This window comes from Streptomyces sp. NBC_01803 (assembly GCF_035917415.1).
Lineage (GTDB): Bacteria > Actinomycetota > Actinomycetes > Streptomycetales > Streptomycetaceae > Streptomyces.
The window spans coordinates 1,709,114-1,765,884 of record NZ_CP109073.1 but is presented as its reverse complement, the minus strand read 5'-3'; the positions used below and the strand labels follow the sequence as shown (position 1 = coordinate 1,765,884).

Here is a 56,771-nt window from a genome sequence, read left to right as displayed (position 1 = left end):
CTGGCTGCTGGAGCAGGCCCTCGCCGAGGCGGGCCGGCGGCACCGCAAGGGGTTCACGGTCCCGGTCAGTGTGCGGATGCCCAGCGGCCGGCTCGTCGACCGCGCCCTGAGCGCGAGCGGCCTGGAGACCCTGCTCGGCCGGCACGGCCTGCCGCCCGAGGCCCTGATGATCGAGCTCTCCGAGGCATGCACCGTGATCGGCTCCGAGGAGCTGCGCGACCGGCTGGCCGACCTCAGCCGGCTCGGTGTCGGCGTCGCGCTGGGCGGCTTCGGCAGCGGCACCGCCGCGGCGGCCCTGCACCGGCTGCCCGTCGATCTGGTCCGCCTCGACGGCGAGCTGGTGGACGGCCTGCTGGACTCCCCGCGGCTGCGCAAGATCGTCGCCGGGCTGCTGCGGATGGCCTCCGACCTGGGCATCGACTCCCTGGCCGACGGGGTGGACTCGGCCGAGCAGGCCGTCGCCCTGCGCGCCATGGGCTGCCGCCGCGGCCAGGGCCTGGCGTTCAGCGAGCCCCTGGAGGGGGCCCGGCTGCGCCGGGTGCTGGACGACGGCCGACTCCCGGTGCCGACCGAGCCCGGCCAGCTCCCCGGCCCGCTGCCTGTCCCGTCCGCGCGCCCGGCCCGGGCCGCCGGCCGGGAGGAGCGAGAGGAGCACGCGGAGCGGCCCGCGCCCGCCGATTCCGCCGCCTCACCCATCGCGCCGACCTAGCGAGCCCACATAGTGAGACGTCAAACACGCTCGCTTGACACGCGCCGGGAGAGGAGAGCAGTGTCTGATCCATGCGCACCCGAATTCTCGTACTTGGACGGCGCGTCGGCTGACCCCGGGATCACCCCGTGGGCCCCCAGCGGCGCGCTCCCCCTCGCATGCCTCACGGCACGAGGGGTTTTTTGTTGCGACGACACCCGTCGCGCAGGCATCACCGACCAGCACCCGCATCAGCACCACCACCCTCACATCCCGAGAAGAGAACGCCGATGACCGAGCAGGCCACCGGGGCACCGAAGCCTCAGCCGCGGGCCCCTCGCAGCGGAGCACCGCAGCAGCCCACCGCCGCCACCATCGAGCACGTGACGGGCGCGCAGTCCCTCATCCGCTCCCTCGAAGCCGTGGGTGCCGACACGGTCTTCGGCATCCCCGGCGGCGCCATCCTCCCCGCCTACGACCCGATGATGGACTCGACCACCGTCCGCCACATCCTCGTCCGCCACGAGCAGGGCGCGGGCCACGCGGCCACCGGCTACGCGCAGGCCACCGGCAAGGTGGGGGTGTGCATGGCCACCTCGGGGCCGGGTGCCACCAACCTGGTGACCCCCATCGCGGACGCCCACATGGACTCGGTGCCGCTGGTCGCCATCACCGGTCAGGTGGCCAGCCGCACCATCGGCACCGACGCCTTCCAGGAAGCCGACATCTGCGGCATCACCCTGCCGGTCACCAAGCACAACTTCCTGGTCACCGACCCCGCCGACATCCCGCGCGTCATCGCCGAGGCGTTCCACATCGCCTCCACCGGCCGCCCCGGCCCGGTCCTGGTCGACATCGCCAAGGACGCCCTCACCGGCGCGACCACGTTCTCCTGGCCGCCCACCCAGGACCTCCCCGGCTACCGCCCGGTCAGCCGCCCGCACGCCAAGCAGATCCGCGAGGCGGCCCGGCTGCTCGCCGAGGCCAGGCGCCCGGTGTTCTATGTCGGCGGCGGCGTCATCAAGGCCAGGGCCTCGGCCGAGCTGAGGGCGCTGGCCGAGCTGACCGGGGTGCCGGTCACCACCACGCTGATGGCCCTGGGCTCCTTCCCCGACAGCCACCCCCAGCACCTGGGCATGCCCGGCATGCACGGCTCGGTCGCCGCCGTCACCGCCCTCCAGAAGGCCGACCTGATCGTCGCCCTCGGCGCCCGCTTCGACGACCGCGTCACCGGCCGCATCGACTCCTTCGCGCCCCTCGCCAAGATCGTGCACGCCGACATCGACCCGGCCGAGATCGGCAAGAACCGGCTCGCGGACGTCCCGATCGTCGGTGACGTCAAGGAGGTCATGGCCGACCTGACCGCCGCCCTGAGCGGCGAGGAGTTCGCCGCCACGCGCGGCCCCGAGGCCGCCGACCGGTACGCCGCCTGGTGGCGCCAGCTCGACCGGTGGCGCGAGACGTACCCGCTGGGCTACGACCTGCCGTCGGACGGCACGCTCTCCCCGCAGCAGGCCATCGAGCGCATCGGCCGGCTCGCCCCGCCCAACACGATCTTCACCGCGGGCGTCGGCCAGCACCAGATGTGGGCCGCCCACTACCTGCCCTTCGAGCGCCCCGGCACCTGGCTCAACTCCGGTGGCCTGGGCACCATGGGGTACTCGGTCCCGGCCGCGATGGGCGCCAAGGCCGGCCGTCCGGACGCCACGGTCTGGGCGATCGACGGCGACGGCTGCTTCCAGATGACCAATCAGGAGCTGGTCACCGCCGCGCTGAACAACATCCCGATCAAGGTCGCCATCATCAACAACGGCGCGCTGGGCATGGTCCGCCAGTGGCAGACCCTCTTCTACAACCAGCGGTACTCCAACACCGTCCTGCACTCGGGACCGGACTCCCCGGCCTCGCCGGCCGCGGGCGCCGGCACCCGTGTCCCCGACTTCGTCAAGCTCGCCGAGGCCATGGGCTGCGTCGGCCTGCGCTGCGAGGACCCCGCGCAGCTCGACGCGGTCATCGAGAAGGCCAACGCGATCAACGACCGCCCCGTCGTCGTCGACTTCATCGTCCACGAGGACGCCATGGTCTGGCCGATGGTCGCCGCCGGCACCTCCAACGACGAGGTCATGGCGGCCCGCGGGGTCCGCCCCGACTTCAGCGACGCCGACGACTGACCCACACGCCGAGGTAGCGAACCGACATGTCCAAGCACACTCTCTCCGTCCTGGTGGAGAACAAGCCCGGCGTCCTCTCCCGGATCACGTCGCTCTTCTCCCGCCGCGGTTTCAACATCGACTCCCTCGCGGTCGGCACGACCGAGCACCCCGATGTCTCCCGCATCACCATCGTGGTCAACGTCGAGGCGCTCCCCCTCGAACAGGTCACCAAGCAGCTCAACAAGCTGGTCAACGTGCTCAAGATCGTCGAGCTGGACCCGGCGGCGGCCGTTCACCGCGAGCTCGTTCTGGTGAAAGTCCGCGCCGACAACGACACCCGCTCCCAGATCGTCGAGATCGTCCGGCTCTTCCGTGCCAAGACCGTCGATGTCGCGCCCGAGGCCGTCACCATCGAGGCCACCGGCAGCAGTGACAAGCTGGAGGCCATGCTGCGCATGCTGGAGCCGTTCGGCATCAAGGAGCTGGTCCAGTCCGGCGCCATCGCCATCGGGCGCGGCGCGCGGTCCATCACCGACCGCTCGCTGCGCGCCCTGGACCGGACCGCATAGCGAGACCGTCCGTCCACCACCCGTCCGCACCGCTTACGGTGGTCCGCAGGCGCGGGACCACCCGCCAGGCAACAACAAGGAGAAGTCTCAAGTGGCCGAGCTGTTCTACGACGATGACGCCGACCTGTCCATCATCCAGGGCCGCAAGGTCGCGGTCCTCGGTTACGGCAGCCAGGGCCACGCCCACGCGCTGTCGCTGCGCGACTCGGGCGTCGACGTCCGGGTCGGCCTGCACGAGGGCTCGAAGTCCCGGGTCAAGGCCGAGGAGCAGGGCCTGCGCGTGGTGACGCCCGCCGAGGCCGCCGCCGAGGCCGACGTGATCATGATCCTGGTGCCCGACCCGATCCAGGGCAAGGTCTACGAGGAGTCCGTCCGTGACAACCTCCGGCCGGGCGACGCCCTCTTCTTCGGCCACGGCTTCAACATCCGCTTCGGCTTCATCCAGCCCCCGGCCGGCATCGACGTGTGCATGGTCGCCCCCAAGGGCCCGGGCCACCTGGTGCGCCGGCAGTACGAGGAGGGCCGCGGCGTCCCGTGCATCGCGGCGGTGGAGCAGGACGCCACCGGCGGCGCGTTCCCGCTGGCGCTCTCCTACGCCAAGGCCATCGGCGGCACCCGGGCGGGCGTCATCAAGACCACCTTCACCGAGGAGACCGAGACCGACCTCTTCGGCGAGCAGGCGGTGCTGTGCGGCGGCACCTCGGCGCTGGTGAAGGCCGGCTTCGAGACGCTGGTCGAGGCCGGGTACCAGCCGGAGATCGCGTACTTCGAGTGTCTGCACGAGCTCAAGCTGATCGTGGACCTGATGTACGAGGGCGGCCTGGAGAAGATGCGCTGGTCGGTCTCCGAGACCGCCGAGTGGGGCGACTACGTCTCCGGCCCGCGCGTCGTCAACGCCGAGACCAAGGCGGAGATGAAGCGGATCCTGGGCGAGATCCAGGACGGCAGCTTCGCGAAGAACTGGATGGCCGAGTACGCGGCGGGCCTGCCGCGTTACAACGAGTACAAGAAGACGGACGGCGACCACCTCCTGGAGACCACGGGCCGTGAGCTGCGCAAGCTCATGAGCTGGGTCGACGACGAGCGCTGACGTTCCGGCCGTCCTTCGGCCACACCCCACCGCGGGAGTTCGCTCGATCGGGCGGTGGCCTCCGTCAGCAGTCTGGCGGGCCGCCACCGCGCCGATACACTGCACTGCAGCGCCAATTCGCGTCACAGGCTCACAGCGTCGTGCGTCTCCACGCGGCCTTCTCCCTCTCTCCCCGCCGTCGGCCGTCGGGACCCGGCCCACCGCAAAGGACCAGTGAGACCTGTGAGCAAGCCTGTCGTACTCATCGCCGAAGAGCTTTCCCCCGCGACCGTCGACGCCTTGGGCCCGGATTTCGAGATCCGGCACTGCGACGGCGCGAACCGCGCCGAGTTGCTGAGCGCGATCGCGGATGTGGACGCCGTCCTGATCCGCAGCGCCACCAAGGTGGACGCCGAGGCGATCGCCGCCACCCGCCGCCTCAAGGTCGTCGCCCGCGCGGGCGTCGGCCTGGACAACGTGGACGTGGCCGCCGCCACCAAGGCGGGCGTGATGGTCGTCAACGCCCCCACCTCGAACATTGTCACCGCCGCCGAGCTCGCCTGCGGCCTGCTCATCTCCACGGCGCGCAGCATCCCGCAGGCCAACGCCGCGCTGAAGAACGGCGAGTGGAAGCGGAGCAAGTACACCGGCGTCGAGCTGTCCGAGAAGACCCTCGGCGTCGTCGGCCTGGGCCGCATCGGGCTGCTGGTCGCCCAGCGCATGGCCGCGTTCGGCATGCAGGTCGTGGCCTACGACCCCTATGTGCAGCCTGCCCGCGCCGCGCAGCTCGGCGTCAAGCTGCTCACCCTGGACGAGCTGCTCGCCACCGCCGACTTCATCAGCGTCCACCTGCCGAAGACGCCCGAGACCCTGGGCCTCATCGGCGATGAGGCGCTGCACAAGGTCAAGCCGTCGGTCCGCATCGTCAACGCGGCCCGCGGCGGCATCGTGGACGAGGCCGCCCTGCTCAGCGCCCTGAAGGAGGGCCGGGTGGCCGGCGCCGGTCTCGACGTCTACGCGACCGAGCCCTGTACGGACTCGCCGCTGTTCGAGTTCGACACCGTGGTCTGCACCCCGCACCTGGGCGCCTCGACCGGCGAGGCCCAGGAGAAGGCCGGCATCTCCGTCGCCAAGTCGGTGCGGTTGGCGCTGGCCGGCGAGCTGGTGCCCGACGCGGTCAACGTGCAGGGCGGCGTCATCGCCCAGGACGTGCGGCCGGGGCTGCCGCTGGCCGAGAAGCTGGGCCGCATCTTCACCGCCCTGGCCGGCGAGGTCGCCCAGCGGCTCGACGTCGAGGTGTGCGGCGAGATCACCCAGCACGACGTCAAGATCCTGGAGTTGTCCGCGCTCAAGGGCGTCTTCGAGGACGTGGTGGCCGAGACGGTGTCGTATGTCAACGCGCCCCTCTTCGCGCAGGAGCGCGGTGTCGAGGTGCGGCTGACCACCAGCTCCGAGTCGCCCGACCACCGGAACCTGATCACCGTGCGCGGCACCCTCACCAGCGGCGAGGTCGTGTCCGTCTCGGGCACCCTGGCCGGGCCGAAGTACCTGCAGAAGATCGTCGCCATCGGCCAGCACACCGTGGATCTCGCGGTCGCCGACCACATGGCGTTCCTCCGCTACACCGACCGCCCCGGCATCGTCGGTGCCCTCGGCCGCATCCTGGGCGAGGCCGAGATCAACATCGCGGGCATGCAGGTGGCCCGCGCCGAGGAGGGCGGCGAGGCGCTGATCGCCCTGACCGTGGACGGCACCATCCCGGCGCCGGTGCTCGCCGAGATCGCCGACGAGATCGGCGCCACCTCGGCCCGCGGGGTCAACCTCACCGACTGAGCGCCGCCCTCGCGGGCGTCGCGTGAGACGGCCGCGCCGTTCATCCGTGGGGCAGGATGACGGCGCGGCCGTTGACCTGTCCGGCGTGCAGCCGCTCGTAGGCCAGCGGTGCTTCGTCAATGCCGTACGTCTCCACCTGGACCTCGACGGCACCGGCCCTGGCCAGGGCCAGCACCTCGCCCAGCTCGCCCCGGCTGCCCCAGTACGGCGCGGTCACCTCCACGTCGAACGCCGTGGTGCTGATGCCGACCGGCAGCGCCCCGCCGCCGATGCCGACGATCGCCACATCGCCCTCCACGGCGGCGACCGCGCCCGCCGTGGTGACGGTGGCCTGGGCGCCCACGAAGTCGAAGACCGCCTGCGCGCCGAGCCCGCCGGTCAGCCGCCGGACGTGCTCGGGGGCGTGTTCGTCCGAGAGCACGGTCTCGTGCGCCCCGACCTCGCGGGCCAGTGCGAGCTTCTCCTCGGAGACGTCCAGCGCGACGACCCGGCTCGGGGTCAGCGCGCGCAGGAGTTGGATGGCGACATGCCCGAGGCCGCCGGTGCCGATCACCACGGCCGTGGAGTCGGCCACCAGCTTGGGCAGTGAGCGCTTGATCGCGTGGTAGGGCGTCAGCCCGGCGTCGGTCAGCGGCACCGACGTCACCGGGTCGAGCCCGGCCAGCGGCAGCAGGAACCGCGCGTCGTCGATCAGCAGGTACTCGGCCATGGCGCCGGGGGCGCCCAGGCCGGGCGGGTAGATGCCCAGTTCGGCGGCGCGCAGGCAGTAGTTCTCCTTGCCCTCGGCGCACTTGGCACACCGCCCGCAGCCCTGCGGGCCGTAGACGGCGACCGGGTCGCCCTCGGCGAGGCCGATGACCCCCTCGCCCAGCGCCTCCACCGTGCCCGTGCCCTCGTGGCCGAGGGTGAGCGGCAGCGCGTACGGGAAGGTCTCGGCGGGCCAGCTCATCACAGCGATGTCGGAGTGGCACACGCCCGCGGCGGCGACCTTCAGCAGTACCTGTCCCGGTCCCGGCTCGGGCTCCGGCACGGTGACGACCTCGGGCGCGGCGCCTATCTCCCGGTACTGGACTGCCTTCATGCGACTTCCCTTCGGCTCCCCGATCCGGAACGAGCGGTGGGCATGCCGTCAGCGTAAGGACGCGCCTCCCGTCCCACCCGCGCCGGGCCGACCCCCGGCAGTGGAACACCGCAGGTCAACGGCGGCATGTCAGCACGGCCCCGAGCTCCGCCATCCGGGTGAACGCGGTCCGCGGGTCCACGCCCTCGTGCGGGGGTGGACCGGCGCGATCCGCTCCCTTCGCCATGGTCCGCCGCCGAGCGCGTCCCGGCCGACACCGCGCGTCGGCTCGCGGACCCACGGGTCATGGGGGGGCCACGACGTCGCGCGCACGGGTTCCTGCGGAAACGCCGGAATCGGGGCTCGACGCGCGTTCGTCCCGTCGGTGGGGCTCGCGCGATCCGTCCGCGTCGCCCTGCCCCGCCGAGAGCGCGCCCTCGGAGATGGTGGGCGAACAGCACGGGCTGGGCGGGATGGAGGTGGGTGAAGCCGGGGGCGTATGTGCCCCGGTGCCGGCGGGCCAGGCCGACCAGGGAGTCCTGAAGGTCCAGCACGGCGACGGCCAGCGTGCGGGACCGGTCGCGCCGAGAGAGCCGCAGGTCGTTGGCGGCCTGGTCGTTGCGGGACCGGCCGGCGCGGAGCGTGCCGCTCACCGTGCCGCGACGCTCGGTCAGTACGCGCTCCAGGAAGGTGTGCACGTCCTCGTCGCCGGGTGCGGGCCGCTCCCGGCGACGAGGACGTCGGCGTCCAGCTCGCCGATGGCCGTGAGCAGGCGGTCCAGTTCACCCGCGTCGAGGATGCCGGCCCGGTGCAGTTCCCTGGCGTGGGACCGGGAGCCCGCCAGGTCTAGGGGGCGAGGTCGACATAGCTGGGTTCCGACCGGGAAAGCGCGGTCAGGGCGGGGTCCGGTTCGGCATTGAACCGGCCGCGCCACAGACGCTCGGCGACGATGGGCAACGGTGTCACCTCTCAGAAAACGGTGTTTTCCGAGAAGGTGGAAGCCCCTTGTCTCGGACGTATGCCGGTCCGCGAACGGAAGTGTCTCGATGACCGCGATGACCGCGATGACCGCGATGACCGCGATGACCGCGATGACCGCGACGCGCCGGAGACGGCCTGCGGGCCGAAAGTTCAGCCCGGCTCGGCCCGGCTCAGCCCGGCGGGAACTCCGCGTCGAGGGCGGCGATCTCGCGTGCGAACCGGGCGCGGGCGGCGGCCTTCTCGGCGGGTGGGAGCCAGGCCGCCTCGATGCCCGCCAGGGACATCTCCCGCAGCCGTGCCGCGGACAGGCCGATGGTCTCGGCCGCGATCCGGTACTCCCCGGCCAGGCTGGTCGGGAACATGCCGGGGTCGTCGGAGGCGAGGATGACGTTGAGTCCGGCCGCCGCCATGGCGCCGATGGACGCGCGCCGCCAAGGCCGCCACGACCTGCGGGAGGTCGTCGAGATGACGGTGAACGGCACGCCCTCGTCGCGGCATCGCGCGACCAGGGCGTCGTCCTCCAGCACGTAGTAGCCGTGGTCGATACGGTCACAGCCGAGCAGGTCCAGGCAGGTGCGGGTGTTCTCCGCGACGGGCGCGTGCTCGGAGGAGTGCGCCGTACGGCGCAGCCCCGCCGCGCCCGCCAGCCGGTAGGCGTCGGCGAACCGCTCGGGCGGTCCGGCCAGTTCCAGGTTGACCAGCCCGATCCCGGCCAGGTAGTCGTTCGGCCGGTCGGCCACCTTCCGGACGAAGGCCAGCGCCTCCTCCGCGTCGCGGCTGCGGTCGATGGAGGCGATCAGCCGCCCGGTCATACCGAAGTCGCGTTCCGCCAGCTTGATGCCGTCCACGCAGGCGTCGACCAGGCCATGGAAGCCGAGCGAGGCGAGCTGAGGCGGCACATCGTCGATGTGCAGCTCCACGTGGCGGGTGGCGCTGCGGTGGGCGTCCTCGAACGCCTCATACGTGATGCGGGTGATGTCGTCCGCGCCGCCCAGCGCCGCCATCACCCACTCGCTGGCCCGGAAGAGCGAGTAGGAGACCTCCGGCTCGTCGGTCCCCGCGCCCGACGGCACCGGGATACGGGTGTGCCGGTAGAGGGCGGGATCGGGCGGCAGGGAGTTGATGTCCCGCCAGATGGTCTCCGGCGGGGCGGGCAGGTCGAGTCCCGCGCGGCGTGCCAGGTCGGCGAAGGTCCCGGCGCGGACGGTGCCGATGAGGTGGCAGTGCAGATCCGCTTTCGGCAGGCGTGTCAGGTAGTCGGTGAGGTGCATGGTGAACAGCCCTACTGGCCGGACACCTCCCGCGCGAACCGCTCGACCCATTCGGTGCGGTTGTCCACCATCTGCTCCGGATCGAGCGTCTGGTAGCCCATCGCGACCGGGTCGGCGGCCCCCTCCCCCATGAGGTCGGTGAAGGCCGGGGCGGGTTCCACGTCGGGCCGCACCGGGAGGTCGGTGGCGGTGGTGGCCTGCTGGGCCTCCTGGGAGAGCATGTAGTCGATGAAGGCGTGGGCGCCCTCGGTGTTCGGCGCGCCCTCGGGGATCATCAGGCGGTTGGTGGCCATGTAACGGCCCTCCGCCGGCGGGGTCCAGCTCACCGGCTGGCCGGACTCGATCAGCGGCGGGACGAAGCCGATGATGGTCGGCACGGCGGCGATCTCGCCCTGCGTGATGAGGTTCGTGACCTCAGTGGTCGCGGTGTAGAACTGCAGGATGTCCGGCGCCCATTCGCCCATGGTGGAGAACGCCGAGTCGACGTCGTAGGGGCCGTCGCCGTTCGCTTCGCCGATGCCGGAGACGGTGAGCTGCCCGGCGGTGGCGGAGATGTCGGGGAGGGCCAGGCGGCCGGCGTAATCCGGGTTGCCGAAGAGGGACCAGTCGGCGGCCTGTTCGGCGCTCAGCTCGTCCGTCCGGTAGAGGATGCCGTTGAGCTGGTAGGTGTAGGCGGGGCCGGCGTAGGCGTCGTCGAGGGCGAAGTCGCTGAGGGCGTCGAGGTTGGGCACGTCCTCGGCGTCGAACTCCTGGAAGAGATCCTGGGATTGGCCCAGCGCGGCGAAAGTGTCGGAGATGAGCATCACGTCGATGCCCGGGTCGCCGGCGGCGAGCTGGAGCTGGGTGAGGCGGTCGGCGTTGCTGCCGTTCTCGATCTCGACGTTGGCGCCGGTGGCCTCCTCGAACGGCTCGACGACGTTGGCCTCGAATTCCTCGACGCCGAACGGGAAGGCGCTCACCACGATGGTGGAGCCGGCCAGCCCCTCCGAGCCGCCGTCGGAGGAATCGGAGCCGGAGCCGGAGTCGGATCCGCAGGCGTTGAGGGCGAGCACGGCCGTTATCGTTCCGGCGGCGATCGCGCCGGCGCGCGGGGTGGGTCTTGTCATGATCTGGGCCTGGCCTTTCTGGTGGTGGTGCTGGGGAGTTGGGGACTGCGGAGGGTCAGGGAACGGCGCGCCGCGCGTCGGGTCACGCGGCGAGCGGAACGAGGTGGTCGGGCGTGGCGGAGACGGTGACCCGGCCGCCGGGCAGCAGGGCCGGCAGGTCTTCGGGGGCCACCGTGTCGCGGCGGACGGAGGCGATCAGCGGCACCGTGGCGCCGGTGGCGTCGACGGCCTCCAGGGCGACCCGGAGTTCGACGCCGCGGTAGGCGATGGAGGTGACGGTGGCGGGCACGGTGGTGCCGTCGGCCGCTCCGGGCGCCGCCCCGGCCGCCGTCCCGTCGTCGCCCGGCCGCACGGTGAGCAGTTCGGGCCGCACGGTGACCAGGCCGCGGGAGGGCAGGTGGAAGAAGTTCTCGTAGCCGAGGAACTCGGCGACGAAGCGGTTGGCCGGAGCGGGGAAGAGGTCGTCCGGCGGGCCCTCCTGCATCACCCGGCCGGTGTTCATCACCACCATGCGGTCGGACATCTCCAACGCCTCCTCCTGGTCATGGGTGACCAGCACGACGGTGAGTCCGGTCTCCGCCTGGATGCGGCGGATCTCGCCGCGCATCTGCACGCGGAGCCGGGCGTCGAGGTTGGACAGTGGCTCGTCGAGCAGCAGGAGCCGGGGGCGGATGACGATCGCGCGGGCGAGGGCGACGCGCTGCTGCTGGCCGCCGGAGAGCGCCTTGGGGCGGCGGTCCGCGAGGTGGCCCAGGCCGACGAGGTCGAGTGCCTCGCCGACCCGGCGGGTGCGTTCGGCGCGGGAGACCTTGCGCAGCTTGAGGCCGTAGCCGACGTTGTCGGCGACGCTCAGGTGCGGGAAGAGCGCGTACGACTGGAACACCATGCCCAGATCGCGCTTCTCCGGCGGGGTCCTGGTGACGTCCCGGCCGCCGATGGTGATGGTGCCGGAGCTCGGGGTGAGGTATCCGGCGAGCATCCGCAGCGAGGTGGTCTTGCCGCAGCCACTCGGCCCGAGCAGGGTGGTCAGCTCGCCGTCCCGGATGGCCAGGTTCAGTGAGTCGACCGCGGTGAACTCCCCGAAACGGCGGCTGACCTCGGTGAACTCGGCGGCGGTGGTCATCGGTTGATCCCTCCGAAGATGCGGGCGAAGCCGAGGATCCGCTCGGCGGCGAAGGCGAGCGCGACGGTGCCGGCCAGCAGCAGCGTGGACATGGCGGCGACGATCGGCGTGTAGTTCTGCTGGACGTAATCGAGCATGGTGACCGGCAGGGTGCGGAAGTCGCGGGACTGCAGCAGCAGCGAGATCGGCACGTTGTTGAACGAGGTGACGAAGCTCAGCAGGGCCGCCGAGATGATCCCGGGCCGCAGTACCGGCAGCGTCACGGTCCGGAACGTGCGCCAGGGCGAGGCGCCCAGGCCGCGGGCCGCGTCCTCCAGCGTGGGGTCGGCCAGGGCGAGCGAGGCGCCGGTGACGCGGACCGCGTAGGGCAGCAGGATCGCGGTGTGCCCGATGAGCAGGGTACGGAAGTTGTCCAGTTCCAGGTGGAGCATGAACTGCTGGAAGAGGGCGAGCCCGACGACGAGTTCCGGCAGGATCAGCGGGGAGAGGAACAGCCCCTCGACGACCGATCTGCCGGGCAGCCGGCCGCGCATGATGGCGAGCACCGCCGGGATGCCGACGGCGAGCGCGAGCACCGTGGAGACCAGCGCGAGTTGGAGGCTGGAGACCAGGGCCTCCATGAACGGCTCGTAGTCCACGGCCGCCTCGAACCAGCGGAACGAGAAGCCCTCGGGCGGGAACGCGAGGGTCTCCCCCTCGGTGAACGCGGTGGCGACGACGAACAGGATGGGGACGATCATCACCGAGTAGCCCAGCACAGCCAGGGTGTTGGCCAGGGGATGCGAACGCTTCACCGGGTCACCGCCTTCGCCCGGGTGACGACGGTGGCCGCGCTGTAGATGAGGATCACCAGCGTCGTCATGATGACGGCGGTCGCGGAGGCCGCGGCCCAGTCCAGGCTGACGCCGGAGTACCGGAACAGCTGCGTGGCCAGCATCGTCTGGCGGGAGCCGCCCAGCAGATAGGGCGTGGTGTAGGCGGTGACGGAGCCGGCGAAGACCAGCGTGGCGGCCATCGCGATGCCCGGCATGGACAGCGGGATGACGACGCTCCACATGGTGCGTACGCGCCCGGCGCCGAGCCCGCGCGCCGCGTCGTCCAGGCCGGCGTCCACCTGGGCGACGGCGGAGTAGCAGGTGACGATCGCCAGCGGCAGGAAGAGCTGGGTCAGGCCGAGCACCACGGCCAGTTCGGTGTAGAGGAGTTGCGGGGCCTCGTCGGCCAGCCCGAGTCCCTCGATGGCCTGGCCGATGACGCCGTTGCTGCCGAGGACGACGAGCCAGCCGTAGGTACGGACGACGTTGCTCAGCAGCAGCGGGAAGATCGCCAGCGCGAGGAGCGGACCGGCCCACCGGGAGCGGGAGCGGGCGAGCAGGTAGGCGGTGGGGAAGCCGAGCACCAGGCAGATGCCGGTGACGGTCAGGCCGACGCGCAGGGTGCGCAGGATGATCGCCAGATCGTGGGGGTCGCTGAGCATCCGGCCGAGACGGTCGAAGACTTCGCCCGTGGAGACCCTCGGCGGTGACAGCAGCATGGTGAGAGCGGGCGCCAGCACGCCTCCCACGAGCAGCGCGAGCCCGGGGAGCAGCAGCGCCAACGCTATTCGGCGCGATCGGATCATGTGGTTTCTCGGCTGTTCTCTCGAGGTCGCCGACGGGGTTCCTCGGCGGGAGACGGTTCTACCGCCCCAATGCAACCGGTTGTGCAACCGGTTGTGGTGACAGTAGCTTCTCTGCTGAGGATGCGGCTAGGCGGCGTCGTTAACGCTTTGTAAAAGCCACCGGGGTCGATGTGACTGCATGTAGTGTCTGCGGTGGTCACCGTGACCGGTGGCGGAAGTGAAGGGGGTCCTGTGCCGACGTTGGACGATGTCGCCCGCCTGGCGGGGGTCTCGAAGTCCACAGCCTCGCGCGCGCTGGGGCGCCCGTCGCTGGTGGCGCCGGAAACGGCGCTGCGGGTGCGCCGGATCGCCGAGCAACTCGGCTTCGTGCCGAACCGCGCGGCGTCCGCACTGGCCCGGGGGCGTACGGGAGTTGTCGCCGTGGTGGTGCCGACCCTGGAGAACGCGTTCTTCACCCCGATCGTCGGCGGGGCGCAGCGGCGCGCGGCGGAGTCCGGCTCCCAGCTCACGGTGGTGGTCAACGGCCTGGAGTTCGACGAGGACGTGGCGGCCCTCGCCCGGCTGTCCGCCCAGGTCGACGGCTTCCTGCTGACCGCCCCGCGCGGTTCGGACGCCCAGGTGTCGGCGGCCTGCGGTCTCAAGCCGACGGTGCTGATAGACCGTGAGCTGGAGGGCGTCTCCTCGGTGGTCGCCGACACCGCCAGCGCCTTCGCCATGATGGCCCGGCACTTCATCGACCGCGGTCACCGGCACATCGCCCTGGTCGGCGGCACCGACCGCTCGTGGCAGAACGGCCAGCGCCTCGCGGCGGTGCGCGACGTCACCGAGTCCCGGTCCGCGGTGCTGAGCACGTTCGACCCGCTGCCCCCGACCTTCGCCGCCGGCACGGGGATAGCGCCCTCGGTGGCGGAGTCGGGCGCGACGGCGGTCATTCCCTACGCCACCGCGCTGGGCCTGGGCATCATCTTCGCCCTCGGCGCCCGCGGCATCCGGATCCCCGGCGACCTGGCGATCACGATCGAGCGCCCGGTGGCCGACGCGCTGGGCTTCGACACGATGCCCTCGATCGATGTGGACGGCGCGCAGCTCGGCAGCACGGCCATGGGCATGCTCAACGACCTGATGGCCCGGGACGGTTCAGACCCGGCAGCCCCCCTGCGCCTGCCGGTCCCGGTGGTCATCCCCGCGTCCCGGCTGTAGGGGCCCGGTTGACCGACCGGCTTGTCCACCGCATCCACCGCGAGGTGGGACTGGCAGGACGGCCGCGGTGGGGAGTTCGGGGTGGGGCGGGAGATGAGGAGGCTGTCGGGCCTTGCCGCTGGCAGGGCCATCACCATCGACGTGCGCCAGAAACACAGGTGGGCGAACCGCGCGGACTCCGCAGGCTCGGCTACTTCGACATCGCGCATCGGATCGTGGACCCTGCAATGCGCGCATCGGCTACGCGTCCTGCGCCGACATCGCGCATCGAGACGTGGACCCCACAGGTCAGCGCAGCCGGGCCGTCTTCAGCTCCATGTGCAGCAGCAGCCGGTCCGCGCCGGAGCCGAGGTCGAGGCCGGTGAGGCGTTCGACGCGGGAGAGGCGGTAGTACAGGGTCTGGCGGTGGATGCCCAGGGTCTGCGCGGTGCGGGCCGCCTGGCCCGCGTTGTCCAGGAACGTCTCGGCGGTGCGGGCCAGTTCCCGGTGCTCAGGCCGCAGCAGGGCCGCCACCGCGGGGTCGGGTGCCCGCGCGGGCAGCGCGGTCAGCAGCCGGTAGGGGCCCAGCTCCGACCACCGCGCCACGCCTCCGAAGCGATCCTCGGCGCCCGCCGTCCGCGCCGCCGCCAGGGCCTCGCGCCAGGCGCCGGACAGCCCGTCCGGCCCGAGCGGCCCGTGGCGCGTTCCCCCGATCCCGGCCACCCGCCCCGGCCCCCGGAGCCGGTCGGCCACCGCCCGCGCGGCGGCCGGGCGGGTCAGCGCCGCCAGCGCGTGCGGCGGCGCCCCGGGCGCCACGCACACGGCCGACGCGCCGGGCAGCGGCGCCGGGACATCCGTGTCCAGCTCCCACGGGGTCACGGCCACCACGGTCAACGCCCCCTCCGCCGCCGCCCCGAGCGCGGCGGCCAGCTCCCGGACCGCGCCCGGGGTCCCGGCCGCCAGCGCGGTGCGCAGCAGCTCGCCCAGCCGGGCGCCCGCCCTGGCCTCCTCCGCGAGCAGCGACCCGATCCGCTCGGCCACCGCCATCGCCTCGTCGAGCCGCGGGTCGCCCAGCGCCACCGCGCCGTCGTCCAGCAGCCACACGTACCCGTACACCACCGCGCCGTGCCGCACCGGCAGGCAGATGCGGCCGGTCAGCACTCCGGCCGCGGGCTCCGGCGGGATGCGCACCGGCTCCCGCGCGGTCGTGATCCCGAAGCTCTCGAACCACTCCCGGACCCCGGGCGCCGAGCGCCGTCGCAGGATGGAGCGGGTGCGGACGGGGTCCATCACCCGGTCGTCCTCGTTGTCGTGGGCGCCGAAGGCGATCAGCCGGAAGTCCCGCCCCTCCAGCGTCGCCGGGGTGCCGAGCAGGGCGCAGACCTCGTCGACGAGCTCCTGGTAGTCCACCCGTCCATTCTCCGTCCGTTCCCCACCGGATCTCATACAGATGTATGAGATCCGGGACACGAATCCGCGACACCTGTCCGTGGCCGCCGGGCCGGGCGATCCTTACCGTCTCGGGTAACCGAAGAGGCGAGCGCACCGGGAGGTATCCGTGCTCGGACCAGGCCCCCTTCTCCTCGCCGCGGCCCGGAGCGACGCCGTCCGGCGCTTCGTCTCCACCGCGCCCGTCACCCGTCCCGTCGTGGACCGCTTCGTCGCGGGCGAACGGCTGGCGGACGCCGTCGCCGTCACCACCGGCCTCGTCGCGTGCGGCCTGGACGTGACCCTCGACCATCTCGGCGAGGACGTCACGGACCCCGCCGAGGCGGTGCGCAGCCGGGACGCCTATCTGGCGCTCACCGAGGCGCTCGCCGCCGAGGGGCTGGGGGAGCGGGCCGAGATGTCGGTGAAGCTGTCCGCCTTCGGCCAGGCGCTCCCCGGCGGTCACGATCTCGCGCACCGCAACGTGCTGCCCGTGGTGGAGGCCGCCGCGGCGGCGGGGACCACGGTCACCCTCGACATGGAGGACCACACGACGACCGACTCCACCCTGGCGATCCTGGGCGACCTGCGCGAACGGTTCCCGCGCACCGGCGCCGTGGTCCAGTCGTACCTGCGCCGGACCGAGGACGACTGCCGCGCGCTGGCGTCGGCCGGCGCCCGGGTCCGGCTGGTCAAGGGCGCCTACCGGGAGCCCGCCTCGGTCGCGTTCCAGGACCGCCGCGCGGTGGACCGCTCCTACGTGCGCTGTCTGCGGATCCTGCTGGCCGAGGACGGCGCCTACCCGATGATCGCCACGCACGACCCGCGCCTGATCGCCATCGCCGGGGCCCTGGCGGCGCGGTACGGGCGGGGACCGGAGGCGTACGAGTTCCAGATGCTCTACGGAATCCGCCCGGCCGAGCAGGCCCGGCTCGCCGCTGCGGGACACCGGATGCGGGTCTACGTCCCGTACGGCACCGACTGGTACGGCTACTTCACGCGCCGCCTCGCCGAGCGCCCCGCCAACCTGGCCTTCTTCGCGCGGTCCCTGGCCACCCGCCGCTGACCCGCCCCCGCCCGGCGTATCCGTCCAACCCCCACGAAGGACCCCCACGAAGGACCCCCACGAAGGACCCCCACAAAGGAGACGACAGCCATGGACGCCGTGACCCAGGTCCCCGTGCCGGTCAACGAGCCGGTGCACACGTATGCCCCCGGCTCCGCCGAGCGCGCCCGCCTGGAGCGCAAGCTCAAGGAACTGGCCGAGAACCCGATCGAGCTGCCGATGACCATCGGCGGCGTGGAGCGGATGGGCGGCGGCGAACGCTTCGACGTCGTGCCGCCGCACCACCACCGGGCCCGCCTGGGCACCGCCGCCGAGGCCACCCCCCAGGACGCCCGGGACGCGATCGACGCCGCCCTGGCCGCCGCCCCCGGCTGGCGGGCGCTGTCGTTCGACGACCGCGCCGCGGTCTTCCTGCGCGCCGCCGAGCTGCTGTCCGGGCCCTGGCGCGAGACGATCGCCGCCTCGACCATGCTCGGCCAGTCCAAGACCGTGCAGCAGGCCGAGATCGACGCGCCCTGCGAGCTGATCGACTTCTGGCGCTTCAACGTCCACTTCGCCCGGCAGATCCTCGCCGAGCAGCCGCCCGCGCAGTCCAAGGGCGTCTGGAACCGGGTGGACTACCGCCCGCTGGAGGGCTTCGTCTACGCGATCACTCCCTTCAACTTCACGGCGATCGCCGGCAACCTCCCGACCGCCCCGGCCCTGATGGGCAACGTGGTGGTCTGGAAGCCATCCCCGACCCAGACCCACGCGGCCGTGCTGCTGATGCGGCTGCTGCGGGACGCGGGCCTGCCCGACGGCGTGATCAACCTGGTGACCGGCGACGGCCGGGCCGTCTCCGAGGTGGCCCTGCCCCACCGCGAGCTGGCCGGCATCCACTTCACGGGCTCCGGCGCGACGTTCCGGCATCTGTGGCGGCAGGTCGGCGAGAACCTGGAGCGGTACCGCGCCTACCCGCGGATCGTGGGCGAGACGGGCGGCAAGAACTTCATCGTGGTCCACCCCAGCGCTGACCCGGACATGGTGCGGACCGCGATGACGCGCGGCGCGTTCGAGTACCAGGGCCAGAAGTGCTCCGCCGCCTCCCGCGCGTACGTCCCGCGCTCGCTGTGGGACGGCGGGCTGCGGGACGCGGTGGCCGCCGAGGCCGAGGGCCTGTCCATGGGCGACCCGGCCGACCTGTCGCACTTCATGGCCGCGGTCATCGACGCCCGCGCGTTCGCCAAGAGCAAGGCGGCGATCGATCTGGCCAGGACCGACCCGACCTGCGAGATCCTGGCCGGTGGCCGGTACGACGACTCGGTGGGGTACTTCGTCCGGCCGACGGTCCTGGTCTGCGCCGACCCGGAGCACGAGGTGTTCACCACCGAGTACTTCGGGCCGATCCTCGCCGTCCACGTCTACGAGGACGGCGACTTCGACGCGATGCTCGCCCATATGGAGTCGGTCGCCGACTACGGGCTGACCGGCGCGTTCTTCGCCCGCGACCGGGCGGCGGCGGCGCTGGCCACCGAACGGCTGCGGTTCGCCGCGGGCAATTTCTACCTCAACGACAAGCCCACCGGCGCCGTCGTCGGCCAGCAGCCCTTCGGCGGCTCCCGCGCCTCGGGCACCAACGACAAGGCGGGCTCCAAGCTCAACCTGCTGCGCTGGACCTCCCCGCGCGCCATCAAGGAGACCCTCGTCCCGCCGACCGACTACCGGTATCCGCACATGGGCTGACCAGGCCGGACGGGGGATTCGTCTCAGATAGTAGGACGGTCACGTATTCGGCGGGACACCATCTCGGATCGCCGCTAGTTTTGTGGGAGGTCGCACGCCGGGCACCGTCGCCCGGCGTCGCCCGGCACCCACAGGAGCTGATCCGTCATGGACGCAACCCTCACCCTGCCCCAGCGGAGGGCGTCCCGGCCGCGGGGCGGGACGGCCCGCGCCCGCGCCCGGGCCCAGGCCCGTGCCGCCGGGGAGACCAGCCGCCGCGAGGCCGCCGCCGCGCTCCAGCGCGCCATCGACCGGAGGGACAACGGCGGTGCGGACGCCCGCTGAGCCGGGTCCGTCCGCATCGTGGACGCATCCGATCGGCCCTCGGGACGGGACGTAAGGTCCCCCCCATGGCTCGGAGTATCGATCTCGCGGTGATTCCCGGCGACGGCATCGGCCCGGAGGTGGTCGCGGAGGGGCTGAAGGTCCTGTCCGCCGTGCTGCCGCAGGACCTCAAGCTGGAGACGACGCGGTACGACCTGGGCGCCCGCCGCTGGCACGCCACCGGCGAGACCCTGCCGGACGCCGAGCTGGAGCGGCTGAAGGCGCACGACGCGATCCTGCTCGGCGCCGTCGGCGATCCGTCGGTGCCCTCCGGGGTCCTGGAGCGCGGTCTGCTGCTCAAGCTGCGGTTCGCGTTCGACCACTACGTGAACCTCAGGCCCAGCCGCCTCTTCCCGAACACCGCCACACCCCTGGCGGGCCGTCCCGAGATCGACTTCGTCGTGGTCCGCGAGGGCACCGAAGGTCCCTACGTCGGCAACGGCGGCTCCATGCGCACCGGCACCCCCGCCGAGGTCGCCACCGAGGTCAGCATCAACACGGCCTACGGCGTCGAGCGGGTCGTGCGCGACGCCTTCGAGCGCGCCGCCGCCCGCGAGGCGAAGAAGCTGACCCTGGTCCACAAGAACAACGTCCTGGTGCACGCGGGCCATCTGTGGACGAACACGGTGGACCGCGTTGGCCGGGAGTACCCGCAGGTCACCACCGACTACCTGCATGTCGACGCCGCGACGATCTTCATGGTCACCCAGCCGCAGCGCTTCGACGTGATCGTCACCGACAATCTCTTCGGCGACATCCTCACCGACCTGGCCGCCGCCGTCACCGGCGGCATCGGCCTCGCGGCGTCGGGGAACATCAACCCGGCGCGCACCTTCCCGTCGATGTTCGAGCCGGTCCACGGCTCCGCGCCCGACATCGCCGGCACCGGCAAGGCCGACCCGACCGCGACCGTGCTGTCCGTCGCCCTGCTGCTGCGTCATCTCGGCCACGCGGCCGAGGCCGTCCGCATCGAGGACGCCGTCACCGCGGACCTGGCCGAGCGCGACGCCTCCGCCCCGCGCACCACCGCGACCATCGGTGACGCGCTGGCGGAACGAGTATCCGGTCTGTCCTAGGCCCGCCGGCTCCACGCCGCCGGGTCCTGGCACCCGGCGGTCACCCCACGTGAGGGGTGGGCAAGTCTCCCGCCGAGTGCCACCATCCTCCCCGGGACCGCCCCCGCCCCCTGCGCAGCCCGCGGGTCCCGCGCCATAATCGGACGCGGGGCCATCGCATCCCCGGTTGCTCGGATGTCCTACTACCGCGTCGGGCGACGGAACAGGCGGCCCGCTCCACCCTTGACGTGAAGGACGCGCACCATGACGACGCCCGCCATCGCATTCGACCTCAAGCCCGCCGCACAGCCGCTGTCCGAGGCGGAACGGGAATCGGTGCTCGCCGCTCCCGGATTCGGCCGGTACTTCACGGACCACATGGTCACCATCCGGTGGACGGAGGGCCGGGGCTGGCACGACGCGCGACTTCAGCCCTACGCGCCGATCCAGATGGACCCGGCCACCATGGCGCTCCACTACGGCCAGGAGATCTTCGAGGGGCTGAAGGCGTACCGCCAGGCCGACGGCTCGGTCGCCGTCTTCCGCCCCGACGCCAACGCCGAGCGCTTCCAGCGCTCCGCGCGCCGGCTCGCGATGCCCGAGCTCCCGGTCGAGACGTTCGTCGAGGCCATCGACGTCCTGCTCGCCCAGGACCAGGGGTGGGTGCCCGCCGCGGGCGAGCAGTCGCTCTACCTGCGGCCGTTCATGTTCGCCAGCGAGGTCGGCCTCGGCATCAATCGCCCGGCCAACGAGTATCTCTTCATCCTCATCGCCTCCCCGGCCGGCGCCTACTTCGCCAAGGGTGTCAAGCCCGTCTCCGTGTGGCTCTCCACGGAGTACGTCCGCGCCGCCCCGGGCGGTACCGGCGAGGCCAAGTGCGCGGGGAACTACGCCGCCGCCTTCGTCGCCCAGGCCGAGGCCACCGGGCACGGCTGCGACCAGGTCGTCTGGCTGGACGCCACCGAGCGCCGCTGGATCGAGGAGATGGGCGGGATGAACCTGTACTTCGTCCAGGGCTCCGGCGCCGACGCGAAGATCGTGACTCCCGGCCTCACCGGCACCCTGCTGCCGGGCATCACCCGCGACTCCCTGCTGCGCATCGCCGCCGACCTCGGCTACGCGACGGGTGAGGTCCGCATCTCCACCGACGACTGGCGCGACGGGAACGCGGACGGCACCATCACCGAGGTCTTCGCCTGCGGCACCGCCGCCGTGATCACCCCGGTCGGCTCGGTCAAGTCGGCCGCCGCCTCCTGGACGGTCGGCGACGGACAGCCAGGCACGGTCACCATGCGGCTGCGCGAGGAGCTGCTTGGCATCCAGACCGGGCGCGTTCCGGACCGGCACGGCTGGATGCACCGCGTCGGCTGACCCGCGTTCCCGCATCCGGTCCCTCCCGCACCCCGCTCACCCGCGCGGCCCCGCCCACCGGCCGGGCCGCGCGGGACCGGCGTCCGGATGGTGAGACGGCACGCGGCACGGGGACACCGTGTGCCACACTGGCCGCGTGCTCTCGTTCGCCATGATTATCGGTGACAGGCGCGCCGGTCCGCAGTGACCGCTGATCCGCACAACCCGCGGCAGCGGCCACCTCGCCCCAGACCCGCGCGCAGACCTCTCGCATCCGCGAGAGGTCTTTTCGTTTTCCGGCCCGACCAGGGCTGGGAGGCGGGAGCGCGGGGAACGCGGGGCGGTGGAGCCAGGCTGAAACCACGCATCCTTCCGACAGGAGTCTCCCCGCCATGACGACGGACGCCCTGGACCCGCGGGCCCCCAGCGACGGCTTCCATGTGTTCGACACCACCCTGCGCGACGGCGCCCAGCGCGAGGGCATCAATCTCACGGTCGCCGACAAGCTCACCATCGCCCGTCACCTGGACGACTTCGGCGTCGGCTTCATCGAGGGCGGCTGGCCGGGCGCGAACCCGAGGGACACCGAGTTCTTCCAGCGGGCCCGGACCGAGATCGACTTCCGGCACGCCCGGCTCGTGGCCTTCGGCGCCACCCGCAGGGCGGGCACGGACGTCGCCGCCGACCCGCAGGTGCGGGCGCTGATCGACTCCGGCGCCCCCGTTGTGACCATCGTCGCCAAGTCCCACGACCGCCACGTCGAGCTGGCCCTGCGCACCACCCTGGACGAGAACCTGGCCATGATCCGGGACACCGTCGCCCACCTGCGCGCGCACGACCGCCGGGTCTTCGTGGACTGCGAGCACTTCTTCGACGGCTACGCGGCCAACCCCGGCTACGCGCTCGATGTCGTCCGCACCGCGCACGAGGCCGGCGCCGACGTGGTCGTGCTGTGCGACACCAACGGCGGCATGCTCCCGTCCCGGGTCCAGGCCGTGGTGCGCACCGTGGTGGCCGACACCGCCGCCCGCATCGGCATCCACGCGCAGGACGACACCGGCTGCGCCGTCGCCAACACCCTCGCCGCCGTGGACGGCGGCGCCACCCATGTGCAGTGCACCGCCAACGGCTACGGCGAGCGCGTCGGCAACGCCAACCTCTTCCCGGTGGTCGCCGCCCTGGAGCTGAAGTACGACCGGCGGGTGCTGCCCCCCGGCGCCCTGACCGAGATGACCCGCATCTCGCACGCGATCGCCGAGGTCGTCAACTTGACGCCCGCCACCCACCAGCCCTACGTCGGCGTCTCCGCCTTCGCGCACAAGGGCGGGCTGCACGCCTCGGCCATCAAGGTCGATCCGGACCTGTACCAGCACATCGACCCGGAGCGGGTCGGCAACTCCATGCGGATGCTGGTCTCCGACATGGCGGGCCGCGCGTCCATCGAGCTCAAGGGCAAGGAGCTGGGCTACGACCTGGACGACCGCGAACTCGTCGGCCGGATCGTCGAGCGGGTCAAGGAGCGCGAGCTGAGGGGCTTCACCTACGAGGCCGCCGACGCCTCGTTCGAGCTGCTCCTGCGCGACGAGGTCAACGGTCGCCCGCAGCGCTTCTTCCGCCTGGAGTCATGGCGTACGATCACCGACCAGCGCGCCGACGGCTCGATGGAGAACGAGGCGACGGTGCGGATCTGGGCGAAGGGGGAGCGCGTTCTCGCCAGCGGCGAGGGCAACGGACCGGTGAACGCGCTCGACCGGGCGCTGCGCACAGGCCTGGAGCGGACCTTTCCGCAGCTGGCCCGTATCCAGCTGGTGGACTACAAGGTGCGCATCCTCGCCGGGAAGCACGGCACCCAGTCCACGACCCGGGTGCTGGTCACCACCAGCGACGGCGAGGCGGAGTGGTCCACCGTGGGCGTGGCGGAGAACGTCATCGCCGCCTCCTGGCAGGCGCTGGACGACGCCTACACCTACGGACTGCTGCGCGCCGGGCTGCGGCCGACCGACTGAGGCGACGGCGGACGGGGCATATGCTGTGGGGATCTTACAGTGCCGCGCCGGGCGGCGCTGTCACTTCACTGCACTGCGCCCCCTGGCGTACTCCCGTTCTGTCCAGCGCAGCCATGAATCGGCGACGGAGACTGTCCGGATCTGACGAGCCCTGAAGGGGGTCCCGTTTCGTAGGGTCTATACATGACCGATCAAGCTGAGACTGATCTCTCCGAACCGGTAGCCGTCATCGACGCCCGTGGACGGGTCGAGGAGCTGCGCGCCATCCGCGAGGAAGCGCTGCGGGGTCCCTCGGAGAAGGCCACCGAGGCCCAGCATGCCAAGGGCAAGCTGACGGCACGGGAGCGGATCGGTCTGCTGCTGGACGAAGGGTCCTTCCACGAAGTGGGTGTCCTGCGGCGGCACCGGGCCTCCGGCTTCGGCCTGGAGGCGAAGCGGCCGTACACCGACGGGGTGGTCACGGGCTGGGGGACGGTGCACGGGCGGACGGTCTTCGTCTACGCCCACGACTTCCGGATCTTCGGCGGCGCGCTGGGCGAGGCCCACGCGGCGAAGATCCACAAGATCATGGACATGGCCATGTCGGCGGGCGCGCCGCTGGTCTCGCTCAACGACGGCGCGGGCGCGCGCATCCAGGAGGGTGTGTCGGCGCTCGCGGGTTATGGCGGCATCTTCCAGCGGAACACCCGGGCCTCCGGGGTGATCCCGCAGATCAGCGTGATGCTCGGCCCGTGCGCGGGCGGCGCGGCGTACTCGCCGGCGCTGACCGACTTCGTGTTCATGGTCCGTGAGACCGCGCAGATGTTCATCACCGGCCCCGACGTCGTCCAGGCCGTGACCGGCGCCCAGGTCACGCAGAACGGTCTCGGCGGCGCGGACGTGCACGCCGGGACCTCGGGCGTGGCCCACTTCGCCTACGACGACGAGGAATCCTGCATCGAGGAGGTGCGGTTCCTGCTGTCGATGCTGCCGCAGAACAACCGGGAGAACCCGCCGGTGGTGCCCACCGAGGACCCGGCGGACCGGCGCTGCGACGCCCTGGTGGACCTGGTCCCCAGCGACGGCAACCGGCCGTACGACATGCGGTCCGTCATCGAGGAGATCGTGGACGACGGGGAGTTCCTGGAGATTCACGAGCGCTGGGCGGGGAACATCATCTGTGCCCTGTCCCGGCTCGACGGCCAGGTGGTCGGCATCGTCGCCAACCAGCCGCAGTCCCTGGCCGGCGTGCTGGACATCTCCGCCTCCGAGAAGGCGGCACGCTTCGTCCAGATGTGCGACGCCTTCAACATCCCGATCATCACGCTGCTGGACGTCCCCGGCTTCCTGCCGGGCGTCGACCAGGAGCACGGCGGCATCATCCGGCACGGCGCCAAGCTCCTGTACGCCTACTGCAACGCGACGGTCCCGCGCGTCTCGGTGGTGCTGCGCAAGGCGTACGGCGGCGCGTACATCGTCATGGACTCCCAGTCGATCGGCGCCGACGTGACGCTCGCCTGGCCGACCAACGAGATCGCGGTGATGGGCGCCGAGGGTGCCGCCAACGTCATCTTCCGCCGTCAGATCTCCGGTGCCGACGACCCCGACGCCATGCGCTCGCGGATGGTCAAGGAGTACAAGGCGGAGCTGATGCACCCCTACTACGCCGCCGAGCGCGGTCTGGTCGACGACGTGATCGAGCCGGCCGAGACCCGCGACGTCCTCATCCGCACGCTGGCGATGCTGCGCACCAAGCACGCCGATCTGCCCGCCCGCAAGCACGGCAACCCGCCGCAGTAAGCCACCGAAGGAGAGCTGACGATGAGCCCCGAGACGATCACCGCCCCGGCGCCGCACCTGGTCCGGGTGGAGAAGGGCCGGGCCAGCGATGAGGAGCTGGCCGCGGTGACCGCCCTGCTGATGGCCCGCGCCTCGTCCCGGCACGCCGCCCCTGAGGGCGACGACGCCGACCGCAACCCCGCGGCGTGGCGCCGCCTGGAGCGCGCCCGCGCGTACCGCGCCCCGCACAGCTGGCAGGGCTGACCCCCCACCGCACGCACGGCGCCGCCCCGGCCCATCAAGGGCCGGGGCGGCGCCGTGCGTGCGGTGGGGGAGCGGTGCCCGGCAGGCTAGACGGCCGGCTTCACCTGGAGCTTGGTGCGGCGCGAGTTGGCCGTCTGCCGGGGCAGTTCGGGCATGCGTGCCTCGGGCAGCACGGCCGGGGCGAGCCCGGTGGCGTCCGCGAGGTGTGCGAGGGTGGTGCGCCGGGGGTTGGCGAGGGAGCGCGGGCTCAGGGTGCTCTTCACGGGTTCTGCCTCGGGTTTCTGCCTCGGGTCCGTCATTCCGGGGACGGTCACGCTGAGATTAGGCGCCGTCTACCCACGCCATGCCGACATTCAGTCCCCCCGAAGGTGTGAGTTTCCTCACGAGTAGTGCGGCAAATCGGGCGTAAGGGGTCAATGCGCGTATGGGGCGAAGCGCTCATAGCCGGTCAATTCTTCGCCTTTCTTCGTATGCGACGCGTGTCAAGTGTGCCGATCGCGTGGTCACGGTGGGAGCAAACGTCCTATTCCTCCGCGCCTTTTGTGCGCACTTCGTGATGAAACCTCGACGCGGCGTCATCCATGTCACGGGACGATTCCGGGCCCTTGTTGGAGATCGGCCACTGTGCTGGAATTCCACGGACCGCCGCGAGTCAACGAGCCACGTGAGGGACGCACACCAAGCGCCACCCGCACTGGCTGAACACCGGACGCGCCGGTTGTCCGAACGACCGATACGGGGCGCGCGTGCCCCCGGCTCGACACCGTCACGTCGCCACCGCGGCGGGGCGCCTGGTCCAGAGGTTGCGACGCTAGTGCAGGGACGTTTCAAGAGGGAAGGCAGCGCTGCGGCGGACGCGGAGCGGAGCGGCGCGGCAGAGCGCGGCTCCTCCGTCGGTCCTGCCCTGAGCGGCGACCCGACACATCCCGGCCCACCCGGCGAGCAGTCCCCGCGCGACCGCCCCGCCGAGGAAACGGGCGGCCGGTCCGCGCCCAGCCGCCCCAGCCGCGCCGGCTCCCGACTGGCCCTGCGCAACTGGCGCATCAGCACCCGGCTGGTCTCCCTGATCGCCCTCCCCGTGGTCGCCGCGAGCGTGCTGGGCGGCCTGCGCATCCAGAACTCGCTGGACAACATCGAGCAGCTCGACAACATGCAGCTGCTCACCGACATGACCCAGCAGGCGACGCTGCTGGCCGCGGCGCTCCAGGAGGAGCGCGACCGGTCGGCCGGCCCGCTGATCAGCGGCCGGAACCCGAAGAGCGACGAGGTCGCCGCGCCCCGCGAGCGCACCGACCAGGCGATGGAGGCGTTCAGCGACGCCACCCTCGGCATCAACAGCTCCGACGAGGCGATGCAGGGCGTCCACGCGACGGTCACCGACATCGGGCGCCAGATCAACCGGATCAGTCAGATCAGGAACGAGGCGTACTCCGACCCGGACTACGTCTCGCAGACCGTCTCCGAGTACAACCAGCTCATCGACGCGCTGCTCTCGCTCTCCCAGGACATGGCCCAGGCGACGAGCAACAGCGAGATGATCCGCAGCACCCGCGCCCTCGCCGCGTTCTCCCTCGCCAAGGAGCACGCCTCCATCCAGCGCGCGGTCATCACCGCCGGCCTCGCCCGGGACGAGCGCGCGGGCGATTCGGCCGCTCTGTCGGACAACGACTGGCGCTACGGCCGCATCCACCAGCAGAGCGAGAACGCGCAGCTCAAGACCTTCACCGAGATCTACGGGGACGAGGAGCGCGCTGAGGAGCTCCTCGAACCGCTCGACGGCGGCATCGTCAACGTCACCTCGGCCAACCAGTTCGCGGCCCAGGTGTTCTCCGCCGAGGAGGGCATCCAGAGCCAGCCGCTGTCCTACATGGACTGGTACGACCAGGACCGCGCCAAGATCGACGCGATGGAGGGCATCGAGCAGACGCTGCTCTCCGAGATGGAGGAGCAGGCCGGCAAGCTGCGCGACGAGGCCCAGCGCGACGCCATCCTCAACGGCGCGGTCATCATCCTGGTGCTGGGCATCTCGGTGGTCGGCGCGTTCGTCGTCGCCCGGTCCATGGTCCGCTCGCTGCGCCGCCTCCAGGACACCGCGCAGGAGGTGGCCCACAAGCGGCTGCCCGAGGTCGTCAAGCACATGTCCGAGGCCGAGCCCGAGGACGTCGACACCACGGTGGAGCCGGTCGGCGTCTACACCCGGGACGAGATAGGCCGGGTCGCCCAGGCGTTCGACGACGTGCACCGCGAGGCCGTGCGGCTGGCCGGCGAGCAGGCCCTGCTGCGGGGCAACGTCAACGCGATGTTCACCAACCTGTCCCGCCGCAGCCAGGGCCTCATCCAGCGCCAGCTCTCCCTCATCTCCGAGCTGGAGTCCCGCGAGGCGGACCCCGACCAGCTCTCCTCGCTGTTCAAGCTGGACCACCTGGCGACCCGCATGCGCCGCAACGGCGAGAACCTGCTGGTGCTCGCGGGCGAGGAGCCGGGCCGCCGGTGGACGCGCCCGGTGCCGCTCGTCGACGTGCTGCGGGCCGCCGCCTCCGAGGTGGAGCAGTACGAGCGCATCGAGCTCAGCGCCGTGCCCAAGACGGATGTCGCCGGCCGGGTCGTCAACGACCTGGTGCACCTGCTCGCCGAGCTGCTGGAGAACGCCACCTCGTTCTCCTCCCCGCAGACCAAGGTGAAGGTCACCGGCCACGCGCTGCCGGACGGCCGGGTGCTGGTCGAGATCCACGACACCGGCATCGGCCTGTCCCCGGAAGACCTGGCCGAGATCAACGACCGGCTGGCCAACCCGCCCACGGTCGACGTCTCGGTCTCCCGCCGGATGGGCCTGTTCGTGGTCGGCCGCCTCTCCCGGCGGCACAACATCCGCATCCAGCTGCGGCCGTCCGACTCCGGCGGTACCACTGCCCTGGTCATGCTCCCCGCCGACGTCGCCCAGGGCGGCGGCCGTACCCGTCCGGCCCCAGCAGCCGCCGCCGCGCCGCCGACCGCGACGCTGCGCCGCGACCCCCCGGCGGCCGGCCCCCGCCGCCCGCCCGCGGTGCCGTCGGGCGGTGCCCAGGGGGACACCGCGCGCCTCCAGAGCGGTGACCAGGCCAGGAGTCTGGGTTCCGCCACCCCCCAGCCGCGGCCACCGCGGCCGGTCCAGGGCGGTCCTGGCGGTCAGGGACGCCCCGCGCTGCCCTCCCGCCCCCTCGGCTCCGGCAAGCCCGCGGGCGCCGACGATCAGGCCGCACAGCCGCCCGCGCCCGCCCCACGGGCCCCGGCGGCCCCCGCCGCTCCCCAGGTCCCCGAGCCGCGCCCCGCCGTCGCCCCGCCGTCGCCGCCCGCGCCTCCCGCGCCTCCCGCGCCTCCCGCCCCGGAACGTACCGCCCCGCCCGCCGGCGAGCCCGTGCCCGCCGGATCCGCGTCCCAGGGCGGTCGCCCGAGCTGGGCCGCCGCGGACGAGGACGGCGGTCCCCTGTCGATCGCCCCGGACGAGCTGGACGGGCCGCGCGGGCACGACGAACCCGAGTCGACCGGCGAGTACGCCCGGCCCGGCTATGTCGGCGCGACCGGTGCGGGTCCCTCGGGCGTGGCCGCCGCGTTCGGCCGCCGCCAGCCGCGTCCCCAACAGCCCGACGACACCACCCGGTTCAACTTCCCGAGCGCTCCCTCCGGCCCCTCCCCCCAGGACACCGGGGAGTTCCCGGCCGCGCGGCGGCCGTCGGCCCAGGTCGCGCCCCGGCCGGATCCGCCGCGGTCCCCCGCGCCACAGCCGGTGGCCCCGCAGCCGGTGGCCCCGCAACGGCCTCTCCCGGCCCGGCGCCCCGACGAGCTGCGCGACCCGCTGCCCGTGTCCGCCGCGGACAGCGCTCCGGAACGCACTCCGATCTTCGAGGAGATGGAGTCGACGTGGTTCGGCACCCGACGTGCCGCAGCCTCGCCCGCCGACTCCGTTCCGGCTCCTTCGGCGGTCCCCGCGCCCGGCCCTCGGCCGGCCGCCGCCGAACCCTCAGCCGCCCAGCACCAGCCCGTCCGTGGGGAGCCCGCTCCCGGGGAGGCGAGCGCACCGTGGCGCCCGTCGCCCAACGACGAGCGCTGGCGGCAGGCCGAGCAACTGCGTCAGCCCAGCGCGGGTGGCGTGACCACCTCCGGGCTTCCCCGGCGGGTGCCGCGCGCCAACCTCGTCGCCGGCGCGGCGCAGTCGCAGTCGGCCGCCCCGGCCGGTCCGTCGGTCTCCCGCAGCCCGGACGACGTCCGCGGCCGGCTGACCAACCTCCGCCGGGGCATCCAGCAGGGGCGCCAGGCCAATTCCTCGGCCGACCGCACGGATCGGGACCTCGGTCCCACGTACCAGCAGTAGGAGCGTTAGTGTGAGCCCGATGAGCCAGGCGGCGCAGAACCTGAACTGGTTGATCACCAGTTTTGTGGAGAACACCCCGGGGGTGTCGCACACGGTGGTGGTGTCCGCTGATGGTCTTCTTCTGGCGTTGTCCGAGGGGTTTCCGCGGGATCGTGCGGATCAGTTGGCGGCGGTGGCGTCGGGTTTGACGTCGTTGACGGCTGGTGCGTCGCGGATCTTCGAGGGTGGTGCGGTGAATCAGACGGTGGTGGAGATGGAGCGGGGGTTCCTTTTCATCATGTCGATCTCGGATGGTTCGTCGTTGGCGGTGCTGGCGCATCCGGAGGCCGATATCGGTCTGGTGGGTTATGAGATGGCGCTGTTGGTGGACCGGGCGGGCACCGTCCTGACGCCCGACCTCCGCGCGGAGCTCCAAGGAAGTCTGCTTAACTGACCCTCAGCTTCCCCCACATGAGCACCACCGCCCGCCTCGCCGACCTCATGTCAAGCTCGGAGGAGCTATGATCACCCCGCCACCTTCGCAGGGCTCGTACGGTGTTCCGCATCATTACGGTTCCTTCGACGATGATGGCGACCAGCCTCTGGTGCGTCCCTATGCGATGACCGGTGGCCGGACCAGGCCGCGGTACCAGTTGGCGATCGAGGCGCTGGTGAGCACCACCGCCGAACCGGTGCAGCTCCAGGGATTGTTGCCGGAGCATCAGCGGATCTGCCAGCTCTGCCTCGAAGTGAAGTCCGTCGCCGAGGTGTCCGCGCTGCTGAGCATGCCGCTCGGGGTCGCGCGGATTCTGGTGGCCGATCTCGCGGAGGCGGGACTTGTCGCCATTCACCAGCCGGGTCATGACGCCGAGCCGGGTGGCCAGCCAGACGTGACTCTGCTCGAAAGGGTGCTCAGTGGACTTCGCAAGCTCTAGCGCCGCGGGCCGTCCGGCTCCATCCCAGTCGACCACGTCCGCGAAGATCGTGATCGCGGGTGGGTTCGGTGTGGGGAAGACGACGTTCGTGGGGTCGGTGTCCGAGATCAACCCGTTGCGGACGGAGGCGGTCATGACGTCGGCGTCGGCGGGGATCGACGACCTGACGCATACCGCGGGGAAGACCACCACGACGGTGGCGATGGACTTCGGGCGGATCACGCTGGACCAGGACTTGATCCTGTATCTGTTCGGTACGCCCGGGCAGGACCGGTTCTGGTTCATGTGGGACGACCTGGTGCGCGGCGCGATCGGCGCGGTCGTGCTGGTCGACACCCGCCGGCTGGCGGACTGTTTCCCGGCGGTGGACTACTTCGAGAACAGCGGGCTGCCCTTCGTGATCGCCCTCAACGGTTTCGAGGGCCACCAGCCGTATTCCCCGGAAGAGGTCCGCGAAGCGCTCCAGATCGGCCCGGATGTCCCGATCATCATCACCGACGCGCGCCACCGCTCGGAGGCGAAGAGCACACTGATCACCCTCGTCGAACACGCACTGCTCGCACGGTTGCACTGAGGGCACGCACGCTGCGCCAGGTCTGTGTTCTTGAACACGTCCTCTGTCGATATTCGTAACAATTCGACGCGGGGCCCCTCACCTTTTCTGCACGTGCCGCGAGCGTCGGGTATCTCTCCGCTTACAAAAAGCGGGCCATTTGCGGCTCTTGACTCTAATGCCCGATTCGGCGCGGTGGTAGTTGGCTGGAAACAGGACGGTTCGGGGGATTGGAAACTCCCCTGGTCACGTGCTGGAATCCACACAACTCCGCAGTCGTGACAGCCATGGGCGACGGTGTGCCGATGCCGAGAGGTGAGAGCCGAGTGAGGCGCAGCAGCGCGACTCCCGCGAACCCCGGAGGGTCCGCGACCCCCCGGACGGCCGGGCGGGGCAACTTCACCCCGCCGTCGGTGGCCCGGCGGCCGATCGAGGCCGAGCTCGACCCGGACCCGGTGCCAGAGCCCCCCGGCTCAAGAATGGCGCCCCGCAACTGGCGGGTGGCGACGAAGCTCTACGCCATCCTGCTCATCCCGGTTCTCGTCTCCCTCGCGCTCGGCGGCTTCCGGGTGTACGACTCCTACGACCGCTGGCAGGAGGCCGACGACGCGGAGGCGACCGCCGAGCTGGTGCGCGCCGCGGCGGCCTACGGCCACGCCCTGATCGACGAACGCGACGTCACCGCCGAGCCGTTGCTCACCGGGGAACGGGACAGCCTCGTCATCGAGGACGCCCGCCGGATCACCGACCAGGCGCGCGCGGAGTTCCACGCACAGGTGGCGGAGACCCCGCGGACCGACAGCCTTGACCGCCGGCTCGCCGTCGTCGCCGAGCAGGAGGCCGACCTCCAGCCGCTGCGCGAGCAGGCTTACACCGACGAGCTGCCGGGCGTCGAGACCGAGCAGTGGTACGTCGATGTCCAGCACCCGCTGATGTCGCTCGCCAACGAGCTCGGTCTCGGCACGGGCAACGTCACCTCCTACGGTCGGACCGTGTACGCCATCTCCCTGGCGAAGGCCGCCAGTTCGCTGCAGCGTTCCATCGGCACGCACATGCTGGTCGACCCCGCCGAGGACAATGCGACGCGCGAGGCCATGCGGACCGCGTTCTCCTCGTACGCCTACCTGGAGCGCATCGCCCAGGCCGAGTACTTCGCGGCCGGCGACCCCGACGACCTGCGGCGGATGAGCGAGGTGGCGCAGTCGCAGTCCGACGAGAAGGACGCGATGGTCCGGGCCATCGGCGCGGAGGGGGCCACCCCCGAGAACCTCGCGGAGGATCACGACATCACCTGGGAGTCGTGGTACCGGACCTCGACCGCCGAGTTCGACGCGTACCGCACCGCCGAGCGCGAGCTGGTGAACTCCGCGGTGCTGGAGGCGCAGGACATCGCCTCGGCCGCCCGCCGCGACATGCTGGTCAACTCCGTGGTGGTGCTGGCCGCCCTGATCCTCGGCTTCGCGATCGCCGCGCTGATGGCCCGCTCGATGAGCCGCAACATGCGCCGGTTGCGCGCCGCCGCCTTCGAGGTCGCCGAGCAGCGGCTGCCCGCCCTGGTCTACCAGCTCTCCCGGGCCAACCCGGGCGACGTCGACACCCGCGTCGCCCCCATCGCCATCACCAGCCAGGACGAGCTCGGCGAGGTCGCGCGCGCCTTCGACCAGGTGCACCAGGAGGCCGTGCGGCTGGCCGCCGAGCAGGCGCTGCTGCGGGGCAACGTCAGCGCGATCTTCACCAACCTCTCCAGCCGGAACCAGGGCCTCATCGAACGGCAGATCGCGCTCATCAGCGAGCTGGAGAGCCACGAGGCCGACCCCGAGCAGCTCGAACACCTCTTCAAGCTGGACCACCTCGCCACCCGCATGCGCCGCAACAGCGAGAACCTGCTGGTCCTCGCGGGTGAGGAGCCCAAGCACCGGTGGAACCAGCCGGCCGCGCTCGTCGACGTGATGCGCGCCTCCGCCTCGGAGGTGGAGGCGTATGCCCGGATCGAGCTGTCCGGCGTCCCCGAGCGCGACGTGCACGGCTCGGTCGTCAACGACCTGGTGCACCTGCTCGCCGAGCTGCTGGAGAACGCCACCACGTTCTCCTCGCCGCAGACCAAGGTCCGCGTCACCGCCACCCGCCTGCCGGACGGCCGGATCATGATCGAGATCCACGACAAGGGCATCGGCCTCACGCAGGAGGACTTCGCCGAGATCAACAAGCGGCTGGCCGAACCCCCCGCCATCGACGCCTCCGTGTCCCGCCGGATGGGGCTCTACGTGGTCGGCCGCCTCGCCGAGCGCCACAACATCAGGGTGCAGCTGCGGCCCTCGGGCGAGCAGTCGGGCACCACGTGCCTGGTCATGCTGCCGGAGGGCATCACGCTGCCCGGCCGGGGGCGCCCCCAGCCGCCGGAGGAGGACTTCACCGTCTCGCGGATCGTTCCCGCGCAGCCGCACGCCGCGCTGGGGGAGGGCCGGATACCGTCCTCGTCGGCCGCCGACCTCGGCTTCGACGACAACCGGTACGCGGCCGGGGACACCATGCGGCTCGACCCGGTGGGCCGTTCGCCGCTGGCCGGGGAGCACCGGTCGGCCATCGAGCCGCGGCCGGGCCGGGTCGCCCCCGAGCCCGCCGCCCCCGACCTCGGGTACGAGCCGCCCGCGCCGGAGCCGCCGGTGCCCGCCCGCCCCGGGTTTGGCTCGTTCCCGCCGTCCGTCGCCGAGCCGCCGGAGCACACCCGGCCCGTCGCGCCGGCGGCGCCCCTGTCCCCGGCCCGGCAGTCCCTGCGCCCCCCGGTCCGCCCGTCGGCGCAGTCGCCCGCCGGGCCACCGGCGCAGTCGCCCGCCGGGCCACCGGCGCAGTCGCCCGCGCGGCCGTCGACGCAATCGCCGCACGGGAGTCCCGCCGGCGGCCCGCAGCGCGTAGGCTTCGGTGGACCAGACCCCGTCGCGGCCGAGTTCCGCACGAGGACCAGCGCGGGACTGCCCCGCCGGGAACGACAGTCGCAGCACTCCGAGGAGGATCCGGCGGAGCGACCGCGGGAGGAGTCCCGGGCTCCGCAACTGCCAGGGATGGCGCGGTGGGAGAGCCGTGGACCGCGCCGGGAGGAGCAGACGGTCGGCACGACGGCCTCGGGCCTTCCCCGGCGGGTGCCCCGGGCCAATCTCACCGAACACACCACACCCGAACTATCCGACTCCGGCGGGCCCCAGGTCTCCCGGGACCCCAACGACGTCCGCGGTCGGCTCACCAGCCTGCGCCGTGGAGTACAGCAGGGCCGCGGCGCGGTCACGAGCCGTGGCGAGCGGAACGACGAACGGGGCCACGGCCCCGGACAGACCTATGATCAGGAGCGTTAGTGTGAGCCCGATGAGCCAGGCGGCGCAGAACCTGAACTGGTTGATCACCAGTTTTGTGGAGAACACCCCGGGGGTGTCGCACACGGTGGTGGTGTCCGCTGATGGTCTTCTTCTGGCGTTGTCCGAGGGGTTTCCGCGGGATCGTGCGGATCAGTTGGCGGCGGTGGCGTCGGGTTTGACGTCGTTGACGGCTGGTGCGTCGCGGATCTTCGAGGGTGGTGCGGTGAATCAGACGGTGGTGGAGATGGAGCGGGGGTTCCTTTTCATCATGTCGATCTCGGATGGTTCGTCGTTGGCGGTGCTGGCGCATCCGGAGGCCGATATCGGCCTGGTGGGTTATGAGATGGCGCTGTTGGTGGACCGGGCGGGCACCGTCCTGACGCCCGACCTCCGCGCGGAGCTCCAAGGGAGCTTGCTCAACTAGCAGATGACTTGTGCGGATTGGGGTCCCGCACCTTAAAGTGCGGGACATGGCCAAGCGGCGAACGCGGCATCCGCGATCGGCAGTGGGAGTCGGAGGAGGAACTGTGGCAACGCCCCAAGGCGGACCATACGGCAATGAGTACCCGGCGCAGTCGAACGGCGGCGGGCGGTTCAACTTCCCCTCGGCACCGAGCGGCGGAAGCAAGTGGCGTACGTACGACGGCAGCACGTCGGCCCAGCCGCACGCCGGCCAGCAGGGTCCCGAGGTGCGGCGCGCCTCGGCCGCCCCCCCCGCGCCGGGCGCCGCCCGCCCGCCGGGAGGCGCCCCCACGCCGGGAGGCGGGTACCCGCGGCAGCAGCGCTCCGCCGACGTTCCCCCACGGCGACCGGGTGAGGGCGAGGCACCGCAGCCTCTGGTGCGTCCGTACGCGATGACCGGTGGCCGGACCAGGCCGCGGTACCAGTTGGCGATCGAGGCGCTGGTGAGCACCACCGCCGACCCCGTCCAACTGCACGGACAGCTTCCGGAGCACCAGCGGATCTGCCAGCTCTGCTACGAGGTCAAGTCCGTCGCCGAGGTGTCCGCGCTGCTGAGCATGCCGCTCGGGGTCGCGCGGATTCTGGTGGCCGATCTCGCGGAGGCGGGACTTGTCGCCATTCACCAGCCGGGTCATGACGCCGAGCCGGGTGGCCAGCCAGACGTGACTCTGCTCGAAAGGGTGCTCAGTGGACTTCGCAAGCTCTAAGGACGGCGGTCTATCCGCGCCGTCCCGTTCCACCACGTCCGCGAAGATCGTGATCGCGGGTGGGTTCGGTGTGGGGAAGACGACGTTCGTGGGGTCGGTGTCCGAGATCAACCCGTTGCGGACGGAGGCGGTCATGACGTCGGCGTCGGCGGGGATCGACGACCTGACGCATACCGCGGGGAAGACCACCACGACGGTGGCGATGGACTTCGGGCGGATCACGCTGGACCAGGACTTGATCCTGTATCTGTTCGGTACGCCCGGGCAGGACCGGTTCTGGTTCATGTGGGACGACCTGGTGCGCGGCGCGATCGGCGCGGTCGTGCTGGTCGACACCCGCCGGCTGGCGGACTGTTTCCCGGCGGTGGACTACTTCGAGAACAGCGGGCTGCCCTTCGTGATCGCCCTCAACGGTTTCGAGGGCCACCAGCCGTATTCCCCGGAAGAGGTCCGCGAAGCGCTCCAGATCGGCCCGGACGCCCCGATCATCACCACCGACGCGCGCCACCGCTCGGAGGCGAAGAGCACACTGATCACCCTCGTCGAACACGCGCTGATGGCCCGCCTGCGCTGACACCGCCGCCGCTGCCCGCCTCCCGGACCGGGGTCCGGGAGGGCGTGACCGATTGGCCTAGGCTTGGCCCCGTGCGCATCGCCAGATTTTCCATTGACGGGACCGTCGGATTCGGCGTGGTCGAAGCGGATCCCGAAGCGGGCGGAGAGCTCGTGCTGGACATCATCAAAGGCCATCCCTTCGCCGCGTTCGAGCGCTCCGGCCGCCGGGTGCCGCTGAGCAAGGTCAGGCTGCTGCCGCCCGTGCTGCCCAGCAAGATCGTCGCCGTCGGCCGCAACTACGCCGAGCACGCGCGGGAGCTGGGGAACACCGTCCCGGACATCCCGATCACCTTCTTCAAGCCCTCCACCTCGGTGATCGGCCACGGCGACGCGATCGCGTACCCAGCCTTCTCCTCCGAGGTGCACCACGAGGCCGAGCTGGCCGTGGTGATCGGCCGCATGTGCCGGGATGTGCCCCGCTCGCGGGCCCGCGAGGTCATCCTCGGCTACACCTGCGCCAACGACGTCACCGCGCGCGATGTCCAGCAGCGCGAGAGCCAGTGGGCCAGGGCCAAGGGCTTCGACACCGCCTGCCCGCTCGGCCCGTGGATCGAGACCGACCTCGACCCGTCCGACCTGGCCGTGATGTGCACCGTCAACGGTGAGCAGCGCCAGCTCGGCCGCACCAGTGAGATGGCGCGCGCGGTGGAGGACCTCATCGTGCACATCACCGAGTCCATGACGCTGCTGCCCCAGGACGTCATCCTCACCGGCACCCCGGCGGGCGTCGGACCGCTCCGCGTCGGCGACGAGGTCGCCGTCACCATCGAAGGCATCGGCACTCTCACCAACAAGGTCGTCAAGCGTGACTAGCCCATCCCCCGTCCGCGTCCGTTTCTGCCCGTCCCCGACCGGCAACCCCCATGTGGGTCTGGTCCGCACCGCCCTGTTCAACTGGGCGTTCGCGCGCCACCACGGCGGCACCCTGGTCTTCCGCATCGAGGACACCGACGCCGCCCGCGACTCCGAGGAGTCCTACGCGGCGCTGCTCGACGCGATGCGCTGGCTCGGCCTGGACTGGGACGAGGGCCCCGAGATCGGCGGTCCGCACGCTCCGTACCGGCAGTCGCGGCGCATGGACATCTACGCGGACGTCGCCGCCCGGCTGCTGGCGGCGGGCCACGCCTACCGCTGCTACTGCACGGCCCAGGAGCTGGAGGAGCGCCGGGAGGCCGCGCGCGCTGCCGGGAAGCCCTCGGGCTACGACGGGAGGTGCCGCGCGCTGTCCCCGGAGGTGACCGCCGCCTACGAGGCGGAGGGGCGGCCGTCGATCGTCCGCTTCCGGATGCCGGACGAGCCGATCACCTTCACCGACCTGGTGCGCGGCAGCCTCACGTTCACCCCGGAGAACGTCCCGGACTACGGCATCGTCCGGGCCAACGGCGCGCCGTTGTACACGCTGGTCAACCCCGTGGACGACGCGCTGATGGGCATCACCCACGTGCTGCGCGGCGAGGACCTGCTCTCCTCCACGCCCCGCCAGATCGCGCTGTACCGGGCGCTGGCGGACATCGGCGTGGGCGAGGGCACGATCCCCGCGTTCGGGCATCTGCCGTATGTCATGGGCGAGGGCAACAAGAAGCTGTCCAAGCGCGACCCGCAGGCTTCGCTCAATCTCTACCGGGACCGCGGCTTCCTGCCGTCCGGACTCCTCAACTACCTGGCCCTGCTGGGCTGGTCGCTGGCCGAGGACCGGGACATCTTCACGCTGGACGAGATGGTCGCGGCCTTCGACATCGGCGCGGTGAACGCCAACCCGGCGCGCTTCGACCTGAAGAAGTGCGAGGCGATCAACGCCACCCACATCCGCGAGCACCTGTCGGTCGAGGAGTTCACCGCCGCGTGTGAGCCGTGGTTGCGGGCGCCGCACGCGCCGTGGAAGCCGGAGGCGTACGACCCGGCCGCGTTCGCCGCCCTGGCGCCGCTCGCCCAGACCCGGGTGACGGTCCTGGCGGACATCACCGACAACGTCGACTTCCTCTTCCTGGACGAGCCGGTCTTCGACGAGCAGTCCTGGGCCAAGGCCATGAAGCCCGGCGCCGAGGCCGTGCTCGGCACGGCCCGCGCGCGGCTGGCGGCGGTGCCCGAGTGGACCGCCGAGGAGCTCAAGGCGGCCGTTCTCGCGGCCGGCGAGGAGCACGGCCTGAAGCTGGGCAAGGCCCAGGCCCCGGTCCGCGTCGCGGTGACCGGGCGGACGGTGGGGCTCCCGCTCTTCGAGTCCCTGGAGGTGCTGGGCCGCGACCGGACGCTGAGCCGCGTGGACGCGGCCCTGACCCGCCACGGGGGTTGAACGCATCTCGTTTTGGGGCACCGTTCTCGATCGGGTATTGTTTGGCGCGTCGCAAGGGCGGGCCGGGAATCCGGGCCGCCGTGCGATCACCTCAACGATTTCCCCGTGTAGGGGTTGCGTTTTGGTGGGGTATGGTGTAATTGGCAGCACGACTGATTCTGGTTCAGTTAGTCTAGGTTCGAGTCCTGGTACCCCAGCGCGATCTCTCAACAAGATCAAGCCCCCGTTGTGTAGCGGCCTAGCACGCTGCCCTCTCAAGGCAGTAGCGCCGGTTCGAATCCGGTCGGGGGTACGGATCCGCAAGGATCTTTCGCGGGCCCCCGTTGTGTAGCGGCCTAGCACGCCGCCCTCTCAAGGCGGTAGCGCCGGTTCGAATCCGGTCGGGGGTACACGATTGAGGAAGGCCCTCCGCCGGTGGCGGGGGGCCTTCTCGGTGTTCCCGTCCGGTCATTCCGGGGCCTGGCCGCCGCCGAAGCGACGGTCGGCCTCCTCGGCCTGGGCCAGCCGCCGCAGGCTCAGCAACACCGGCTCGTAGAGCACGGTGAGCGCCACGGCCGCCTCCAGCTGGGTGGTGGGCGCCTCGAACTCCTCGATGAGGGCGATCTCGTGCCCGGCGATGGCGCTCGCGGCCCGCCCGTAGGGCAGCAGTTGGTCGACGTCGCACGGATATCCCAGGCGGATCAGCGCGGCGAGGGCGGAGACCAGCATGCCGTGCGCCGGGTTCCCCGGGGCGTGCCGCCAGCCGAGCCGGCGTCGCACCTCCTCGGCCGTGCGGCGGGCGGTGTCCACGGCCGCGTCCTCGGCGCCGACGGCGGGGCCGTGGGGGAGGGCGGAGACCGCGGTGCCGAGGCGGGAGAGCTGGTCCAGCGACTCGTCCTCGACGGCGGCCAGCACGTCCCGCGCGGTGGCCACCGGAACCCGGCCGACCTGGACCAAGGCCCGCACCAGGCGGAGCCTGCGCAGGTGCTCCTCGTCGTACTCGGCCTGGGTGGCGCTCACCCGCTCCCCGGGGGGCAGCAGGCCCTCCCGCAGGTAGTACTTGATGGTCGCGGTGGAGACTCCGCTGCGCTTGCTCAACTCGGCCAGCCGCATCGGCCCGCACCCCTTGCGCTTCTGATGGGAGAGTGGCACTATCCAATCATGGATAGTGCCACTATCCAATGCGCGGCGAGCGGGGAGGTCCGTGATGGGGAGCGGGATTATCGAGGGACGCATGACGGCGGCGCCGGACGGGGAGGTCACCGTCTTCCTGATCGGCATGCGGATCAACGCCTTCCGGCATCCGCGGAGCTGGTGGCCGGTCCTCAGGGCGATGCCCCGGATGCTCAAGGAGCTGTCGCGGGACGGGGAGAGCGGCCTGCTCGGCTATCGCCTGCTGTTCGGCGGCCCGCGGGTGATCTACTCCGTGCAGTACTGGGTGTCGCCCGAGAAGCTGCTGGCGTACGCGTCGTCGCCGGAGGGGGCGCACCGGCCGGCGTGGGCCGAGTTCAACCGCAGGGCGCGGGCCGGCCGGGGCCGGGTCGGCGTCTGGCACGAGACGTATGTGGTGCCCGCGGGTGCCCACGAGGCGGTGTATGTGGACATGCCGCCGTTCGGTCTCGGGGCGGCGACCGAGGTGGTGCCGGTCGGCCGTCGCGGCGAGGCCGCCGCGGCGAGGCTCTCCCTGGGGGAGCGGCGGGGGTGATCAGCCGCCGTTGCGCCTGAGGGCGTCGGTCAGGCGGCCCGCCGCGTCCAGCAGAGCCTGGGCGTGCATGCGGCCCGGGTGCCGCGTCAGCCGCTCGATCGGGCCGGAGACGGACACCGCGGCCACCACGCGGTTGGACGGACCGCGCACGGGGGCCGAGACGGAGGCCACTCCCGGCTCGCGCTCACCGATGGACTGGGCCCAGCCGCGGCGCCGGACGCCGGAGAGCGCGGTGGCGGTGAAGCGGGCGCCCTGGAGGCCGTGGTGCAGCCGCTCCGGCTCCTCCCAGGCGAGCAGGATCTGCGCCGCCGAGCCGGCCTTCATCGGCAGGGTGGAGCCCACGGGCACGGTGTCCCGCAGGCCCGAGAGGCGCTCGGCCGCGGCCACACAGATCCGCATGTCGCCCTGACGCCGGTAGAGCTGCGCGCTCTCGCCCGTCATGTCGCGGAGCTGGGTGAGCACCGGCCCGGCGGCGGCGAGCAGCCGGTCCTCGCCGGCGGCGGCGGCCAGCTCGGCCAGGCGCGGCCCGAGGATGAACCGGCCCTGCATGTCGCGGGCCAGCAGTCGGTGGTATTCGAGGGCCACCGCCATCCGGTGTGCCGTGGGTCTCGCCAGCCCCGTCGCCCCGACCAGGCCCGCGAGCGTGGCCGGTCCGGACTCCAGGGCTCCCAGCACCAGGGCGGCCTTGTCGAGCACCCCCACACCGCTGGAGTCGCCGCTAGAGTTGTCCATGCAACGATATTCGCGTCTCACAGTGTGAAACGCAAGTTCAATTTCGCGGGGAAGGCGCCACGCTTGGTTGCGCGGTCCGCGTCACCACGCGCCGCGCGGTCACTGTCCGGCGCGAGGGGTACGGATGGCGGCCCCCTCACCGACCAGCGGCACAGCCGAAGGGAAAAGCGATGGGACGGACACTGGCGGAGAAGGTCTGGGACGATCATGTCGTCCGGCGAGCGGAGGGCGAGCCCGATCTGCTCTACATCGATCTTCACCTGTTGCACGAGGTGACCAGCCCGCAGGCGTTCGACGGGCTGCGCAAGAGCGGGCGGCGGGTGCGGCGCACGGACCTCACCATCGCCACCGAGGACCACAACACCCCGACCCTCGACATCGACAAGCCGATCGCCGACCCGGTCTCCCGCACGCAATTGGAGACCCTCAGGAAGAACTGCGCGGAGTTCGGTGTCCGGCTGCACCCGCTGGGCGACGCCGAGCAGGGCGTCGTGCACGTCGTCGGCCCGCAGCTCGGGCTGACCCAGCCCGGCATGACGGTGGTCTGCGGGGACAGCCACACTTCCACCCACGGCGCCTTCGGCGCCCTGGCGTTCGGGATCGGCACCAGCCAGGTCGAGCACGTGCTGGCCACCCAGACCCTGCCCATGGCCCCCTTCCGGACGATGGCCATCACGGTCCTGGGCGAGCTGCCCGAGGGCGTCACCGCCAAGGACCTGATCCTGGCCATCATCACCAGGATCGGCACCGGCGGCGGCCAGGGCTATGTCATCGAATATCGCGGCGAGGCCATCGACAAGCTCTCGATGGAGGCCCGGATGACCATCTGCAACATGTCGATCGAGGCGGGCGCCCGGGCCGGGATGATCGCCCCCGACGAGACCACCTTCGCCTACCTGGAGGGGCGCGACCACGCGCCCCGGGGCGCCGACTGGGACGCCGCCGTGGAGTACTGGCGGACGCTGCGCACGGACGACGACGCGGTGTTCGACCACGAAGTGGTCATCGACGCCGCCGAGCTGGCCCCCTTCGTCACCTGGGGCACCAACCCCGGCCAGGGCGCGCCGCTGTCCGCCTCGGTGCCCGACCCGGCCCTGTTCGAGGACGCCAGCGAGCGCCTCGCGGCCGAGAAGGCGCTGGAGTACATGGGCCTGAGCGCCGGGCAGAGGCTGCGGGACATCGCCATCGACACCGTTTTCGTCGGCTCCTGCACCAACGGCCGCATCGAGGACTTGCGCTCGGCCGCCGGCATCCTGGCGGGCCGGCGGATCGCCGACGGGCTGCGCATGCTCGTCGTGCCGGGCTCCGTGCGGGTCGCGCTCCAGGCCGTCGAGGAAGGGCTGGACAAGGTGTTCACGGCGGCGGGCGCCGAATGGCGGCACGCGGGCTGTTCGATGTGCCTGGGCATGAACCCGGACCAGCTGTCCCCGGGCGAGCGCTGCGCCTCCACCTCCAACCGCAACTTCGAGGGCCGGCAGGGCAAGGGCGGTCGCACGCACCTGGTCTCGCCGCAGGTCGCCGCCGCCACCGCGGTCACCGGCCGCCTCACGTCCCCGGCCGATCTGGCCGACGTCCCCAGTCCCGTGGAGGTCTGAGTCATGGAAGCATTCACCACGCACACCGGCCGCGCGGTCCCGCTGCGCCGGGGGAACGTCGACACCGACCAGATCATCCCCGCGCACTGGCTGAAGAAGGTCACCCGGGACGGCTTCGAGGACGGCCTCTTCGAGGCGTGGCGCAAGGATCCGGAGTTCGTGCTGAACCGGCCGGAGCGCGAGGGCGCGACGGTTCTGGTCGCCGGCCCCGACTTCGGCACCGGCTCCTCCCGCGAGCACGCGGTGTGGGCCCTGCAGAACTACGGCTTCAAGGCGGTCGTCTCGGCGCGCTTCGCCGACATCTTCCGGGGCAACTCGCTGAAGAACGGCCTGCTGACCGTGGTGCTGCCGCAGGCGACCGTGGACGCGCTGTGGGAGCTGACCGAGGCCGACCCGACCGCCGAGGTCACGGTCGACCTGGTCGCGCGCGCGGTGCGCGCCGAGGGCATCGAAGCCCCCTTCGAGCTGGACGAGAACGCCCGCTGGCGGCTGCTCGAAGGGCTCGACGACATCAGCATCACGCTGCGCGAGGAGGGCGCGATCGCTTCCTACGAGCGCGGCCGTCCCCGCTACAAACCGCTTACCACGCAAAGCGTCTGACACCTTCTCACCACCCGCCCCCGCCGGTTCCGACCGGCGGGGGCGCGTTGCTGACAGGCCGTCACGACACGGGCGTTGAGGGCTTAGGGGGCGATAACAGGCCCAAGGTGGCACAATCGGCCGCATGGAACGCGACGGTCAACTCGAACTCTACGACCGCGTCGCCGCTCGACTGAAGGACGCGCACCGGACGGTGCGGGCCCTGCAAGTGCCTGAGGACGTACGGCAGGCTCTCACCCGGAAGCTGCTGATCATCACCGCGGCCGCGAAGCAGGACCTGCCTGGGGCCGCCCGCCGTCTGGACCGGCTGATGGAGGACGTTGACGCGGGGCGACTGCCGCCGGGGGCACCCGACGACGGCCCCGACGGAACGTCCTGACGGGACGGCGCGATGGTCGAGTTCGTTGCGACACAAGGGTGATTCGCCCGTTTCGCGTTTGATTTGCGGAATATATCTGCCTAACGTGCGAAAAAGCTTGAACACATTCGTTCCAGCATGGCCTGCGAAGGGGAAGACGTGAACAAGGCGCAACTCGTAGAAGCGATTGCCGACAAGCTCGGCGGCCGTCAGCAGGCGGCCGACGCGGTCGATATCGTGCTCGACGCCATCATCCGCGCGGTGGTCGCCGGGGAGCGCGTGTCGGTGACGGGCTTCGGCTCGTTCGAGAAGGTCGACCGTCCCGCGCGGTACGCGCGGAACCCGCAGACCGGCGAGCGGGTCCGGGTCAAGAAGACTTCCGTGCCGCGCTTCCGCGCCGGACAGGGCTTCAAGGACCTGGTCGCGGGGACGAAGAAGCTGCCGAAGAACGACGTCGCCGTGAAGAAGGCCCCCAAGGGCAGCCTTTCGGGCGGTACCACCACCAAGAAGGCCACCACCAAGAAGGCGGCGGCGAAGAAGACGACCGCCAAGAAGGCCACCGCGAAGAAGGCTCCGGCCAAGAAGGCCACCGCGAAGAAGACCGCGGCGAAGAAGAGCACCGCGAAGAAGGCCCCGGCCAAGAAGGCCACCGCCAAGAAGGCCCCGGCCAAGCGGGCGCCCGCCCGCACCACCACCGCCAAGAAGGCCACCGCACGCCGCCAGTGATCACCGTCAGCACTCGGGGCCACCCCGCGGGCCGGACTCCTCGTCAGGGGCCCGGCCCGCTGTCGTTCTCCCGCCGGGCCGTTAGGCTCGGGCCATGCAGGCCACCGCGTACACCTACGACCCGCGCACCCGCTCCGGCAGCGTCCTGCTGGACGACGGCACCCCGCTGGACTTCGGCGCCGAGGCGTTCGACGCCGGGGGCCTGCTGCTGCTGCGGCCCGGGCAGCGGGTGCGGATCGAGGTGACCATCGAGGTGACCGGTGACGGCGACCGGCGCCGGATCACGCTCCTGACCTTGCAGACGCTGTAAGCCCCCGCGCGCTCGCCGCCGTACGCGGCCCGACGCCGAGCGCCAGCGCGGCCCACAGATCCTCCCCGGTGTCCACGTCCCGCCGGACGCTGTCCACTCCCGTGGGCGCGAGCTCGACCGCGCCGGACGCCAGGTGCCGCTCCCGCGAAGGCCCGCCGAACGCCGGTGCCAGCGCCGTTCCGGCCGCCGCCGTCAGCAGTGTGGTGCCGATTCCCGCCGCGTCCGCCAGAAAGCTCCGCGAGCACGCCGCCGCCGCCGCGAGCACCCGCGCCAGCTCCGCCGGGCGCAGGGCGGGCAGATCGGCGTTGAGCGCGGCCACCGCCGCGCCCGGCGCGGCGGCCCGGACGGCGTCGGCGCCGTACGACAGCGCGGCGTTGAGCCCCCGGCCCGGGGTGTCGGGCACGATCCGGGCGCCCAGCAGCGCCAGTCGCCGCCCCGCCAGCGGATCGTCCGTGACAACCGCCACATCCCGCACCGCCGCGCACGCCAGCGCGGCGGCCACCGTGTCCTCGGCGAAGGCCAGCGCGAGCGAGGGCCGCAGAGTGTCCCCGGCCACCGGCGCCAGCCTGCTCTTGGCCAGCGGCAGCGGCTTCAGGGGCACGATGAGCGACCATCCCGTGTCTCGCATGCTGCCATTCTCCTTTCCCTGGTCGACCGTGGCCCGGCCAGGGGCGGCCCGCCCGGCGGCGGCCTTCCGGTGCCCGCGTGAGGGGTGCGCATGAGGGTGCAAAGAGCCCCGCCATGACGACGAGAGATCCGCTGGACAGCCCCTGGGCCCGGGGCGAGGATGGTCCGGCGGTCCGCAAGAGGCCACGTCGGAGCAGCGCGAGAGGGGATGGTGACCGAGTGTCTCGCCGCAGAATCGGCTTCTGGTACCGATTGGCCGCAATTCTGGTAAAACCGCCGCTGTTGCTGCTCTTCAGTCGAGACTGGCGGGGAATGGAGCATATTCCCGTTGAGGGGGGATTCATCACCGCGGTGAATCACAACTCCTATCTCGACCCGCTCTCCTACGCGCACTTCCAGTACAACACCGGCAGGCCACCGAGATTTCTGGCAAAGGTCAGTCTCTTCCAGAGCGGCCCGGTCGGCAGATTCATGCGCGGCACCGGCCAGATCCCGGTCTACCGCGACACCCTGGACGCCGCCGACGCCTTCCGGGCCGCCGTCGACGCCGTCCGCCGGGGCGAATGCGTCGCGTTCTACCCCGAGGGAACGCTCACCCGCGACCCGCGGATGTGGCCCATGGAGGGCAAGTCCGGGGCCGCCCGGGTCGCGCTGATCACCCGCGCCCCCGTCATCCCCGTCGCTCAGTGGGGCGCCCACGAGGCGGTGCCGCCCTACGTCCGGGAGAAGCGGCTGCGGCTGCTCCCGCGCAAGACGCTGACCGTCGTCGCGGGACCGCCGGTGGACCTCGGCGAGTTCTACGGCAGGCAGCCCACCCCCGAGGTGCTGCGCGAGGCGACGGACCGCATCATGGACGCCATCACCGAGCTGCTCGCCGACGTGCGCCACGAGCCCCCGCCCGTCGAGCGCTACGCACACCGGAAGATGCTGCCCGAGCGGCGCGTCCCGCGCCCCGCCCCGGAGGAGGAGAAAGCGGAGTGACACGCGCCGCCGTCTATGGAACCGGCTCCTGGGGAACCGCGTTCGCCATGGTCCTCGCCGACGCGGGCTGCGAGGTGGCCCTGTGGGGCCGCCGCGCCGAGCTCGTCGAGGCCGTCAACATCGACCGCGTCAACCCGGACTACCTGCCGGGCATCAAGCTCCCCCCGGGCATCCGGGCCACCACCGACCCCGCCGAGGCGGCGCGCGACGCGGAGTTCACCGTGCTCGCCGTGCCGTCGCAGACCCTGCGCGGCAACCTGGCGGGCTGGGCCGGCCTGCTGGCGCCCGGCACTGTCCTGGTCTCGCTGATGAAGGGCGTCGAGCTGGGCACCGCGAAGCGGATGAGCGAGGTCGTCGAGGAAGTCGCGGGCGTCGGCCCCGAGCGCGTCGCCGTGCTGTCCGGCCCCAACCTCGCCCGCGAGATCGCCGAACGCCAGCCCGCCGCCTCTGTCGTCGCCTGCCGCGACGAGGAGGTGGCCAGACGGCTCCAGGCCGCCTGCCACACGCCGTACTTCCGCCCGTACACGAACACCGACGTGGTCGGCTGCGAGCTGGGCGGCGCCGTGAAGAACGTCATCGCGCTCGCCGTCGGCATCGCCGACGGCATGGGCCTGGGCGACAACACCAAGGCGTCGCTGATGACCCGCGGCCTCGCCGAGACCGCCCGTCTCGGGTCCGCCATGGGCGCCGATCCGCAGACCTTCGCGGGGCTGGCCGGCATGGGCGACCTGGTCGCCACCTGCTCCTCGCCGCTCTCACGCAACCACACCTTCGGCACCAACCTGGGCCGCGGCATGACGCTGGAGGAGACCATCGCCGTCACCCGGCAGACCGCCGAGGGCGTCAAATCCTGCCGCTCCGTGCTCGACCTGGCCCGCCGTCACGGCGTCGAGATGCCGCTGACGGAGACCGTGGTGGGCATCGTGCACCGCGGCACCCCGCCCCAGGTGGCGGTCGAGGAGCTGATGTCGCGAACCGCCAAGGCCGAACACCGCTGACTCGGGCCACCCCGTTGGGTAGCCTCAGAGGGTTATGAGCAGCGAGACCTCTTCCCAGAGCCCCAAGCCCCGCGTCGCCGTCGTCTTCGGCGGCCGAAGCTCGGAGCACGCCATCTCGGTGGTCACCGCCGGAGCCGTGCTGCGCGCCATCGACCGCACCCGTTACGACGTGCTGCCCATCGGTATCACCACCGACGGGCGCTGGGCCCTGACCGCGGACGATCCGGAGCGGATGGCGATCAGCGAACGCCGGCTGCCCAGCGTCGAGCAGATCGCCGAGCCAGGCGCGGGCGGCGTGCTGCTGCCCGTCGATCCCGGCCGGCACGACGTGGTCTACGCCGAGCCGGGCTCGGTGCCCAAGGACCTCGGCGATGTCGACGTCGTCTTCCCGCTGCTCCACGGCCCCTACGGCGAGGACGGCACGCTCCAGGGCCTCCTGGAGCTCTCCGGGGTGCCGTACGTCGGGGCCGGCGTGCTGTCCTCGGCGATCGGCATGGACAAGGAGTACATGAAGCGGGTCTTCGCCTCGTTCGGCCTGCCCGTCGGCCCGTACACCGTGATCCGCCCCCGTGAGTGGGAGCGGGATCCGGCGGCGGCCCGGAAGAGAATCGTGGACTTCGCTGCGGACCACGGCTGGCCGCTGTTCGTGAAGCCCGCGCGCGCCGGCTCCTCCATGGGCATCTCCCGGATCGAGGACCTGGCCGGCCTGGAGGACGCGATCGAGGAGGCCCGCCGCCACGACCCCAAGATCATCGTGGAGTCGCTGCTGCGCGGGCGCGAGATCGAGTGCGGCGTGCTGGAGTTCGAGGACGGCCCGCGCGCCAGCGTGCCCGCCGAGATCCCGGCCGTCTCCAGCCACGACTTCTACGACTTCGAGGCCAAGTACATCGACTCCGCCGAGGGCGTCGTCCCGGCCCCGCTCACCGAGGAGCAGACGGCCCGGGTCCGCGAGCTGGCCGTGCGGGCCTTCGACGCCGCCTCCTGCGAGGGCCTGGTCCGGGCGGACTTCTTCCTGCTGGAGAACGGCGAGTTCGTCATCAACGAGATCAACACCATGCCCGGCTTCACGCCGATCTCGATGTTCCCACGGATGTGGCAGGCCAGCGGCGTGGACTACCCGGAGCTGATCGACCGCCTCATCCGGGCGGCGCTGCGCCGCTCGACCGGGCTGCGCTGACGGTCAGCCCGACGCGTCCCCGGAGTCGGCCCCGGAGTCGGATTCCGGCTCCGGCTCCGCATACAGCTCATCCAGCGGGATGTGCCCGTCGACCGGGGCGGCGACGTCGATCAGCGGATTCACCTCGGGCGCGTAGGCGTCGGGCACCGTCATCTCCACGAACACCAGCCGCCCGGTGGTGGTGAACCGCTTGCCGTCCGGCTCCTCCTCCAGCAGCCACGACACCCCGTTCACGTCCACCACCTCGGCCAGCGGATCGTAGGTCTCGCTGCCCGGCGTCATCAGCGCCGGGCGTGAGACGCCGCAGCGCAGCACGATCGCGGGGTCCCCCCACGTGGCCGCGAACTCCATCCCGTCCGCCGCCGATCCACGCTCCTCCCCGTCCACGCGCTCCGGGAGAGCGTCCGCCAGCTCCCGGCAGGCGCCCGCGGCCTCGCCGGTGGGGGAGGGCTCCGTCACCTCGGGGTCGTCCGCCCCCGAGGTGCACGCCGCCAGGGCCAGCAGCGCGGCGATCGCCGCCGGGGCCGGATGCGCGCGGAAGGTCATCCGGCGAGCATAAGGGGTGCTACAGATGGACGACCGGGCAGGTCAGGGTGCGCGTGATGCCGCCCACCCGCTGCACCTCGGCGACGACGAGCCGACCCAGCTCGTCCACCGAGTCGGCCTGGGCGCGCACGATCACGTCATAGGGGCCGGTGACATCCTCGGCCTGGAGCACACCTGGGATCTTGGAGATGACATCGGCCACGGTGGACGCCCTGCCCACCTCGGTCTGGATCAGGATGTACGCCTGTACCACGGGTCCTCCACAGCGGCTACGAGGAACGGGGGCGCTACCGTAGCGCGTCATGACCAGCACGGGGGAGACATCAGGCCGCCGCTGGTCACGGCAGGTTGACGGATGGGACCGCGAGACGAGCATGAGGAGAGCTGAGTGAAGGGCAGTGTGGGGGAGCTCGGGGAGTTCGGGCTGATCCGGGAGCTGACGTCCCGGATCACCGGGACACCCGCGGTGCGTCTGGGCCCGGGCGACGACGCGGCGGTGGTGGCGGCTCCGGACCGGAGAGTCGTCGCCACCACCGACATCCTGCTGGAGGGACGGCACTTCCGCCGCGACTGGTCCACCGCCTACGACGTCGGCCGCAAGGCCGCCGCCCAGAACCTCGCCGACATCGCCGCCATGGGCGCCGTGCCCACCGCCGTGCTCGTCGGACTCGTCGTCCCCGCCGAACTGCCCGTCACCTGGCCCGTGGAGCTGATGGACGGCATCCGCGACGAGTGCCGTGTCGCCGGCGCCGGAGTGGCCGGCGGGGACGTGGTGCGCGGCGACGTCATCACCGTCTCCATCACGGCCCTGGGCGACCTCGGCGGCCGGGAGCCCGTCACCAGAACCGGGGCCAGGGCCGGGGACATCGTCGCCGTCACCGGCTGGCTGGGCTGGTCGGCCGCCGGGCACGCCGTCCTCTCCCGTGGCTTCCGCTCCCCGCGCGCGTTCGTCGAGGCCCACCGCCGTCCCGAGCCGCCCTACGTCGCGGGCCCGGCCGGCGCCGCGCTCGGCGCCACCGCCATGACCGACGTCAGCGACGGACTCGTCGCGGATCTCGGTCACATCGCGCAGGGCAGCAAGGTGCGCGTCGACATCGCCTCGGCCTCGCTGGACGTTCCGGCCCAGATGTCGGACATCGGGCAGGCCGTCGGCGTTGACCCGCTGCACTGGGTGCTCACCGGCGGCGAGGACCACGCGCTGGTCGCCACGTTCCCGCCCGAGACCAAACTCCCCGCCCGCTGGCGGACGATCGGCCAGGTCCTGCCCGCGCGCGGCCGGGGCACCCCGTCGGTGACCGTCGACGGCGCCGCGTGGGACAAGGCCGGCGGCTGGGACCACTTCAGCGCCTGACGCGCTCCCGCGGGTACCGTCGGGGCCATGCGAACACCTCCTCGCGTGCTCACCGTCGCCGGCTCCGACTCGGGCGGCGGCGCGGGCGTCCAGGCCGATCTCAAGACCATGCTGGCGCTCGGCGCCCACGGGATGAGCGTGATCACCGCCGTCACCGCGCAGAACTCACTGGGGGTGCGGGGCGCCTGGGAGCTGCCCGTCGAGGTCGTGAGCGCGCAGTTCCGCGCTGTCGCCGACGACATCGGCGTCCAGGCGGTCAAGACCGGCATGCTCGCCACGGCGGAGATCGTCGAGACCGTCGCCGGACTGCTGGCCGGCACCGCCGCCCCGGTGGTGGTCGATCCGGTCGGCGTCTCCAAGCACGGCGATCCGCTGCTGGCCCCCGACGCGCTCGACGCCGTCCGCACCCGGCTGCTCCGCGTCGCCACGGTCGCCACCCCCAACCTGCACGAGGTCGCCCAGCTCACCGGCGTTCGCGTCGGGACGGAGGGCGACATGCGTCGCGCCGCCGCCGCGATCCTCGCCCTCGGTCCGCGCTGGGCGCTGATCAAGGGCGGTCATCTCCCGGGCGACGCCACCGATCTGCTCACCGACGGAACGGCCGAGCACTGGCTGCGGGCCCCGCGTCACGACAACCGCCACACCCACGGCACCGGATGCACGCTCGCCTCCGCGATCGCCGCCCGGCTCGCGCACGGCGACCCGGTGCCGGAGGCGGTGGCCGCCGCCAAGGAGTACGTCACCGGCGCGATCGCGGCCGGCTTCCCGCTGGGAGCCGGCATCGGCCCGGTCGACCACGGTCACCGCATGCGAAAAGCCGGTCCGTCATGAGCGACGGACCGGCTCCGAGCGGCCAGGGGTGGGTCAGCGCGCGACCTTGCCGGCCTTGATGCACGAGGTGCAGACGTTCAGGCGCTTGGGCGTCCCCTTCACCACGGCACGCACCCGCTGGATGTTCGGGTTCCAACGGCGGGGGGTCCGGCGGTGCGAGTGGGAGATGCTGTTGCCGAAGCCCGGCCCCTTGCCGCAGACATCGCAGTTGGCAGCCACGGGTCACTCCAAAGACAGGAATTTACGCTGGGATTCCGGAGCTCCACGGCTCCGGCGAGGTCTGCCCGGTGCGCAGCCGGCACGCGGCGACAACATCGGGCAACCGGGGAAGCATACCCCGGGCGTTCCCCATCAGCGAAATCGCTCCCGGCCGTGACCGGGGCATAAGCTGCGTCCCGGCCGTTCACCGACAGCCGTTCACCGCTGGCCGAGGAGGTCACCACGTGCCGCAGCCGCTCGACGCCGCGGCGGTACGGCGCTGGTGCCGCATCGCCCTGGACGCTCTGGGCCAGGCCCGCGAGGACATCGACGCGATCAACGTGTTCCCCGTCGCGGACGGGGACACCGGCACCAATCTCTACCTGACCGTCGAATCCGCCGCCCAGGCCGTCGCGGCGGCGGAGCCGGCCACCCCGACCCTGGCCGAGGCCGCCCGCGCCATGGCCCACGGCGCGCTCATCGGCGCCCGTGGCAACTCCGGCACCATCCTGGCCCAGCTCCTGCGCGGCATGGCCGAGGTGCTCGCCGCCCACTCCGAGCCGGCCGGCCCCGACACCCTGCGCCGCGCGCTGCGCCGCGCCGCCGCCGCCGGGTACGAGGCCGTCGCCCACCCCGTCGAGGGCACCATGCTCACGGTCGCCGTGGCCGCCGCCGAGGCCGCCGAGCGCGCGGAGGGCGGCACCGCGCGGGTGGCGGCGACGGCCTGTGCCGGGGCCAGGACCGCGCTGGCCGCGACGCCGGACCAGCTCGCCGTGCTGGCCGACGCGGGCGTCGTCGACGCGGGCGGCAGCGGCCTGGTCGCCGTGCTCGACGCCCTCGACGCGGCTCTGTCCGGCCGTGCCCCCGACGCATCGCTCCGCGAGCGCCTGGGCCGTTCCACCGCGCCGCGGGCCGGCGGACCGGTGGGCGCCGAGTGCCCCGAGGCGGACGCCGGCGCGGCCGACGCGGCGGACGCCTACGAGGTCACCTACCTGCTGGACGCCGCGGACGCCGCCCTTCCCGCGCTGCGCGCGCGCCTCGACGCGCTGGGCGACTCGCTGGTCGTCGTGGGCGGCGACGGCCTGTGGCACATCCATGTGCACACCCCGCGGCCCGGCCCGGCCGTCGAGGCGGGCATCGAGGCGGGCCGGCCGCACCGGGTCCGCATCACCGCGCTCGCCGTCGCCGGTCCGCCCCGCGCCCCGCGCTCGGCCCGCGTCATCGTCTCGGTGCTGCCGGGCGACGGGCTCGCCGGGCTGTGCGAGGAGGCCGGCGCCGTGACGCTGACCGTCCGCGCCGAGGATCCGCCGGGCGGCGGCGAGCTGGCCGCCGCGATCCTGGGCGCGCGGGCCCGGGAGGTCGTCCTGCTGCCCAACGACGACGCGCTGTGGCACGCCGCGGCCGCCGCCGCGGAGCGGGCGCGCGCCGAGGGCGTGCGCGTCGCCGTCATCCCCACCCGGTCCCCGGTGCAGGGCATCGCGGCGCTCGCCGTGCACGCCGCCGAGCGCCGTTTCGACGAGGATGTCGTCGCCATGACCGCCGCCGCCGGGGCCACCCGCTTCGGCGAGCTGGCTGTCGCGGAACGGCAGTCCTGGACCACGGCCGGCATCTGCCAGGCCGGGGACGCGCTCGGTCTGATCGACGGCGACGTCGCCGTGATCGGCGCCGATCCGGCCGATGTCGCGAGCGACATCCTCGGCCGGATGCTGTCCGCGGGGGGCGAGCTGGTCACCCTGGTGCTGGGCACCGGCGCCCCCGACGGGCTCGCGGCGCGGCTGGAGGCACAGGTCCGCCGGGGCCACCTCGGCGTGGACACGGTGGTCTACGAGGGGCGGCAGAGCGCGCCGCTGCTCATCGGCGTCGAGTAGGCGCGGCGCAGGGGCAGGCGCAGGGGCAGGGATCGGGATCGGGAGCTGGGGCGGCGCCGGGAGCCGCTGTCGGCCCCATGGTGTGCAATGGGCGGCGTGACCGCACTGCACGAGCCCCTCACCAAGGTCGTCGGCGACACCACCGCCAAGGTGATGGCCGCCCACCTCGACCTGCGCACGGTCGGAGACCTCCTGCACCACTATCCGCGCCGGTACGCCGAGCGCGGCGAGCTGACCCGGCTGGACGAGCTGCCGCTGGACGAGCACGTCACGGTCGTCGCGGAGATCGCGGACACCCGGTCCGCCACGTTCAACCGGGGCAGCGGGGTCCGTCTGGAGGTGACCCTCACCGACGGCAGTGGCCGGCTCCAGCTCGTCTTCTTCGGCAGGCGCGCCGTCCACCACCACGAGAGGACGCTGGTGCCGGGCCGGCGCGGCATGTTCGCGGGGAAGGTCACGCGGTTCAACCGCAAGCTCCAGCTCTCCCATCCCGCCTACGAGTTGCTGGACGCGGAGGACGACGCGGACGGCGGTTCGTCGGCGGTGGCCGACTTCGCCGGCCGGCCGCTGCCGATCTACCCGGCGGTCAAACAGTTGGAGTCCTGGCGGATCGCCAAGTCCGTCGAGGTGGTCCTCGACTCCCTCGGGGCGGTCGGCTGGGAAGGCCTGGTCGACCCGCTCCCCGGCGCGCTGCGCGCCCGGCGGGACCTGATCGAGCTGCCCGAGGCGTTCGAGAAGGTGCACCGGCCGCGCACCAAGCGGGACATCGCCGACGCCCGGGCCCGGCTGAAGTGGGACGAGGCGTTCGTGCTGCAGGTCGCCCTGGCCCGGCGCCGCACGGCCGCCGCCCAGCTCCCCGCCACGCCCCGCCGCCCCGCCGACGACGGCCTGCTGCGCGCGTTCGACGCCCGGCTGCCGTTCACGCTGACCGAGGGGCAGCGGCGGGTCAGCGCGGAGATCTTCGCCGGGCTGGCCGCCGAGCACCCGATGCACCGGCTGCTGCAGGGCGAGGTCGGCAGCGGCAAGACGCTGGTGGCGCTGCGCGCCATGCTCGCCGTCGCGGACTCGGGCGGTCAGTCGGCGCTGCTCGCGCCCACCGAGGTGCTGGCCCAGCAGCACCACCGCTCGATCACCGAGATGATGGGCGCCCTGGCCGAGGGCGGGATGCTGGGCGGGGCCGAGCGGGGCACCAAGGTGGTGCTGCTGACCGGCTCCATGGGTGCGGCGGCCAGGCGCCGGGCGCTGCTGGACGCGGCGACCGGCGAGGCGGGCGTCGTCATCGGCACGCACGCGCTGATCGAGGACATCGTGAAGTTCCACGATCTCGGGTTGGTGGTCGTGGACGAGCAGCACCGGTTCGGCGTCGAGCAGCGCGACGCCCTGCGCGCCAAGGGCGCGCGGCCCCCGCATCTGCTGGTGATGACCGCGACGCCGATCCCGCGCACGGTCGCGATGACCGTCTTCGGTGACCTGGAGACCTCGGTGCTGGACCAGCTCCCCGAGGGGCGCTCCCCGATCGCCAGCCATGTGGTTCCGGCCCGGGACAAGCCGCACTTCCTCTCCCGGGCCTGGGAGCGGGTCCGGGAGGAGGTCGAGGCGGGCCACCAGGCGTATGTGGTCTGCCCCCGGATCGGGGACGGCGACGAGGCGGGCACGGCCGCGCGCAAGGGCCGGGCGGCCGGGGAGGAGAGCGCCGGGGAGAAGACGGGGGAGGGCGCCGGGGACGGCGAGGAGCGGCGCCCGCCGCTCGCCGTCCTCGATGTCGCCGCCGAGCTGGCCGGGGGCCCGCTGCGGGGCTTGCGCACCGAGGTGCTGCACGGACGACTCGCCCCCGACACCAAGGACGACGTGATGCGCCGGTTCGCTGCCGGGGAGGTCGACGTGTTGGTGGCCACCACGGTGATCGAGGTCGGGGTCAACGTGCCGAACGCCACCGCGATGGTGATCATGGACGCCGACCGCTTCGGCGTCTCCCAGCTGCACCAGCTCCGCGGTCGCGTCGGCCGCGGCACGGCGCCGGGGCTGTGCCTGCTGGTCAGCGAGGCGCCGGAGGCCGGCGGTGCCCGGGCCCGGCTGGCGGCGGTGGCGGCGACGACCGACGGCTTCGAGCTGTCCCGCATCGACCTGGAGCAGCGCCGCGAGGGCGACGTGCTGGGCCAGGCACAGTCCGGCGGGCGCAGCAGCCTGCGGATGCTCACCGTCATCGAGGACGAGGACGTCATCGCCGAGGCCCGCGCGGAGGCCACCGCCCTGGTCGCCGCGGACCCCGCGCTGGAGGGCTCGCCCGCCCTGCGCGCCGCGCTGGACGCGCTGCTGGACGCGGAGCGCGAGGAGTTCCTCGACAAGGGCTGACCTGCGGCCGAAGCTTTCTGACGGATCGTCAATTGTCAGTGCCACCTGGGAGAATGGTCTCAGTCCGCCCGATCCATCCGGGATCGGGCGGGAGTGGACCGTTGGGGGTTGCTCGATGGCATTCCGGCACATCAACGAACTGCCGCTCGGCGACAAGATCTTCCGCGTCGAGCTGGCGAGCGACGACGACATCACCGTGACGCTGACCCTGACCGGCTGGCGCGAGTCGCTGTCCGAGGCCCCGATGGCCTCCGGCTCGCTCACGATGCCGCTGGCCGACGTCCCCACCCTGCGCATCGCGCTGAACCGAGGACTGCGCGCGCTCGCCTTGGCCGCCGACGTCGCGGAGCCCATCCCGGACCGGGACATCCTGCGCGAGCTGTTCCCCGGCCACGGCGCCCCCTGGATCCCGCAGCACGAGGAGGACCTGACCCGCCGGTTCCACGCCGGGGAGACCATCGCCCGCATAGCGGCCCGCTTCGGCCGCACGCCCGACTCCGTGCGGACCAAGCTCCGTGAGCTGGGCCACGACCCGCGCCGCCCGGAGCACTGCCCGCCCGACGGCTGCATGTCATGGTCGCGGTATGCCTCGCCGGTCCTGATCGGCACGACGGAGGAGACGACCGAGGGGTGACGGCGTGCTCAGCGGGTGCTCATCCGCCGCGCACATGTTCTTGATTCCGTAAAGGGGGTCCCCCGGAGCGCATCCGGGGGACTACGGTGAGTACGCACGGGCATCGGACGCCGCATACCGGAAGGATTCAGCATGACCGATCGCCGCGAAGCTCCGCGGGACCGGAGCCTCGGGCCGGACGCGCTCACCGTGCTGGGAGTCGGAATCCCCGGCCAACGGGCGTACCCGGGGCAGGACTCGTCGGAGCACGCCCGTCGGCTGCTCCGCCGAGCGGTCAACACCGACCGGCCGGGCGAGGAGAT

At 72.2% G+C, this 56,771-nt stretch carries 55 protein-coding genes and 3 tRNA genes (2 of these 58 running past the window's edge); 43 read left to right on the top strand and 15 right to left on the bottom strand.

The window, feature by feature from the left end; all coding sequences use genetic code 11:
* The 5 genes from OIE51_RS07440 to serA all read left to right on the top strand — a co-directional run.
* On the top strand, positions 1-709 hold the 3' portion of the coding sequence (locus OIE51_RS07440; protein ID WP_442811877.1) for a putative bifunctional diguanylate cyclase/phosphodiesterase. Its footprint begins 2,210 nt before the window's first position; only the last 709 of its 2,919 coding nucleotides appear in the window; its start codon lies off the left edge, out of view; its stop codon occupies positions 707-709.
* A gap of 269 nt (positions 710-978) precedes the next feature.
* On the top strand, positions 979-2,859 hold the full coding sequence (locus OIE51_RS07435; RefSeq protein WP_326596391.1) for an acetolactate synthase large subunit: 1,881 nt from the start codon (positions 979-981) through the stop codon (positions 2,857-2,859).
* A 26-nt stretch (positions 2,860-2,885) separates the two neighbouring features.
* Positions 2,886-3,410: an acetolactate synthase small subunit gene (gene ilvN / locus OIE51_RS07430; protein ID WP_326596389.1), complete on the top strand. Its 525-nt coding sequence runs from the start codon at positions 2,886-2,888 to the stop codon at positions 3,408-3,410.
* A gap of 91 nt (positions 3,411-3,501) precedes the next feature.
* Entirely contained in the window at positions 3,502-4,500 is a 999-nt protein-coding gene (gene ilvC / locus OIE51_RS07425) for a ketol-acid reductoisomerase (protein WP_326596387.1), read from the top strand.
* 222 nt (positions 4,501-4,722) lie between these two features.
* Complete coding sequence (gene serA, locus OIE51_RS07420) at positions 4,723-6,312, top strand: phosphoglycerate dehydrogenase (protein ID WP_326596385.1); 1,590 nt, start codon at positions 4,723-4,725, stop codon at positions 6,310-6,312.
* A 40-nt stretch (positions 6,313-6,352) separates the two neighbouring features.
* Here the strand turns inward: serA and OIE51_RS07415 are convergent, their stop codons facing one another.
* Entirely contained in the window at positions 6,353-7,393 is a 1,041-nt protein-coding gene (locus OIE51_RS07415) for an NAD(P)-dependent alcohol dehydrogenase (protein ID WP_326596384.1), read from the bottom strand.
* Positions 7,390-8,070, bottom strand: coding sequence for a lyase family protein (locus OIE51_RS26895; protein WP_442811876.1), 681 nt, complete (start codon positions 8,068-8,070; stop codon positions 7,390-7,392). Before OIE51_RS26895 ends, OIE51_RS07415 begins: the two co-directional genes overlap by 4 nt.
* 14 nt (positions 8,071-8,084) lie before the next feature.
* Here OIE51_RS26895 and OIE51_RS07410 point away from each other — a divergent pair, with 14 nt between their 5' ends.
* Positions 8,085-8,222, top strand: coding sequence for a hypothetical protein (locus OIE51_RS07410; protein ID WP_326596383.1), 138 nt, complete (start codon positions 8,085-8,087; stop codon positions 8,220-8,222).
* A 301-nt stretch (positions 8,223-8,523) separates the two neighbouring features.
* On the opposite strand, the gene OIE51_RS07405 is transcribed toward OIE51_RS07410, so the two are convergent.
* The 5 genes from OIE51_RS07405 to OIE51_RS07385 form a co-directional block, all read right to left on the bottom strand.
* Positions 8,524-9,624, bottom strand: coding sequence for an adenosine deaminase family protein (locus tag OIE51_RS07405; protein ID WP_326596382.1), 1,101 nt, complete (start codon positions 9,622-9,624; stop codon positions 8,524-8,526).
* 11 nt (positions 9,625-9,635) lie between these two features.
* Positions 9,636-10,730: an extracellular solute-binding protein gene (locus OIE51_RS07400; protein WP_326596381.1), complete on the bottom strand. Its 1,095-nt coding sequence runs from the start codon at positions 10,728-10,730 to the stop codon at positions 9,636-9,638.
* 82 nt (positions 10,731-10,812) lie between these two features.
* A complete protein-coding gene (locus OIE51_RS07395; RefSeq protein ID WP_326596380.1) occupies positions 10,813-11,853 on the bottom strand; it encodes an ABC transporter ATP-binding protein in 1,041 nt (346 codons plus the stop codon).
* Positions 11,850-12,647, bottom strand: coding sequence for an ABC transporter permease (locus tag OIE51_RS07390; protein ID WP_326596379.1), 798 nt, complete (start codon positions 12,645-12,647; stop codon positions 11,850-11,852). The genes OIE51_RS07395 and OIE51_RS07390 overlap by 4 nt, the downstream gene beginning before the upstream one ends.
* A complete protein-coding gene (locus OIE51_RS07385) occupies positions 12,644-13,474 on the bottom strand; it encodes an ABC transporter permease (RefSeq protein ID WP_326596378.1) in 831 nt (276 codons plus the stop codon). The genes OIE51_RS07390 and OIE51_RS07385 overlap by 4 nt, the downstream gene beginning before the upstream one ends.
* 231 nt (positions 13,475-13,705) lie before the next feature.
* On the opposite strand from OIE51_RS07385, the gene OIE51_RS07380 reads away from it, so the two are divergent.
* Positions 13,706-14,674, top strand: coding sequence for a LacI family DNA-binding transcriptional regulator (locus tag OIE51_RS07380; RefSeq protein WP_326596377.1), 969 nt, complete (start codon positions 13,706-13,708; stop codon positions 14,672-14,674).
* 288 nt (positions 14,675-14,962) lie between these two features.
* On the opposite strand, the gene OIE51_RS07375 is transcribed toward OIE51_RS07380, so the two are convergent.
* A complete protein-coding gene (locus OIE51_RS07375) occupies positions 14,963-16,099 on the bottom strand; it encodes a PucR family transcriptional regulator (protein WP_326596376.1) in 1,137 nt (378 codons plus the stop codon).
* A 112-nt stretch (positions 16,100-16,211) separates the two neighbouring features.
* Here OIE51_RS07375 and OIE51_RS07370 point away from each other — a divergent pair, with 112 nt between their 5' ends.
* The 8 genes from OIE51_RS07370 (at position 16,212) to OIE51_RS07335 (ending at position 25,665) form a co-directional block, all read left to right on the top strand.
* Positions 16,212-17,147 (top strand): proline dehydrogenase family protein, encoded by a 936-nt coding sequence (locus OIE51_RS07370; protein ID WP_326596375.1) that lies wholly within the window; start codon positions 16,212-16,214, stop codon positions 17,145-17,147.
* A 90-nt stretch (positions 17,148-17,237) separates the two neighbouring features.
* Positions 17,238-18,869, top strand: coding sequence for an L-glutamate gamma-semialdehyde dehydrogenase (pruA, locus tag OIE51_RS07365; RefSeq protein WP_326596374.1), 1,632 nt, complete (start codon positions 17,238-17,240; stop codon positions 18,867-18,869).
* Positions 18,870-19,016: 147 nt separating this feature from the next.
* Positions 19,017-19,193, top strand: a complete 177-nt coding sequence (locus tag OIE51_RS07360) for a hypothetical protein (protein ID WP_326600822.1) — start codon at positions 19,017-19,019, stop codon at positions 19,191-19,193.
* A 65-nt stretch (positions 19,194-19,258) separates the two neighbouring features.
* A complete protein-coding gene (locus tag OIE51_RS07355; protein ID WP_326596373.1) occupies positions 19,259-20,308 on the top strand; it encodes a 3-isopropylmalate dehydrogenase in 1,050 nt (349 codons plus the stop codon).
* A 243-nt stretch (positions 20,309-20,551) separates the two neighbouring features.
* Complete coding sequence (locus tag OIE51_RS07350) at positions 20,552-21,658, top strand: branched-chain amino acid aminotransferase (RefSeq protein ID WP_326596372.1); 1,107 nt, start codon at positions 20,552-20,554, stop codon at positions 21,656-21,658.
* Positions 21,659-22,029: 371 nt separating this feature from the next.
* Positions 22,030-23,643 carry a citramalate synthase gene (cimA, locus tag OIE51_RS07345; protein WP_326596371.1) on the top strand — a complete coding sequence of 538 codons (1,614 nt, stop codon included), beginning with the start codon at positions 22,030-22,032 and terminating at the stop codon, positions 23,641-23,643.
* A 183-nt stretch (positions 23,644-23,826) separates the two neighbouring features.
* Positions 23,827-25,422 (top strand): acyl-CoA carboxylase subunit beta, encoded by a 1,596-nt coding sequence (locus OIE51_RS07340; protein WP_326596370.1) that lies wholly within the window; start codon positions 23,827-23,829, stop codon positions 25,420-25,422.
* Between the two features lie 21 nt (positions 25,423-25,443).
* The gene (locus OIE51_RS07335) at positions 25,444-25,665 is read left to right on the top strand and encodes an acyl-CoA carboxylase subunit epsilon (protein WP_326596369.1); all 222 of its coding nucleotides are present in this window, start codon (positions 25,444-25,446) and stop codon (positions 25,663-25,665) included.
* An 86-nt stretch (positions 25,666-25,751) separates the two neighbouring features.
* On the opposite strand, the gene OIE51_RS07330 is transcribed toward OIE51_RS07335, so the two are convergent.
* On the bottom strand, positions 25,752-25,928 hold the full coding sequence (locus tag OIE51_RS07330) for a hypothetical protein (protein WP_326596368.1): 177 nt from the start codon (positions 25,926-25,928) through the stop codon (positions 25,752-25,754).
* Positions 25,929-26,479: 551 nt separating this feature from the next.
* Between OIE51_RS07330 and OIE51_RS07325 the strand changes: the two genes are divergently transcribed.
* From OIE51_RS07325 to OIE51_RS07265, 13 genes are all read left to right on the top strand, one after another.
* A complete protein-coding gene (locus OIE51_RS07325; RefSeq protein WP_326596367.1) occupies positions 26,480-30,013 on the top strand; it encodes a sensor histidine kinase in 3,534 nt (1,177 codons plus the stop codon).
* Positions 30,014-30,032: 19 nt separating this feature from the next.
* The gene (locus OIE51_RS07320) at positions 30,033-30,446 is read left to right on the top strand and encodes a roadblock/LC7 domain-containing protein (protein WP_062206445.1); all 414 of its coding nucleotides are present in this window, start codon (positions 30,033-30,035) and stop codon (positions 30,444-30,446) included.
* 70 nt (positions 30,447-30,516) lie between these two features.
* Positions 30,517-30,927: a DUF742 domain-containing protein gene (locus tag OIE51_RS07315; RefSeq protein ID WP_442812042.1), complete on the top strand. Its 411-nt coding sequence runs from the start codon at positions 30,517-30,519 to the stop codon at positions 30,925-30,927.
* On the top strand, positions 30,908-31,501 hold the full coding sequence (locus OIE51_RS07310; RefSeq protein WP_326596365.1) for a GTP-binding protein: 594 nt from the start codon (positions 30,908-30,910) through the stop codon (positions 31,499-31,501). Before OIE51_RS07315 ends, OIE51_RS07310 begins: the two co-directional genes overlap by 20 nt.
* Before the next feature lie 305 nt (positions 31,502-31,806).
* Positions 31,807-34,827, top strand: a complete 3,021-nt coding sequence (locus OIE51_RS07305) for a sensor histidine kinase (RefSeq protein ID WP_326596364.1) — start codon at positions 31,807-31,809, stop codon at positions 34,825-34,827.
* Positions 34,828-34,837: 10 nt separating this feature from the next.
* Complete coding sequence (locus OIE51_RS07300; RefSeq protein ID WP_062206445.1) at positions 34,838-35,251, top strand: roadblock/LC7 domain-containing protein; 414 nt, start codon at positions 34,838-34,840, stop codon at positions 35,249-35,251.
* Between the two features lie 103 nt (positions 35,252-35,354).
* Positions 35,355-35,996 (top strand): DUF742 domain-containing protein, encoded by a 642-nt coding sequence (locus tag OIE51_RS07295; RefSeq protein ID WP_326596363.1) that lies wholly within the window; start codon positions 35,355-35,357, stop codon positions 35,994-35,996.
* Positions 35,977-36,570, top strand: coding sequence for a GTP-binding protein (locus OIE51_RS07290; protein WP_079032340.1), 594 nt, complete (start codon positions 35,977-35,979; stop codon positions 36,568-36,570). The genes OIE51_RS07295 and OIE51_RS07290 overlap by 20 nt, the downstream gene beginning before the upstream one ends.
* A gap of 71 nt (positions 36,571-36,641) precedes the next feature.
* Positions 36,642-37,424, top strand: coding sequence for a fumarylacetoacetate hydrolase family protein (locus OIE51_RS07285; protein WP_326596362.1), 783 nt, complete (start codon positions 36,642-36,644; stop codon positions 37,422-37,424).
* Positions 37,417-38,901: a glutamate--tRNA ligase gene (gene gltX / locus OIE51_RS07280; RefSeq protein WP_326596361.1), complete on the top strand. Its 1,485-nt coding sequence runs from the start codon at positions 37,417-37,419 to the stop codon at positions 38,899-38,901. The genes OIE51_RS07285 and gltX overlap by 8 nt, the downstream gene beginning before the upstream one ends.
* Before the next feature lie 125 nt (positions 38,902-39,026).
* A tRNA-Gln gene (locus OIE51_RS07275) sits at positions 39,027-39,098 on the top strand.
* A 22-nt stretch (positions 39,099-39,120) separates the two neighbouring features.
* Positions 39,121-39,193 (top strand) — tRNA-Glu (locus tag OIE51_RS07270).
* Between the two features lie 24 nt (positions 39,194-39,217).
* A tRNA-Glu gene (locus OIE51_RS07265) sits at positions 39,218-39,290 on the top strand.
* Positions 39,291-39,348: 58 nt separating this feature from the next.
* On the opposite strand, the gene OIE51_RS07260 is transcribed toward OIE51_RS07265, so the two are convergent.
* Positions 39,349-39,993, bottom strand: coding sequence for a MerR family transcriptional regulator (locus tag OIE51_RS07260; RefSeq protein ID WP_326600531.1), 645 nt, complete (start codon positions 39,991-39,993; stop codon positions 39,349-39,351).
* A 94-nt stretch (positions 39,994-40,087) separates the two neighbouring features.
* Here OIE51_RS07260 and OIE51_RS07255 point away from each other — a divergent pair, with 94 nt between their 5' ends.
* A complete protein-coding gene (locus OIE51_RS07255) occupies positions 40,088-40,585 on the top strand; it encodes a DUF4188 domain-containing protein (RefSeq protein WP_326596360.1) in 498 nt (165 codons plus the stop codon).
* Here the strand turns inward: OIE51_RS07255 and OIE51_RS07250 are convergent, their stop codons facing one another.
* Positions 40,586-41,317, bottom strand: a complete 732-nt coding sequence (locus tag OIE51_RS07250) for an IclR family transcriptional regulator (RefSeq protein ID WP_326596359.1) — start codon at positions 41,315-41,317, stop codon at positions 40,586-40,588.
* A 170-nt stretch (positions 41,318-41,487) separates the two neighbouring features.
* On the opposite strand from OIE51_RS07250, the gene leuC reads away from it, so the two are divergent.
* From leuC to OIE51_RS07225, 5 genes are all read left to right on the top strand, one after another.
* The gene (gene leuC / locus OIE51_RS07245; RefSeq protein ID WP_326596358.1) at positions 41,488-42,912 is read left to right on the top strand and encodes a 3-isopropylmalate dehydratase large subunit; all 1,425 of its coding nucleotides are present in this window, start codon (positions 41,488-41,490) and stop codon (positions 42,910-42,912) included.
* Between the two features lie 3 nt (positions 42,913-42,915).
* Positions 42,916-43,512 carry a 3-isopropylmalate dehydratase small subunit gene (gene leuD, locus OIE51_RS07240; protein ID WP_326596357.1) on the top strand — a complete coding sequence of 199 codons (597 nt, stop codon included), beginning with the start codon at positions 42,916-42,918 and terminating at the stop codon, positions 43,510-43,512.
* Between the two features lie 124 nt (positions 43,513-43,636).
* Positions 43,637-43,891, top strand: a complete 255-nt coding sequence (locus OIE51_RS07235; protein ID WP_326596356.1) for a hypothetical protein — start codon at positions 43,637-43,639, stop codon at positions 43,889-43,891.
* Between the two features lie 138 nt (positions 43,892-44,029).
* Entirely contained in the window at positions 44,030-44,596 is a 567-nt protein-coding gene (locus tag OIE51_RS07230) for an HU family DNA-binding protein (RefSeq protein ID WP_326596354.1), read from the top strand.
* A 94-nt stretch (positions 44,597-44,690) separates the two neighbouring features.
* A complete protein-coding gene (locus OIE51_RS07225) occupies positions 44,691-44,906 on the top strand; it encodes a hypothetical protein (protein WP_326596353.1) in 216 nt (71 codons plus the stop codon).
* Here the strand turns inward: OIE51_RS07225 and cofC are convergent.
* The gene (gene cofC, locus OIE51_RS07220; protein WP_326596352.1) at positions 44,878-45,534 is read right to left on the bottom strand and encodes a 2-phospho-L-lactate guanylyltransferase; all 657 of its coding nucleotides are present in this window, start codon (positions 45,532-45,534) and stop codon (positions 44,878-44,880) included. The two genes, OIE51_RS07225 and cofC, sit on opposite strands and share 29 nt — an antisense overlap.
* 218 nt (positions 45,535-45,752) lie before the next feature.
* Here cofC and OIE51_RS07215 point away from each other — a divergent pair, with 218 nt between their 5' ends.
* From OIE51_RS07215 to OIE51_RS07205, 3 genes are read left to right on the top strand one after another with little or no spacing between them, the layout of a single operon-like run.
* The gene (locus tag OIE51_RS07215; RefSeq protein WP_326596351.1) at positions 45,753-46,514 is read left to right on the top strand and encodes a lysophospholipid acyltransferase family protein; all 762 of its coding nucleotides are present in this window, start codon (positions 45,753-45,755) and stop codon (positions 46,512-46,514) included.
* Positions 46,511-47,512: an NAD(P)H-dependent glycerol-3-phosphate dehydrogenase gene (locus tag OIE51_RS07210; RefSeq protein ID WP_326596350.1), complete on the top strand. Its 1,002-nt coding sequence runs from the start codon at positions 46,511-46,513 to the stop codon at positions 47,510-47,512. The genes OIE51_RS07215 and OIE51_RS07210 overlap by 4 nt, the downstream gene beginning before the upstream one ends.
* 34 nt (positions 47,513-47,546) lie before the next feature.
* Entirely contained in the window at positions 47,547-48,689 is a 1,143-nt protein-coding gene (locus OIE51_RS07205; RefSeq protein ID WP_326596349.1) for a D-alanine--D-alanine ligase family protein, read from the top strand.
* Positions 48,690-48,692: 3 nt separating this feature from the next.
* On the opposite strand, the gene OIE51_RS07200 is transcribed toward OIE51_RS07205, so the two are convergent.
* Both OIE51_RS07200 and OIE51_RS07195 read right to left on the bottom strand, forming a co-directional pair.
* Positions 48,693-49,235 (bottom strand): DUF3515 domain-containing protein, encoded by a 543-nt coding sequence (locus OIE51_RS07200; RefSeq protein WP_326596348.1) that lies wholly within the window; start codon positions 49,233-49,235, stop codon positions 48,693-48,695.
* A gap of 19 nt (positions 49,236-49,254) precedes the next feature.
* Positions 49,255-49,488, bottom strand: coding sequence for an Lrp/AsnC family transcriptional regulator (locus OIE51_RS07195; protein WP_326596347.1), 234 nt, complete (start codon positions 49,486-49,488; stop codon positions 49,255-49,257).
* 135 nt (positions 49,489-49,623) lie between these two features.
* Between OIE51_RS07195 and OIE51_RS07190 the strand changes: the two genes are divergently transcribed.
* The gene (locus OIE51_RS07190; RefSeq protein WP_326596346.1) at positions 49,624-50,586 is read left to right on the top strand and encodes a thiamine-phosphate kinase; all 963 of its coding nucleotides are present in this window, start codon (positions 49,624-49,626) and stop codon (positions 50,584-50,586) included.
* A 27-nt stretch (positions 50,587-50,613) separates the two neighbouring features.
* On the top strand, positions 50,614-51,417 hold the full coding sequence (gene thiD / locus OIE51_RS07185; RefSeq protein ID WP_326596345.1) for a bifunctional hydroxymethylpyrimidine kinase/phosphomethylpyrimidine kinase: 804 nt from the start codon (positions 50,614-50,616) through the stop codon (positions 51,415-51,417).
* Positions 51,418-51,450: 33 nt separating this feature from the next.
* On the opposite strand, the gene rpmB is transcribed toward thiD, so the two are convergent.
* A complete protein-coding gene (rpmB, locus tag OIE51_RS07180; protein ID WP_326596344.1) occupies positions 51,451-51,636 on the bottom strand; it encodes a 50S ribosomal protein L28 in 186 nt (61 codons plus the stop codon).
* 224 nt (positions 51,637-51,860) lie between these two features.
* Between rpmB and OIE51_RS07175 the strand changes: the two genes are divergently transcribed.
* The 4 genes from OIE51_RS07175 to OIE51_RS07160 form a co-directional block, all read left to right on the top strand.
* Positions 51,861-53,483, top strand: a complete 1,623-nt coding sequence (locus OIE51_RS07175; protein WP_326596342.1) for a DAK2 domain-containing protein — start codon at positions 51,861-51,863, stop codon at positions 53,481-53,483.
* Positions 53,484-53,570: 87 nt separating this feature from the next.
* Positions 53,571-55,835 carry an ATP-dependent DNA helicase RecG gene (gene recG / locus OIE51_RS07170; RefSeq protein ID WP_326596340.1) on the top strand — a complete coding sequence of 755 codons (2,265 nt, stop codon included), beginning with the start codon at positions 53,571-53,573 and terminating at the stop codon, positions 55,833-55,835.
* 115 nt (positions 55,836-55,950) lie between these two features.
* Positions 55,951-56,469: a hypothetical protein gene (locus OIE51_RS07165; RefSeq protein WP_326596338.1), complete on the top strand. Its 519-nt coding sequence runs from the start codon at positions 55,951-55,953 to the stop codon at positions 56,467-56,469.
* A gap of 132 nt (positions 56,470-56,601) precedes the next feature.
* On the top strand, positions 56,602-56,771 hold the 5' end (the start) of the coding sequence (locus OIE51_RS07160) for a DUF6227 family protein (RefSeq protein WP_326596337.1). 256 nt of this gene lie beyond the right edge of the window; the window shows 170 of its 426 coding nt (coding positions 1-170); the start codon lies at positions 56,602-56,604; its stop codon lies off the right edge, out of view.

Coding starts and splice junctions, on each gene's coding strand:
- OIE51_RS07300 (WP_062206445.1), top strand. CDS start 34,838: ATGAGCCAGGCGGCGCAGAACCTGAACTGGTTGATCACCAGTTTTGTG.
- OIE51_RS07320 (WP_062206445.1), top strand. CDS start 30,033: ATGAGCCAGGCGGCGCAGAACCTGAACTGGTTGATCACCAGTTTTGTG.
- OIE51_RS07340 (WP_326596370.1), top strand. CDS start 23,827: ATGACCGATCAAGCTGAGACTGATCTCTCCGAACCGGTAGCCGTCATC.
- OIE51_RS07360 (WP_326600822.1), top strand. CDS start 19,017: ATGGACGCAACCCTCACCCTGCCCCAGCGGAGGGCGTCCCGGCCGCGG.
- OIE51_RS07400 (WP_326596381.1), bottom strand. CDS start 10,730: ATGACAAGACCCACCCCGCGCGCCGGCGCGATCGCCGCCGGAACGATA.
- OIE51_RS07405 (WP_326596382.1), bottom strand. CDS start 9,624: ATGCACCTCACCGACTACCTGACACGCCTGCCGAAAGCGGATCTGCAC.
- OIE51_RS07165 (WP_326596338.1), top strand. CDS start 55,951: ATGGCATTCCGGCACATCAACGAACTGCCGCTCGGCGACAAGATCTTC.
- OIE51_RS07335 (WP_326596369.1), top strand. CDS start 25,444: ATGAGCCCCGAGACGATCACCGCCCCGGCGCCGCACCTGGTCCGGGTG.
- OIE51_RS07375 (WP_326596376.1), bottom strand. CDS start 16,099: ATGAGATCCGGTGGGGAACGGACGGAGAATGGACGGGTGGACTACCAG.
- OIE51_RS07350 (WP_326596372.1), top strand. CDS start 20,552: ATGACGACGCCCGCCATCGCATTCGACCTCAAGCCCGCCGCACAGCCG.
- OIE51_RS07255 (WP_326596360.1), top strand. CDS start 40,088: ATGGGGAGCGGGATTATCGAGGGACGCATGACGGCGGCGCCGGACGGG.
- OIE51_RS07260 (WP_326600531.1), bottom strand. CDS start 39,993: ATGCGGCTGGCCGAGTTGAGCAAGCGCAGCGGAGTCTCCACCGCGACC.
- OIE51_RS07235 (WP_326596356.1), top strand. CDS start 43,637: ATGGAACGCGACGGTCAACTCGAACTCTACGACCGCGTCGCCGCTCGA.
- pruA (WP_326596374.1), top strand. CDS start 17,238: ATGGACGCCGTGACCCAGGTCCCCGTGCCGGTCAACGAGCCGGTGCAC.
- cofC (WP_326596352.1), bottom strand. CDS start 45,534: ATGCGAGACACGGGATGGTCGCTCATCGTGCCCCTGAAGCCGCTGCCG.
- OIE51_RS07435 (WP_326596391.1), top strand. CDS start 979: ATGACCGAGCAGGCCACCGGGGCACCGAAGCCTCAGCCGCGGGCCCCT.
- ilvN (WP_326596389.1), top strand. CDS start 2,886: ATGTCCAAGCACACTCTCTCCGTCCTGGTGGAGAACAAGCCCGGCGTC.
- OIE51_RS07415 (WP_326596384.1), bottom strand. CDS start 7,393: ATGAAGGCAGTCCAGTACCGGGAGATAGGCGCCGCGCCCGAGGTCGTC.
- OIE51_RS07205 (WP_326596349.1), top strand. CDS start 47,547: ATGAGCAGCGAGACCTCTTCCCAGAGCCCCAAGCCCCGCGTCGCCGTC.
- OIE51_RS07250 (WP_326596359.1), bottom strand. CDS start 41,317: ATGGACAACTCTAGCGGCGACTCCAGCGGTGTGGGGGTGCTCGACAAG.
- OIE51_RS07395 (WP_326596380.1), bottom strand. CDS start 11,853: ATGACCACCGCCGCCGAGTTCACCGAGGTCAGCCGCCGTTTCGGGGAG.
- thiD (WP_326596345.1), top strand. CDS start 50,614: ATGCGAACACCTCCTCGCGTGCTCACCGTCGCCGGCTCCGACTCGGGC.
- OIE51_RS07200 (WP_326596348.1), bottom strand. CDS start 49,235: ATGACCTTCCGCGCGCATCCGGCCCCGGCGGCGATCGCCGCGCTGCTG.
- leuD (WP_326596357.1), top strand. CDS start 42,916: ATGGAAGCATTCACCACGCACACCGGCCGCGCGGTCCCGCTGCGCCGG.
- OIE51_RS07355 (WP_326596373.1), top strand. CDS start 19,259: ATGGCTCGGAGTATCGATCTCGCGGTGATTCCCGGCGACGGCATCGGC.
- OIE51_RS07385 (WP_326596378.1), bottom strand. CDS start 13,474: ATGATCCGATCGCGCCGAATAGCGTTGGCGCTGCTGCTCCCCGGGCTC.
- cimA (WP_326596371.1), top strand. CDS start 22,030: ATGACGACGGACGCCCTGGACCCGCGGGCCCCCAGCGACGGCTTCCAT.
- leuC (WP_326596358.1), top strand. CDS start 41,488: ATGGGACGGACACTGGCGGAGAAGGTCTGGGACGATCATGTCGTCCGG.
- recG (WP_326596340.1), top strand. CDS start 53,571: ATGGGCGGCGTGACCGCACTGCACGAGCCCCTCACCAAGGTCGTCGGC.
- OIE51_RS07225 (WP_326596353.1), top strand. CDS start 44,691: ATGCAGGCCACCGCGTACACCTACGACCCGCGCACCCGCTCCGGCAGC.